General features: G+C 68.7%; 41 protein-coding genes (1 of these 41 running past the window's edge). 15 read left to right on the top strand and 26 right to left on the bottom strand.

Annotated elements, in window-relative coordinates:
• From OMP43_RS19335 to OMP43_RS19320, 4 genes are all read left to right on the top strand, one after another.
• On the top strand, positions 1 to 220 hold the final stretch of the coding sequence (locus tag OMP43_RS19335; RefSeq protein ID WP_280281185.1) for a Fic family protein. The gene continues 692 nt to the left of window position 1, outside the view; the window shows 220 of its 912 coding nt (coding positions 693–912); the start codon falls outside the window, past its left edge; it ends in the stop codon at positions 218 to 220.
• Positions 217 to 651, top strand: coding sequence for a hypothetical protein (locus tag OMP43_RS19330; RefSeq protein WP_280281184.1), 435 nt, complete (start codon positions 217 to 219; stop codon positions 649 to 651). Before OMP43_RS19335 ends, OMP43_RS19330 begins: the two co-directional genes overlap by 4 nt.
• A gap of 229 nt (positions 652 to 880) precedes the next feature.
• Positions 881 to 1,735 carry a hypothetical protein gene (locus OMP43_RS19325; protein WP_280281183.1) on the top strand — a complete coding sequence of 285 codons (855 nt, stop codon included), beginning with the start codon at positions 881 to 883 and terminating at the stop codon, positions 1,733 to 1,735.
• Between the two features lie 13 nt (positions 1,736 to 1,748).
• Positions 1,749 to 2,126, top strand: coding sequence for a hypothetical protein (locus OMP43_RS19320; protein ID WP_280281182.1), 378 nt, complete (start codon positions 1,749 to 1,751; stop codon positions 2,124 to 2,126).
• A gap of 156 nt (positions 2,127 to 2,282) precedes the next feature.
• On the opposite strand, the gene OMP43_RS19315 is transcribed toward OMP43_RS19320, so the two are convergent.
• A complete protein-coding gene (locus OMP43_RS19315) occupies positions 2,283 to 2,696 on the bottom strand; it encodes a hypothetical protein (protein ID WP_280281181.1) in 414 nt (137 codons plus the stop codon).
• Between the two features lie 211 nt (positions 2,697 to 2,907).
• Positions 2,908 to 4,182, bottom strand: a complete 1,275-nt coding sequence (locus tag OMP43_RS19310) for a hypothetical protein (protein ID WP_280281180.1) — start codon at positions 4,180 to 4,182, stop codon at positions 2,908 to 2,910.
• A 108-nt stretch (positions 4,183 to 4,290) separates the two neighbouring features.
• On the opposite strand from OMP43_RS19310, the gene OMP43_RS19305 reads away from it, so the two are divergent.
• Positions 4,291 to 4,869 (top strand): ABATE domain-containing protein, encoded by a 579-nt coding sequence (locus tag OMP43_RS19305; RefSeq protein WP_280281179.1) that lies wholly within the window; start codon positions 4,291 to 4,293, stop codon positions 4,867 to 4,869.
• Between the two features lie 79 nt (positions 4,870 to 4,948).
• On the opposite strand, the gene OMP43_RS19300 is transcribed toward OMP43_RS19305, so the two are convergent.
• The 6 genes from OMP43_RS19300 to OMP43_RS19275 all read right to left on the bottom strand — a co-directional run bounded on the left by OMP43_RS19300 (position 4,949) and on the right by OMP43_RS19275 (position 14,303).
• Complete coding sequence (locus OMP43_RS19300; protein WP_280281178.1) at positions 4,949 to 6,172, bottom strand: Ca2+-dependent phosphoinositide-specific phospholipase C; 1,224 nt, start codon at positions 6,170 to 6,172, stop codon at positions 4,949 to 4,951.
• Positions 6,173 to 6,242: 70 nt separating this feature from the next.
• Entirely contained in the window at positions 6,243 to 8,585 is a 2,343-nt protein-coding gene (locus OMP43_RS19295) for a TonB-dependent receptor (protein ID WP_280281177.1), read from the bottom strand.
• Positions 8,586 to 8,723: 138 nt separating this feature from the next.
• Entirely contained in the window at positions 8,724 to 10,058 is a 1,335-nt protein-coding gene (locus tag OMP43_RS19290) for an MFS transporter (RefSeq protein WP_280281176.1), read from the bottom strand.
• Positions 10,059 to 10,118: 60 nt separating this feature from the next.
• Positions 10,119 to 11,318, bottom strand: a complete 1,200-nt coding sequence (locus OMP43_RS19285) for a TetR family transcriptional regulator (RefSeq protein ID WP_280281175.1) — start codon at positions 11,316 to 11,318, stop codon at positions 10,119 to 10,121.
• A 353-nt stretch (positions 11,319 to 11,671) separates the two neighbouring features.
• Positions 11,672 to 12,841, bottom strand: a complete 1,170-nt coding sequence (locus tag OMP43_RS19280) for a hypothetical protein (protein ID WP_280281174.1) — start codon at positions 12,839 to 12,841, stop codon at positions 11,672 to 11,674.
• Between the two features lie 58 nt (positions 12,842 to 12,899).
• Positions 12,900 to 14,303 (bottom strand): PLP-dependent aminotransferase family protein, encoded by a 1,404-nt coding sequence (locus OMP43_RS19275; RefSeq protein WP_348538614.1) that lies wholly within the window; start codon positions 14,301 to 14,303, stop codon positions 12,900 to 12,902.
• A gap of 119 nt (positions 14,304 to 14,422) precedes the next feature.
• Here OMP43_RS19275 and OMP43_RS19270 point away from each other — a divergent pair, with 119 nt between their 5' ends.
• Positions 14,423 to 15,283: a DMT family transporter gene (locus OMP43_RS19270; RefSeq protein WP_280281173.1), complete on the top strand. Its 861-nt coding sequence runs from the start codon at positions 14,423 to 14,425 to the stop codon at positions 15,281 to 15,283.
• Between the two features lie 73 nt (positions 15,284 to 15,356).
• Here the strand turns inward: OMP43_RS19270 and OMP43_RS19265 are convergent, their stop codons facing one another.
• From OMP43_RS19265 to fucP, 6 genes are read right to left on the bottom strand one after another with little or no spacing between them, the layout of a single operon-like run.
• A complete protein-coding gene (locus OMP43_RS19265) occupies positions 15,357 to 16,196 on the bottom strand; it encodes a fumarylacetoacetate hydrolase family protein (RefSeq protein ID WP_280281172.1) in 840 nt (279 codons plus the stop codon).
• A 25-nt stretch (positions 16,197 to 16,221) separates the two neighbouring features.
• On the bottom strand, positions 16,222 to 16,959 hold the full coding sequence (locus tag OMP43_RS19260; RefSeq protein WP_280281171.1) for an SDR family oxidoreductase: 738 nt from the start codon (positions 16,957 to 16,959) through the stop codon (positions 16,222 to 16,224).
• An 11-nt stretch (positions 16,960 to 16,970) separates the two neighbouring features.
• Entirely contained in the window at positions 16,971 to 17,795 is an 825-nt protein-coding gene (locus OMP43_RS19255; protein ID WP_280281169.1) for an amidohydrolase family protein, read from the bottom strand.
• Positions 17,796 to 18,821 (bottom strand): aldo/keto reductase, encoded by a 1,026-nt coding sequence (locus OMP43_RS19250; protein ID WP_280281168.1) that lies wholly within the window; start codon positions 18,819 to 18,821, stop codon positions 17,796 to 17,798.
• A complete protein-coding gene (locus tag OMP43_RS19245; protein WP_280281167.1) occupies positions 18,818 to 19,156 on the bottom strand; it encodes an L-rhamnose mutarotase in 339 nt (112 codons plus the stop codon). The genes OMP43_RS19250 and OMP43_RS19245 overlap by 4 nt, the downstream gene beginning before the upstream one ends.
• Positions 19,153 to 20,436 (bottom strand): L-fucose:H+ symporter permease, encoded by a 1,284-nt coding sequence (gene fucP, locus OMP43_RS19240; RefSeq protein ID WP_280281166.1) that lies wholly within the window; start codon positions 20,434 to 20,436, stop codon positions 19,153 to 19,155. The genes OMP43_RS19245 and fucP overlap by 4 nt, the downstream gene beginning before the upstream one ends.
• Before the next feature lie 98 nt (positions 20,437 to 20,534).
• Here fucP and lldD point away from each other — a divergent pair, with 98 nt between their 5' ends.
• Positions 20,535 to 21,671, top strand: a complete 1,137-nt coding sequence (gene lldD / locus OMP43_RS19235; protein WP_280281165.1) for an FMN-dependent L-lactate dehydrogenase LldD — start codon at positions 20,535 to 20,537, stop codon at positions 21,669 to 21,671.
• A 15-nt stretch (positions 21,672 to 21,686) separates the two neighbouring features.
• Here lldD and OMP43_RS19230 read toward each other — a convergent pair whose 3' ends face one another.
• The 8 genes from OMP43_RS19230 to OMP43_RS19195 form a co-directional block, all read right to left on the bottom strand.
• Positions 21,687 to 22,982: an L-fuconate dehydratase gene (locus OMP43_RS19230; protein WP_280281164.1), complete on the bottom strand. Its 1,296-nt coding sequence runs from the start codon at positions 22,980 to 22,982 to the stop codon at positions 21,687 to 21,689.
• Between the two features lie 308 nt (positions 22,983 to 23,290).
• Positions 23,291 to 24,172, bottom strand: a complete 882-nt coding sequence (locus OMP43_RS19225; RefSeq protein ID WP_280281163.1) for an IclR family transcriptional regulator — start codon at positions 24,170 to 24,172, stop codon at positions 23,291 to 23,293.
• A gap of 80 nt (positions 24,173 to 24,252) precedes the next feature.
• Entirely contained in the window at positions 24,253 to 25,929 is a 1,677-nt protein-coding gene (gene nagE / locus OMP43_RS19220) for an N-acetylglucosamine-specific PTS transporter subunit IIBC (RefSeq protein ID WP_280281162.1), read from the bottom strand.
• Entirely contained in the window at positions 25,926 to 28,394 is a 2,469-nt protein-coding gene (ptsP, locus tag OMP43_RS19215; protein ID WP_280281161.1) for a phosphoenolpyruvate--protein phosphotransferase, read from the bottom strand. The genes nagE and ptsP overlap by 4 nt, the downstream gene beginning before the upstream one ends.
• Positions 28,394 to 31,351: a beta-galactosidase GalA gene (gene galA, locus OMP43_RS19210; RefSeq protein ID WP_280281160.1), complete on the bottom strand. Its 2,958-nt coding sequence runs from the start codon at positions 31,349 to 31,351 to the stop codon at positions 28,394 to 28,396. The genes ptsP and galA overlap by 1 nt, the downstream gene beginning before the upstream one ends.
• Entirely contained in the window at positions 31,348 to 32,484 is a 1,137-nt protein-coding gene (gene nagA / locus OMP43_RS19205; RefSeq protein WP_280281159.1) for an N-acetylglucosamine-6-phosphate deacetylase, read from the bottom strand. Before nagA ends, galA begins: the two co-directional genes overlap by 4 nt.
• Positions 32,481 to 33,518 carry an SIS domain-containing protein gene (locus tag OMP43_RS19200; protein WP_280281158.1) on the bottom strand — a complete coding sequence of 346 codons (1,038 nt, stop codon included), beginning with the start codon at positions 33,516 to 33,518 and terminating at the stop codon, positions 32,481 to 32,483. The genes nagA and OMP43_RS19200 overlap by 4 nt, the downstream gene beginning before the upstream one ends.
• 3 nt (positions 33,519 to 33,521) lie before the next feature.
• A complete protein-coding gene (locus OMP43_RS19195; RefSeq protein ID WP_280281157.1) occupies positions 33,522 to 34,322 on the bottom strand; it encodes a GntR family transcriptional regulator in 801 nt (266 codons plus the stop codon).
• A 416-nt stretch (positions 34,323 to 34,738) separates the two neighbouring features.
• Between OMP43_RS19195 and OMP43_RS19190 the strand changes: the two genes are divergently transcribed.
• From OMP43_RS19190 to OMP43_RS19155, 8 genes are all read left to right on the top strand, one after another.
• Entirely contained in the window at positions 34,739 to 37,480 is a 2,742-nt protein-coding gene (locus OMP43_RS19190; RefSeq protein WP_280281156.1) for a TonB-dependent receptor, read from the top strand.
• A 180-nt stretch (positions 37,481 to 37,660) separates the two neighbouring features.
• The gene (locus tag OMP43_RS19185) at positions 37,661 to 39,970 is read left to right on the top strand and encodes a family 20 glycosylhydrolase (protein ID WP_348538613.1); all 2,310 of its coding nucleotides are present in this window, start codon (positions 37,661 to 37,663) and stop codon (positions 39,968 to 39,970) included.
• Positions 39,967 to 42,537 (top strand): glycoside hydrolase family 2 protein, encoded by a 2,571-nt coding sequence (locus OMP43_RS19180; RefSeq protein ID WP_280281155.1) that lies wholly within the window; start codon positions 39,967 to 39,969, stop codon positions 42,535 to 42,537. Before OMP43_RS19185 ends, OMP43_RS19180 begins: the two co-directional genes overlap by 4 nt.
• Entirely contained in the window at positions 42,534 to 45,065 is a 2,532-nt protein-coding gene (locus OMP43_RS19175; RefSeq protein ID WP_280281154.1) for a glycoside hydrolase family 3 C-terminal domain-containing protein, read from the top strand. The genes OMP43_RS19180 and OMP43_RS19175 overlap by 4 nt, the downstream gene beginning before the upstream one ends.
• The gene (locus OMP43_RS19170) at positions 45,062 to 46,474 is read left to right on the top strand and encodes a glycoside hydrolase family 125 protein (protein ID WP_280281153.1); all 1,413 of its coding nucleotides are present in this window, start codon (positions 45,062 to 45,064) and stop codon (positions 46,472 to 46,474) included. The genes OMP43_RS19175 and OMP43_RS19170 overlap by 4 nt, the downstream gene beginning before the upstream one ends.
• Entirely contained in the window at positions 46,471 to 48,786 is a 2,316-nt protein-coding gene (locus OMP43_RS19165) for a GH92 family glycosyl hydrolase (RefSeq protein WP_280281152.1), read from the top strand. The genes OMP43_RS19170 and OMP43_RS19165 overlap by 4 nt, the downstream gene beginning before the upstream one ends.
• A gap of 59 nt (positions 48,787 to 48,845) precedes the next feature.
• On the top strand, positions 48,846 to 50,759 hold the full coding sequence (locus OMP43_RS19160) for an alpha-L-fucosidase (protein ID WP_280281151.1): 1,914 nt from the start codon (positions 48,846 to 48,848) through the stop codon (positions 50,757 to 50,759).
• A gap of 31 nt (positions 50,760 to 50,790) precedes the next feature.
• On the top strand, positions 50,791 to 51,585 hold the full coding sequence (locus tag OMP43_RS19155) for a copper homeostasis protein CutC (protein ID WP_280281150.1): 795 nt from the start codon (positions 50,791 to 50,793) through the stop codon (positions 51,583 to 51,585).
• Between the two features lie 7 nt (positions 51,586 to 51,592).
• Here the strand turns inward: OMP43_RS19155 and OMP43_RS19150 are convergent, their stop codons facing one another.
• The 4 genes from OMP43_RS19150 to OMP43_RS19135 all read right to left on the bottom strand — a co-directional run.
• Positions 51,593 to 52,834, bottom strand: a complete 1,242-nt coding sequence (locus tag OMP43_RS19150; protein WP_280281149.1) for a saccharopine dehydrogenase NADP-binding domain-containing protein — start codon at positions 52,832 to 52,834, stop codon at positions 51,593 to 51,595.
• A gap of 81 nt (positions 52,835 to 52,915) precedes the next feature.
• A complete protein-coding gene (locus OMP43_RS19145) occupies positions 52,916 to 56,008 on the bottom strand; it encodes an efflux RND transporter permease subunit (protein ID WP_280281148.1) in 3,093 nt (1,030 codons plus the stop codon).
• A complete protein-coding gene (locus tag OMP43_RS19140; protein ID WP_280281147.1) occupies positions 56,005 to 57,072 on the bottom strand; it encodes an efflux RND transporter periplasmic adaptor subunit in 1,068 nt (355 codons plus the stop codon). The genes OMP43_RS19145 and OMP43_RS19140 overlap by 4 nt, the downstream gene beginning before the upstream one ends.
• 2 nt (positions 57,073 to 57,074) lie before the next feature.
• A partial coding sequence (locus OMP43_RS19135) for a TolC family protein (RefSeq protein WP_280281146.1) occupies positions 57,075 to 57,671 on the bottom strand: 597 nt, incomplete at its 5' end.

Raw genomic sequence — 57,671 nt, 5'->3', positions numbered from 1 at the left:
GATTTTGCGCCATGGCTGCCAATCGCGGCATTTCCTGCCGCTGTCGCGGCTGACGACCCTCAGCGAGGGCGGCTTCCTGATCAAGCTCAGGCGCGCGCTCTATGGCGGCGAATGGGAGCCGCTGGCGGCGTTCTTCGTCGATGCGCTTCGCCTGTCCCACGAAATCCAAGGCGGAAACTCGGGTCGCAACAGTGATTTAGTGACGGGAGATAGGGCATGACTATCCTATTCCATCTGTTCTTGCCTGTGATTGCCTCTCCTATGGCATTGCCGGCACCAACCTGCGCCGAGGAAGTTCGCGCATCGGCGGTCGCCAATCGCCTGGCCGATCTTCCTCCGGAGATCGTGGAGCATCTGCGCGCCTTCAGTCGCAGTGAGTTGGGCGATTCCGACGGTCCGTTGCTGAGCACCGATGCGCCGAGCGCCAAGGAAAGAGGGTATCCCACCATAAGGTTCCATAAGGGATACAAGATCGGGGATCAGTGGTTCGCGCAGTTGGAAGTGGCGATGTTTTCGGGCGTTCGGACGCTCGTTTACAGGCGGGCCGCAGAAGACAACAAGTTCCACCAGGAGTCTTGGAAATATTACGCGGGACCTCCCTGTGAAAGCATCAAGGCTTCCTTGAGTGGGGTCCTTACGCCGGGGTCCTGAGCCAGGGCTAATAGCCTTGAGAATGTACTAGCTTGACGCGACGCCCGTCGCACTAATGTGGGGGCGTCGTTCAATGACCATGACTTCCTGATCAAGCTCAGGCGCGCGCTCTATGGCGGCGAATGGGAGCCGCTGGCGGCGCTCTTCGTCGATGCGCTTCGCCTGTCCCACGAAATCCAAGGCAGAAACTCGGGTCGCAACACGTCTCAAACCGATTGGGAGTTCCAGAATGCGCGTTCTCAGTTCTTATGAGTTGGACCTTGTCGCGGGTGGTTTCGGGTCGACCGACGACGCGCAGATCAACAGGGCCGGAGCCATCTATGAAGGAGGCGGCTTCGGTAGCACTGGCGGCGGTGGTGGTGGTGGTGGCGGCGGCGGCTTCGGTGGCGGCTTCTGGTATTGGGTCGCTCCCGCGAGCTATTTCACGGGCGAGGACGGTGCCTATGCCCCCGGCGGCCAGGGTGGCTGGAGATGGATCCCGTCCGCCTCGAATGGGGGCTCGCCAGGTGGTGGCGCCGGGGTCGTGCCGCCCGTCCCTCAGGACTCGCCCTGCGAGCAAGACGCGAAGGAGGATGAGATTGCGAGGGGCGTGGAGGGTTTGATCAAGCAGCAACCCGATTGGAATGCGCGGGAATATGGTGCGCTGATCGTCCGCTACCAGGATGGCAGCTATGGTGTGACGGCCTTGGCGCGGGGTGAGACGGTTGCGGAGGCCAAGGCCCGTGCAATCGCTGCGGGTCAAACCGGGTTCTCTCCGCAGCTTGCCTATAAATATACATCGGAGGGAGGGGCTGTAATCGTGGCCGCTATCCATAACCACCCCGATGTGGATTATGATAATTCCGAAGACATGAAGAATAGATACCCATCCCATAACAGTGGGTCAGGGGATTACGGCAACTTCGATAAGCTTGTGGGGAGGGATGCGCGGTTTGTTTCGTCAGCAGACCAGTTCACGCACTATATTCTTGGTCCGGACGGCGTTCTAAGGGAATTCAACCTGAAGGATGGGCATCTGAATCCAAGAAACGATCCGAATCCTGGCGTGAGGTCGAATTTGGCGGCGGACAGGCCGTGCAGATAAAGGGAGCCGGCTCATGATCGAAATGCTGCTTATGCTCGCAAATCCAATCGCGCAAACCCAGGACATAGTGATACCCGGCCCAAGAAGTCCAAAATTCGAATTGATACTAAGGGCAAGTTGCTCGCAAAATAATTATAATATTTCCATAGAGAATGACGGTTTTGTCTCGAAGCTATTATACTCTCGGGTGAACGGTAAGGAAGTGGATCTCACATCCCGGCAAGGGAATTTGAAGCGCTTCCTGTCAACGGCCCATAGCGTGGGTCTTGCTGTCTCCGGATGCGAAGAGCGTGGGGAAATCATCATCGCCGTAAGCGGCGTGTCAGATGATCCGTCCAGCGAAGAGCGTGGAAAGGTTGTCCATCGCTTCTTCGGAACGGGGCCGTTGTAATCTTGCATGGGAACCTGCCCGGCGAGCTGGGCGACGTCCGTCACATCAATGTGGCGGGCGTCGTTCAATTGCCGCTGCGGTCGGGCAGGCGAGGGGTGAGGGGCATTTGCCGCCGCACCCCATTGGGGACGGGCTGATCGGCGATCGGGAAATCGCCTATTCCTGCACCGGATTGCCTTGGACGTCGTTGCACGGCCGACTCCAGCTGCTTCCGCCGAAGCCGCTGCCGGTGCCGCTGAGCTTCTTCATGAAAGTCGTTCCGGAAATCTGCAGCTTGAGTGTTCCGGCGCCCCCGATATTCCCGCGAACATCGGCCCAGCTTCCATTGATGAGGTTGCCGCTCCGCGTCCCCTTGAACGCGTGGGTCCAGGATTTTCCGTTATCGGCGCTCATTCCGACCCACCAGATGGTGGTGCCGACGGCGCGGAGGCGATAGGTGCCGCCATCATTCGCCTTCCAGATGCCATTGATGGTCGCGGGTGCGATGCATTGCGCGTGCGCAGGCGACAGAGATGCCGCCATCATGGAAGTGCTCGCCAAGGCTATGGATTTTATGAGTAAACCTTTCATGATATCCTCCGATTATCTCTATATATGTCGGCAACTATAGAGTTGCCTTCGCAATCTACGCCCATGTGCATCATGTAAACAATGAAACATGCGCCAGTTCGGAGTTTGTTCGGAAGTATATTTGTGTAAGTTCTGTATATTCAAATATTGAATACCGATAGGGTCCGGGATCTATCTGAGAAAATCGCGTATTCCATTGAGGTTGCGCTGGTCATATTTGGCCTTTCCTCGCTGCGCATCCTCCCGGGGCGTCGACCCTGGGTAAGGCAAAGGGGAGCAGAAGAAGCGACAGCGCATACGCATATTGGCTCAGGGTGACGCCAATATTGAACGGAAACCAGATGGTTGGAGCGCCAAGCCGGGATAGCTCGCTGACGAACAGGGCGATCGCGATCAGCGCCATCGCCGCCAGGGCGGGCAGCCGGCGTGCGCCACGCAAGGCCATGCGCACCGCGATGACGGCGAACAATATGGCAAAGGCCAGGCGCGCAATGGCGATCAGGTCGGGCAAATGGGCGATCGCCCCGGCCACGCGCGCGGCCCATGCGGCAACGGCGCAACCCAGGACGATCGACCGGCCGCGCCCCCCGGCATGCGCGTTCCAGGCGGCGGTCCAGGCAAGCATGGCGAGTGGTGAGAGGATGACCGCATTCTGACGGTCGAGCGTGGGCGCGTCGAGCAGGTCGGTCCAGGCCGCGATCGCATTGCCCAATCGAAGGCAGGCCGTCGCGACAAGGGCGATCGCCAGCCATCGCGCGAAGCCCGGCCGGGCGATCGACGGCGCAATTGCCAGCGCGATGCCGGCAAGCAGGACCATCATTGCCGGTATCGCGACCTCGACGATGTAGCCGGCGATGGTCCGCATCCACTGCGCCCGGTGCAATGTCTCGCCAAAGGCCGCCGTGGTGAGTGTGGGAACGCTCCTCAGCCCGCCGCTGATGCCGTTGCGGTCGAGGCCGGGCTGCATGAACGTCCGGATCGCCAGCACGCCGGCCCGCTGATCGGCGAGCCGCGGAAGTGCGACCAGAAAGGGGCGGGCGCCGATGACTCTCGGATTGGGGCCGAGCTTGCCGATGCCGCCGATCGGCCGGCCGTTCCAGAACATCTCATAGCCGTCATCGACCATGGTCGGCCCAAGCAGCGCCAGATCGCCCTGCGCCGGCAGGGCGATCCGCCGGCGATACCAGCCATAGCCTTCGAGATCGGGATGGCCGTGCGCGCGCCAGCCGGCAAGCCACCCCGGCAGGCCGACATCATCGTCGCGATTGCTCGGCAGCGATACGAGATCGAGTCGATCCCAGTCGCGATCGTCGGTCCGCGGATCGGCCCAACTCGGATTATCGCCGGGATGGAAGCGCCAGGCTCCGTCCAGGGTGATCGCCGGGCCGGCCGGATCGGGGCGGCCGCCGATTGCGAGCGCCGCGACGACAAGCCCCAGCACGATCGCCACCAGAATGCAGAATGAAAGCGCGAGCCGCCTCGACAAGCCAACCTCCCCAGCTGCGCCACCGTGCCCCTGCGATCGGGACTGGCTTTTCTAACCGTCTATATGGTTATATTGTGAAAATACCGCCAGCAAGCGAAAAGACGGAGAATGGTAGAGCAAACGCGTGTTTCGGCTGGGATCGGCGGCAGCCTGTCGCTGGAGTTCGCCAATACGGCGGGCTGGCATCTGGCGGCCCGGCCGGTCGAGCGGCTCGGAAGCTGGCGCGACATGGTGCACTGGGCGGCGGAGCAGAAGCTGGTCCATGCCGACCAGATGGACGATCTCCTGGCGGCAATGGCCGAGGTCGGGCCGGCGCTCGAGCTTCGGGAGGCCATTTTCCGGATCGGTGTCGCGGTGGCGCGCGGCGATGCGCCCGAGAAAGGCGACCTGAATGCGGTGATGGCGTGGGCCTCGGGCCCTCCGCCGGATGCGATCTGGTCCGGCGGATCCCTGTCATGGCGATTCCAGCATCAGGGCGCCATGCCGCAATTGCTCGGCATCGTCGCGCGCGATGCCGTGGCGCTGCTGGCCAGCGACCGCGTTGCCAGGCTGCGCCTGTGCGCGGGCAGCGATTGCGGGTGGCTCTTCCTCGACGAGAGCCGCGGCAAGCCGCGGCGATGGTGCTCCATGGGCGATTGCGGCAATCGTTCCAAGGCGCGCCGTGCCTATGCCCGGCGCAAGGGCTAGCGCGCCGGGCGGCATGCAGGGCCGGGCGCGCATCGCGGCGGCGCTTCGTCCCCCTTCTTCTTTCCGCGGAAGATAATCGTCAGCGCTTCAGCCGGCAGGCCCTGGGGGCGTTGACCGGATTGCAGCGCGCCTCGCCGCCGCCCGGCAGCCGCACGACATAGTCGGTCCCATAGGCGTTGCCCGGCTTGTAGAAGTCGGTCGAGACGATCTGCGCGCCGCTGGCAAAGGCCTGGTTGGCGCGGCTGAGGTCGTTCGCCTTTGCCTCATATGTCTCGATATCGGCGCGGGCGCGGACGAGATAGCCCTGCTTCACCCGCTCCGGAATCTCCCGGGCGCGGACATTGGCATTGTCGAGCAGGAGGAACGCGGCATAGCTCTGCCCCGGCGTGGCGCGCAGGAACGCCGCGCGCCCTTCCAGATTCTCGCGGCCCGCATGATAGGCGGCCAGCGCCTGGGGATCCATCGCGGTCAGCAGCAGGAAGACGAACTTGCCCCGCGACTTGGCGAGCGTCGGCCAGTTATGGGCCAGCACGCCCGCTTCGAGGGTGGGATGGCGGCCGCGGACGTCGTCGGGGATCACCAGCCTGTCGCGACCGATCTCGCGGAAGATCGACTGGTCCATCTCGTCGAATGCGGCGCGATCAAAGGCGAGCGGCGGTGTCGAGTTCGGAAACACCGGCAGCGCATCGCTCTTCGCCTCGACCAGGATGAAGATCGGGGCGTGGTCCGGATGGGCATCCGACCAGGCGCGCAACTGCTTCAGGCAGCGGGTGAACAGGTTGCAGCTGGAGCGCACGTCGAGATCGGCGACATGGAACACCTTCAGGCCCGGCTTTTCCATGTCGGTGGCGTCATAGGGCAGCATCTGGCTGTCCTTCACGCCCTTGGCGCGCAGCGCAGCGAGGCCGGCGGGGCGGGCATAGCGCCCGCCCTGGGGGTCGTTGTTGATGTCGATCTCGAGGCTGCGCATCCCGGCATCGAGCTGGTCCGTCAGCGTGGTGTAGCGATAGTTCAGCCCCTCGCTCATGCTGGTGAAATTGGGATGATATTCCTGCCAGTCCGCCTTCATCTTCTCCGGCATGGCCTTGGCGAAGGCGGCCAGCTTCGGGCCGAGCGCGGCGTCCACCATCGCCAGCAGCTGCGGGTCCACGCCCTGCGCATAGCTGTTGTGGGTGCCGATCACCTGGATCTCGTTGAGCCGCACTTCGTCGGTACGGGGCGTCTCCTGGGCAATGCCGATCGCGGTGATGCCGCAGGTGGCGATGGCGGCGATCAGGCCGAGGCTGGTTGCGAGCTTCTTCATGTCGAGGGTCCTTGGTGCGTCGGGCTGCGCATCCCCTCCCGGCCGATCGGCCGGGAGGGGCGATGGCGCGTCAGAAGTTGATCTTGGCGAAGGCGCCGAGCGTCCGATAGGCGTTCGGCGAGGTATAATGGAGCAGGCCGAGCGCGCCGTAGATCTGCCACCCGGTCGAATAATAGGTGTTCAGCAGATTGCGCGCATAGACGCCGAACTCGACCGCGCCATCCACCTTGGCCAGGCTGATCCGCCCGTTGAGCAGGCCATAGCCGGGGATCCGCGAATAGGTGGAATTGGGGGTCTTGGTGCCGTCCGGGTTGCTGACCGCCGGCGCGAGGATATCGCCGAGCATCGCGCCCGTCACCGTCTGGGTGTCGCTGCGATAGCCATAGTCGAGATGTGCCTTGAAGCTCAGCCCGGCGCCGATCTCGTCGGCATAGTCCATGGTGACGCTTGCCTGCCATTCCGGCGCGTTGGTGAGGCGCGTGCCGGTATAGTTGGCGGTCGGGCTGGCGACATAGTCGGTGAACATGGCGTCGGTGTAGGTCACCGAGCCGCCCAGGGTGAGCTGGCGCGCGGGCTTGATCGCCAGCGATGCCTCGATGCCGCGCGAGCGCAGGCCCGGCGCGTTGCCGATCGCCGAGGCCAGGATGAATCCGCCGACGCCGGTGCTCACCGGCGTCAGGATCGTCGCCTGGAAATTGGTGAACTTCGACGAGAAGGCATTGATGTTGAAGCGCACGCGGCGATCGAACAGCTCGCTCTTCAGGCCGATTTCCCAGCTCTTCACCGATTCCGGATTGTAGGGATCGTAGCGATTGCCGACGAACGCGACGCCGCCCGGCTTGTAGCCCGTGGCATAGCTTGCGTAGAGCATCACGTCGCGACTGATCGTGAACTGCGGCGCGATGCGATAGGTGAAGCGGCCGCCTTTCTTCGATCCCGAGCGGAATGCCTCGGTCGGCCCGGAACTGGTGGCGACGAAGATGGGCGAATAGCCGGTGATCGGCACCGGATCGATATTGATGTAGCCGATCGTCTGGCGGTTCCAGTCGTAATTGTAGCGGCCGCCCAGGGTTACGCTGAACTGGCGGGTTGGGGTGATCTTGACCTGGCCGAACGCGGCCGCCGTCTCGTTGGCGGCGTCGAAGAGCACGGCGTTGCCGAGCATCGCGCGGGTGATGGGATCGAAGGCGCCGGTCAGCGCATAGAGCGTGGGCGAGGGAACGCCGGCCGGCGAGAGCAGCGGCGCGCCGAGCGTGCCCCATTGCAGCTGGGTCTGCTTCGCGTTCAGCTTGTTGTAGAAGGCGCCGAACAGATATTCGATTGCCCCGCCCGTGGGCGAAGCGAAGTGGATTTCCTCGCTGAACTTGTTCGTCTTCAGCCGGCCCGAGTTGAACGGGATGTAGGCATAGACATTGCGGGGCAGCAGATCGGCCGGCGTGTCATTGTCGAACGTCGTCTCGCGATAGGCGGTGATCGACGTCAGCGTGTGCTCGCCCATCGCGTAATTCACATGGAGCGAACCGCCCTTGTTGGTCGTGGTGTTGTGGCCTAGCGAGCCATCGGCGCTGTCGGCATTCTCCGGCCCCGGGATCACGCCCAGGGCGATCTGCGCAGCGGTGAGCGCGGCGGCGGGCGCATAGGTCGAGCCGGCCGGGCCGCCCACGGGCACGCGGATGGCGGTGTCGATATGATGGGTATATTCGCCGGCGAGGACCAGTTCGAGCGCCGGCGCCGGCTGGAACAGCAGCTTGCCGCGCACGCCCCATTCGCTGACCAGGCCCAGATTGCGGTCGAGCACGACATAGCGGCCCTTGCCGTCCTGGCCCAGCGCGAAGGCGGACAGGCGCAGCGCGGCCTGATCGCTGACCGGCACGTTGAGCGTCAGGTTGGTATTGCGATCGTTGCGCTCGCCATAGGCGGCATAGGCGGTGCCGGAGAATTGACCGATCACCGGCTTGTTGGTGGTGATCGCGATCACGCCCGAGGTGGAATTCTTGCCGAACAGCGTGCCCTGCGGACCCATCAGCACGTCGACGCGCTGGATGTCGGTGAGGCCGATCAGGCCGTTGTCGCGCTGGGCGTCCATCACGACGTCGTCGACGACGACGTTGACCGACTTGGCATTGGAGAAGTCGAACGAGGTGCTGCCGACACCCCGGATCTGGAAGGCGGCGCCCTGGGTCGGGTCATATTGGACGCCGGGTACGACATATTGCAGGTCGGTGAGCGAGGTGAAGCCGCTATCCTCCAGCGTCTGGCCGCTGACCGAGGTGATCGAGATCGGCACCGATTGCGCCTTTTCCCGGCGGCGCTGCGCGGTGACGACGATATCGGCGAGACCCGCATCTCCCGAAGCCTCCGTCGCCGCAGCGGCAACAGTGGGATCGCTCTGCGCATACGCTTGTTCAGTCATGCCGAAGCCGCACGCGATCGTCGCCGTGCTGACCATCAATGCCCGAAATAGGTCGTTCTTCATTCGCAATCCCCCTGGAGATTCCACCGATTCGGCGGGATACGAGGGGCGCTCTAGGGTCTGCGCATGACAGAAGAATTACATTTGTTCAGTTGCTGGTTCAGGGTCCATGGCCAGGGGCGGGCCCGTCTCGGCGGGGGCCTCCGAGGCGGAATCGGCCAGGATCCATAGCGAGGCCATGGTGATGAGCGCGGCGGCGAGGCTCGGCATCAGCAGCACCGCCGCGAACGCCTGTTCAGGCGCCGGCATCGCGCGCGGATCGAATCCCAGGATACGATAGCCGGTGAACAACAGGCCCGAAACGACGGCGCCGCACAGATTAAAGGGCAGATGGAAGCCGGCATAATGCGCGGCTGCGCGCTTGCCCGATGGCGCCTCCACGGAATCGAGCCGCGCGCCCAGCAGCATCCGCAGGGCCATGAAATCGACCGCGGACGCCAGCCCGAAGGGGATCGTCCACAGCATCAGCGCGGCCGGCGCACCGGCCGGCAGCATCGGCAAGGCCAGCGCCAGCGCCAGATTCGCCCAGAGCGTCAGCCGCAGCAGCGCGCGCGCACTCAGCCTGGCGGTGATCCGGATCGCCGCCAGAATGCCGATAGCGGCGCAGATGGCCTGGATGAGGATCCCGATGGGGGCCCAGCCGCGCAGCCCCAGGCCATTGTCGACCACGTAGAAATAGCCCGTCGTGGTGATCGCCGCATGCGCGCCGTTGAGCGCGAACAGCGCCGCCAGCCGGCGGTTGCCGCGATTGGCGAACAACAGCCGCAACGGGCCCAGCAGGCTGGCGAGCCGCCATCTGTCCGGCGCGGCCGCGCGATCCGGCAGCAGCGCGACGAGCGCGGCGTGCAGCACCAGCGCGCCCAGGGCGACGAGGATCATGATGACCAGGAAGGGCGAGGGCCAGGCGGGGATCCGCAGCGCGCCGATCGCGGAGAAGCCGATGCCTCCGGCGATGCCGAACAGGGTTCGCGTGCCGAATATCCGTCCGCGGGCCTTGTCGTCATGCGCGGCCTCGAGCGCCCAGGCGCCATGGATGACGTTGCACAATGCCCAGCCGACGACCAGCAGGGCCAGCGCCACCGCGACCCCGGCGACCGAAGGCGCGACACCTTGCGCGAGCAGCGCGGCGGTGCCGATCAGCACCAGCGCGGTGCCCAGGATCATCCAGGGCCGCCGCCGCCCGAACCGGCGCGATCCGTGATCGCCCATCGATCCCGCGAGCAGCTCGGCCGGGATCGGCGCGAGATTGGCGAGCAGCACCAGCCAGCCGACGACGCTCATCTGGAGCGCGAGCTCGCCGGAGAGATAGGGGGCGAGAAAGACCCGCCGGGCCAGGTCATAGCCGGCAAAGGCCAGCGACGGCAGCGACAGCACGACGAGGCGCGTGCCCGAAAGTGTTTCCCGATCCGCCATCCCGCACACTCCGCCCGGGCGCCTATCAGCGGGTTGTGCCGTTTCGATGACTCCGCGCGTTCAGCGCAGCGATCGGGTTCGCCAGGCTTCGAAGGCGGCGAAGGCGCGCATATAGTGCACGCGATCGGGCACCTTGCGCGCCATGCCGATCATTCCCATGCCGAAGACGGCGATCGACAGCACCTGCGCGGCCGCGCGATCGAAGCCCGCGCCGATGCCGATACCCATGGGCGCCAGATCGCTTGCGCGCCAATTCTCGCCGCGCCGGCGCCGCATGTCGAGCGCATGGGGCAACAGGCTGGGCTCGCGGACGCTGGCAAGCGCGATCATCGAGGTCGCCTTGATCAGGTCCCGGATGCTGGTGTCGTTCGGCGGCCCGCCGCCATGGTCGGCGCGAATATCGCTCCGGCGGCCGTGGAAGCGGGCGATGACGGCGTGGAGCCCGGCCGCCACCAATGCCGGGCGCGCGCCGAAATGATAGACTACCGTGGACGCGGGCACGCCGGCGGCGAGCGCGACCGAGCGATGCGTCACGCTGTCCATGCCCTGCGAGACGATCAGGTCGGCGGCGCTGGCCGCGATCCGCTGGCGTTTCGCATCCGCTTCCTCCTCGGCGGGCGGCGCGGCCGGGTCGAGCAGGCCGATCAGCGATGCGATCCTGTCGCCATCGCCCGCATCGTCCCGGGGGAAGATGCCATTGGCAAATCGCCGGAGGCACAGCGAGCGGAGCAGCGCATATCTCGGGCTGTCGCCGGCACCCAGCGAGAAGCCCGCCTCGTCGAGCGCATAGCCGAGCGCCAGGTCGGCCAGCGCGGCGTCTCCGAACAGGAGCTCGGCCCAGAACCGCCCGGCATCGTCGAGCCAATGCTCGAGCGCCGGCTGGCGATCGGGCCGCAATGCCCGATCATGGACCAATTCGATCAGAAGGATGACCTGGCGCCGTTCCCGGGTCACCCATTCGCGCAGCGCCAGCTCCGCCATTCCCGCACGGGTGCCGGCATCCATGCTGCCCAGTTCGTCCGCGAGCGCGCGCCATCTTCCGAAAAATGCCAGGTCGCTGGCATGCGCCGCCTGCGTCACGCCCTCGAGCAGCTGCTCCTTGCTGCCCATGCGAGTCGAGATCACCGGCACGCTGACGCCAAGGCCGGTCGCCAGCGGCCGCAGCGTCAATTCGGCGAGGCCGCCGGCGGCAATGCGGTCGAGCGCCTCATCGATGATCGCATCGACGGACAGGCCGGGGGGGCGGGGGGATCGATTCACGGGCACGCCGCGCATCTATCGCAGTCACTTCTCCAACGTCGACGATATTCGGATCGCCATCGCCGTCGCCATGATCATCGTCGCCGCCATTGCCGCTATCACGGCCGTCACTGCTCCCATCGTCGTTGCCGTCATCATTGCCATCACCACCGCCGTTGCCGCTACCGGGCGGCTCCATAGGCAGTGGTGCGCGCGTGCCGCCTCCATCGAACGGATGAGACGCGCGGACTTTCCGGGGCCGCAGGAGCGGCCGGAGCCGGGATCCCGTTATCTCGACAGCGCAGGAAGCAGCGGGATCCCGGCGCAAGGCCGGGGTGACGTTGGAAAATCAGATACTTGCTTGGGTTCTCAACCTAGGCGTCGCTCGAAGGATGCGAGGATTCGCGTGCGGCCTCCGCCCGCTGCAGGCCCGGATAGGCCGCCATCAGCCGCACCAGATCGGCCTGCCGGTTGGTGCCGGTCTTGCGGAAGATCGCGGCCAGATGAGTCTTCACCGTCGCCAGCCCGACGCCGGCCGCCGCCGCATGGTCGAGCAGGCTGATCCCCCCGGCGACGGCCGCCGCCAGCCTGGCCTCCGCCGGAGTCAGGTCGAAGAAGCTGCGCAGCGCCGCGATGTCGAGGCGAACGGGCCGATCGCCGTCGGACAGGATCGCCAGCGCCAAGGGGCCGGCGCCGAAAATGCACCGGTCCTGCTCGGCGAGCGGCGCGATGTTCAGCGACAGCGGCGGCCGGTCCCGGCGCGCCAGGGCGAAGGTGGCGCCGGTCCGTCCGCTGCTGCGCCGCGCATCGCCGGTCGCGTCGGCGATCGCGGCGCGAACCCGTGCATTGGCCGCGGGAAGGCTTGCGCCGAAACAGCCGCCGGCGGCGCGCAGCACCGGTTCCTCGCGCAGCATCCGCTCCGCGATCGGATTGGCGAAATGTATCTTGGCCCGGGCATCGACCAGCAGGACGCCGACGCCAAGCCCGTCAAAGGCACTGTGCAGCGCGTGCACATTGCGTTGCAGGGCTTCCATCGTTCGCCCCAGTTCGAAGCTCCGCGCCATATGCGGCAGCAGATCGGACAGAAGCTGCTGCTCCGCTTCCGCAAAGGCTCCGAATTCGGGCCCGCGGATGATCCCGAGGTGATAGGAACATTGCTGCCCCGCATGCAGCAGGCAGGAAATGCCGTGCTTCAGCTTCTGCGGGCGCATCCAATCGGCATAGAATTCGGTGCGTTCCAACTCCTCGACCGGGACGATCTGCTCCGACGAGAGCACCGCACTGGTTCGTGCCGTGGCCTTGCTGCCCGTTACCCAGACGTTCCGGCTCTGGAAATGATCGATATAGCTTTGTCCGAAATCGCCGAAATTGTGGAACAAGGGCTTGTTGTCGTGCGGCGACGCGTGCTGCCAGCGATAGATGGTCGAAAATCCCGAGAGGGTCCGGGTCACCTGGTCCAGGAAATCCATCCATCGCCCGGAATCGAGCGCGCTCGCATAAATCGCGTCGATCAGCGCCAGTTTCTTCGGATTACTATCGGGCACGTCGCCGCTCTACGATGAAATGCGCCGCCCCCCAAGGCCCGGCGGGCGGGGCGCCGGCTCAGCGCTGCCCCGACATGGCCAGGCGCAAGGCCGCATAGACCCGGTCGCTTTCCATCTGCGCGACATTGAAGCGGACGAACGGAGCCGCGGATTGCGAGACGCTGAATACGTTGCCGGGGGCCAGGATCACGCCCTCGTCCATGCAGCGCCGGGCGATATCGGCGGAGTCCAGCCCCTCGGGCAGGCGGCACCACAGATAGAAGCCGCCGCGCGGCATGGTCCAGGGTATGATGCCGAGCTTCGCCAGGCCCTGGGCCGCCCGGTCGCGCGAACGCGCAAGGCGCTGTCGCAATTCGCCGACATGCTTGCGATAGCTTCCGCCCGCCAGGACATCGGCGAGCAGTTCGGTCGCCATCGGGCTGGGCCCGCCGAAGCTCGTCGCCACCTGGAGATCGACCAGCCCCTCGATCCAGTCGGCGCGCGCCGCGATATAGCCGCAGCGCGCGGAGGCGGAGAGCGTCTTAGAGAAGCTGCCGATCCGGATGACGCGATCGAGCCCGTCCAGCATGGCGAGGCGGGGAGAGGGGGCGGGTTCGAACTCGGCGAGGATATCGTCCTCCACGATCACCAGGCCATGGGCGGCCGCGACGCGCAGCAAGCGATGCGCGGTCTGGGGCGACATGCTCGCGCCGGTTGGATTGTGGAGCGCCGAATTGGTGATGTAGAGCCGCGGCCGGTGCGCCTGCAGCGCCGCTTCGAACGCGGCGACATCCGGGCCCGAGCGCGTATAGGGGATGCCGACGATCTCGGCCCGGTGCGCGCGCAGCAGCGCCTGGAAATTGAAATAGCCGGGATCGTCGATCAGCACCGTGTCGCCGGGGTGCAGCAGATACCGGCAGATCAGGTCGATCGCCTGGGTGCCGGATCCGGTCAGAAGCAGCTGATCCGGGCCGGCCGCGATGCCTTCGTCCGCGAAGCGGCCAAGCAGGAACCGGCGCAGCTTCAGCGATCCGCGCGTGCCGCCATAGTCGGACAATATGGGCGCGTCGGCGCGGGCGAGCTCGCGCAGCCCGCGCCGGAGCGCGGCGTTCGGCATCCAGTCGGCGGGAAGCCAGCCGCACCCCGGCATCGCCATCGTCGCGTCGGCGTCGAGCGACTGGCGCGATACCCAGAATGGATCGACCGCGCGGTCGCGCCGCGGCCCGATCTCGCCCACCGACAAGGGCGGCATGTTCGAGCCGGTCACATAGAAGCCCGAACCGCGGCGTGCCCGGATGACTCCCTCGGCCGCCAGCCGGTCATAGGCCTCGACGACGGTGGAAGGCGATACGCCCATGGTCTCGGCGAATGCGCGCACGGATGGCAGCCGGTCGCCGGTGGCGAGCGCGCGGCCGGCGATCCTGCCGCGGATCGCATCCATCAGCTCCTCGGTGCGCGTGCCGATGCGTCGATGCTGCTTCAATCGTTCGGTCCAGGCATGTGTATGGGAGAGTTCGTCAATACAGTTTCCGGATATTGTATTGGATTGTTCCTGTCTTGGCCAGAAGCGGCATCCTATCCCGCTCGCGAAAGCGAGGCGCGATGGAAAGAACTACCGCCGGTTGGGGAAGCGGCCTCCTGGGGGTCGTCATCTTCAGCGGATCCCTGCCGGCGACCCGCATGGCGGTGGCCGAGCTGACGCCGTTGTTCGTGACTTCCGGGCGCGCGGTGATCGCGGCGCTGCTCGGCGCTGCCTTTCTGCTGGGGCTGCGCCAGGACTTGCCCGGGCGCGGCGACCTTCTGCCGCTCGCCATCGTCGCGATCGGCGTGGTCGTCGGCTTCCCGCTCCTGACCGGGTTCGCGCTCCAGCACATTACCGCGGCGCATTCGGTGGTGTTCGTCGGCCTGTTGCCCCTGTCCACCGCGATCTTCGGGGTGCTGCGCGGCGGCGAGCGGCCCCGGCGCGTCTTCTGGATCTTCTCCTCGATCGGTGCCGCCACGGTCGCGGGCTTCGCGCTCTACCAGGGCGGTGGCGGTTCGATGGCAGGCGACCTGCTGATGGTCGCCGCCATCCTGTTGTGCGGGCTCGGCTATGCCGAGGGCGCGGCGCTCTCGCGTCGCCTCGGGGGCTGGCAGGTCATCAGCTGGGCATTGCTCATCGCGCTGCCGGTGATGGCGGTGATCGCGCTTGCGACGGTGCCGGCCAGCTTCGCGGTCATCGGCTGGCGCGCCTGGGCGGGCCTTGCCTATGTCTCGCTATTCTCGATGATGCTGGGCTTCGTGTTCTGGTATCGCGGCCTGGCGCTTGGCGGCATCGCGCGGGTTGGCCAGCTCCAGCTCCTGCAACCGTTCTTCGGCCTGTCGCTCGCGGCGCTGCTGCTCGGCGAGCCGGTTGCGTGGACGATGATCGCGTCGACGGTGATCGTCATCCTCTGCGTGGCGGGGGCCAAGCGCTTCGCCTGACCGCCGCGACGCCCGCGGCCCGGGGTTACGGCCCCGACGGACCGTGACCCCGGGAATCGCCCCCGCGCGCCGGCTAGGCGTCGACGACCAGCTGATGCTGCTCGCCCAGGCCCGCAATCCCCAGCGAGACCCTGTCGCCCGGATTGAGCCAGACATTGGGCTGCTGGCCCAGCCCGACGCCCGGCGGCGTGCCGGTGGTGACGACGTCGCCCGGCTGCAGGCTCATGAAGCGGCTGAGATAGGACAGGATGAAGGCCGGCCGGAAGATCATCGTCGAAGTCGAGCCGTTCTGGTATCGCTTTCCGTTGACTTCCAGCCACATGTGCAGGTCGGCGAGGTCGCCGATCTCGTCCGGCGTCACCAGCCAGGGGCCGATCGGGCCGAAGCTGTCACAGCCCTTTCCCTTGTCCCATTGCGAGGATTGCAGCTGGAAGGCGCGCTCGGAGATGTCGTTGCAGACGAAATAGCCGGCGATCGCCGCCGTCGCCTCCGCCTCGTCGACATAGCGGCATTCGCTTCCGACCACGAACGCCAGCTCGACTTCCCAGTCGAGCTTGGTCGATCCCCTGGGCTTCAGGATCGGGTCGTTCGGCCCGGAGAGCGCGCTGGTCGCCTTCATGAACACGATCGGCTCGTCGGGAATGGCGGCGCCGGTCTCGGCGGCATGATCGGCATAGTTGAGCCCGATGCAGACGAACTTGCCCGGGCGCGCGACACAGGCGCCGAGCCGCGGATTGCCCTCGACCCGGGGCAGGCTCGCCGGATCGAGCGCGCGCAGCCGCGCCAGGCTTTCGGGCGCGATCGTGCCGCCATCGATGTCGGTGACGATGCCGCTCAGGTCGCGGATGGCGCCCGCGGCATCGAGAAGGCCGGGCCTCTCCTGGCCGATCGGGCCGAAACGCAGCAATTTCATACGCAAAGCTCCTTGGAACGCTCGATCAGTTGGTCCAGCCCCCATCGATCACATGAATCTGGCCCGTCGTGAATGCAGCTTCTGGCGAGGCGAGATAGAGTGCCAGGGCGGCGACTTCGGCAGCCAGGCCGAGCCTGGCCATGGGCTGGCGCGCCACGAACGCGGCCAGCGCCGCGTCATAGTCTCCCGTCGCGCGCAACCGCTCGTGCAGGGACGGGGTCTCGATCGTGCCCGGGCAGATCGCGTTGCAGCGTATGCCATGGCCGACAAAGTCCGCCGCGACCGCCTTGGTCAGGCCGATCACTCCGGCCTTGGTGACGCCATAGGCGAAGCGATTGGGGACGCCCTTGATCGAGCTGGCGACCGACGACATGTTGATGATGCTCCCGCCGCCCCGCGCGATCATCGCGGGCAATGCGGCGCGCACGATCCGGTACATGCTCGTCAGGTTGAGGTCATGGGCCAGCGCCCAGTCGTCCGGCGCGCAATCGAGGATCGTTCCGCCCGGCACCGTGCCCGCGCAGTTGAACAGGATGTCGAGCGGGCCGGCACGCGCGAGCGCCTCGGCGATCGAGGTCGCGTCGCGCACGTCGAGCCGCGCCGTCTCGCAGCCGGCGATGCCGGCCAGGCCCGCCAGATTCACGTCCGTCGCCCACACCGTGGCGCCTTCGGCGGCAAAGCGCTCGGCGGTTGCCCGGCCGATGCCCTGCGCCGCCGCGGTCACGAGCGCGGTCTTTCCTGCCAGCCGGCCGGGCTTCGTCATCCTTGTCTCCGTCAGATCCGATAGATGCGTGCCGCATTGGCACCGAGAATGGCCTTGCGCGCGCCGCCGCCGAAGGGCGCGAGCAGCGCGTCCGAGATGGCGAGCCAGTCCGCATAGCTGCCGGCCAGGGTCAGGACCGGCCAATCGCTCCCCCACAATATCCGGCCGGCGCCGAACCGGCTCGCCACATGATCGAAATAGGGGGCGAGGGCGGCGGCATCGGTCCCCGCCGGGGCTTCGGTGAGCAACCCGGAGAGCTTGACCGTGACATTGGGCGCGTCGGCCAGGGCGGAGATCGCGTCCATCCATTCGCCGCCGGGCGCGTCGCCGATCCACGGCTTGCCGAAATGGTCGAGCACGATCGAGAGGTCGGGATGGCGCGCCGCGAGCACCCGGATCGCGGGCAGCTGCGCCGCGCGGACGAGCGCGTCGAAGACGAGGCCATGGCTCGCCATCGCGCGCAGCGCCGGGCGGACCGCGTCGCCCAATATCCATGCCGGATCGTCCAGGTCCTGCAGCATCGGGCGCAAACCGAGCAGCCCCGGCGTTCCCGCCAGCGCGGCGATGCGGGCCGGCGCGTCTTCGGCCGCAAGGTCGGTCCAGCCGACGACCCCGGCGATCCAGGGATGCCGGCCGGCATGGGCGAGCAGGAACTCGGTTTCCGCGAGGCTGGGGGCGGCCTGGACGAGGATCGCGGCGTCGATGCCGTGCGTCGCCAGGAGAGGCGCGAAGTCCTCCGGCTCATAGTCGCGGTGGAGGATGCCGGCCGCCGGCGTCAGCCAGCCATAGTCCCCGCGCGCCGGCCGCCAGAGATGGAAGTGGGAATCGATGCGCATCTAGCGGCCGGCCGGAACGGGCGCGGCTTCGGCGATCAGGCCGGCATCGCGAAGCGCCAGCCAGAATTCCGACGGAATGCGAAGCTGGTGGAGCTTGATCGTCTCCTCGACCTGCGCAGGCGCGCCCAGGCCGAGGATCACGCTGGCGACGGCGGGATGAGCGAGCGGGAATTGCAGTGCCGCGGCCGCGAGCGGGACCTGAAAGTCCCGGCAATGCGCCTCGATCCTGGCGACGCGGGCCACCACGTCCGCCGGCGCCTCGCCATAATCGTAGCGCAATTCTCCGCTCTGCATCGTGCCGGTAGCGAGAATGCCCGAATTATAGGCGCCACCGATCACGACGGCGACCTGCCGTTCGAGGCAGAGCGGCAGGAACCGGTCCAGCGCGCCCTGCTCGAGCAAGGTGTAGCGGCCGGCGAGCAGCATCACGTCGCAATCGGCCTGCTCGAGCGCTTCGAGGCCGGCCTGCCATTCATTTGCCCCCACGCCAAAGCCGGCGATCATTCCCTCGTCGCGCAGGCGGCGCAGCGCCTCGAAGCCCCGGCCCTGGGTCAACTGGTCGAAATAATGCGCGTTGCGCGCGCCATGCGTCCGCGCGCCGATGTCATGGACGAAGAGCAGGTCGACCCTGGCCAGGCCCAGCCGCTGCAGGCTGTCCTCATGCGAGCGCAGAATGCCGTCATATGTATAGTCATAATGGCCGACAAAGGGCAGGGCGGATCGGAAGCCCAGCCGTTCGGCATCGCCCCGAAGCGCGGAATCCGCGCGCAGCAGGCGCCCCACCTTGGTCGACAGCACGATGCCCGGCCGCTCGCGCAGCGCATCGCCGGTCCGCCGCTCGCTCAGGCCATGGCCATAATGCGGCGCCGTATCGACATAGTTCATCCCCGCCGTCAGCGCGAGCTCGATCGTGATCCTTGCCTGGAGATCGGTGATCGGATGATAGAGATTGCCGAGCGGCGCGGCGCCGAAGCCGATCTCGCTGACTTCGATCCTCGCGCGGGGAATGGTCCGGAGCGGAATCACGGCGCGGGATGCTCGTCGAGCGCGAAGATCCGCGTCATCGGCAGCCATTTCGGGCCATCGGGCGCGATCGGCCGCTGATAGGCGCGCATCTCGGCTTCCCATTGCGCCACGATCGGCTGGAGATCGGGATCGAGAGGGGCCAGGCCGGCCGGCGCGATGTCGGCGAGCATGACCAGGCGGTCCGCGGCGCGCCAGATCTCCATGTCGCGATATCCGAGCTGATGGATGGCACGAATGACCTCCGGCCAGACGGCGCCGGGCAGGTGGCGCGCCTCATAGGCGGAGATCAGCTCCGGATCATTTTCCAGGTCGAGCACGAACAGGGCGCGAGTCATGCGGCATGTCCTTCGCGAAGCCGCAGCACGGCAAATGCCAGCACGCCGACAAAGGCGAGCGCCGGGACGAACATCATGTGGTGCACGCCGCCCACGCCCTCGGAGACGATGCCCATGAGAGGCGGCATCAGCGCGCCGCCGATGATCGCCATGACCAGGAAGGCCGCGCCGCTCTCGGTCTCGTCCTCCAGCCCTTCGACGCCGAGCGCGAAGATCGTCGGGAACATGATCGACATGAAGAAGCTGGTGAGCCAGAGCGCGCCCACCGCGGGCATGCCGGTGGCGAGCGCGGCGAAGCCGCAGAGCATGATGTTCGCCCCCGCGTAGATCGCGAGCAGCCGTGCCGGCGCGACTCGCTTCTGCAGGAAGGCGCCGCTGAAGCGGCCGACCATCAGCATCCCGAGGCTTCCGGAGAGCAGGAACGCGGCGGTGCGCTCGCTCAGATGCGGAGCCTGCGCCTTGGTGAAGTCGATGAAGAAGCTCCAGACGCCGACCTGGGCTCCCACATAGAGGAAGAGCGCGATGATAGCCGCGAGCAGGCCGCGATGGCGAAGCACCGCGAACATGGAGCGGCTTTCGCCGCGCGCCGCCTTCGCCCGATCGAGCGCCGGGAAGCGCGTGCAGGCGATCAGCAGGGCGATGAGGCAGACCACCACGCCGATCGCGACATAGGGACCCTGCACGGCTGCCGCCGCGGCCGACCGCCATGCCGCGCGCTCGGCCGGCGCCATCGCGGCGATCTGGGCCTGGGTCCGTTCGTCCGTGGAGAAGATGAACAGCCCGCCGACGATCGGGCCCAGGATCGCGCCGACGCCGTAGAAGGACTGGGCCAGATTCAGCCTCGCCGACGCCGTCTCCCGCGCCCCGAGGATCGTTACATAGGGGTTGGACGCGGTTTCGAGGAAAGCGAGCCCGATCGCGATCACGTACAGGGCGACGAGGAACAGGCCGAACAGCTCGGTGGAAGCCGCCGGATAGAAGAGGAACGCGCCGCCCGCATAGCAGGCCAGGCCGATCAGGATGGTGTTCTTGTACCCCAGGCGGCGGATGAGCAGGCCCGCGGGAAGGGCGGCGCAGAAATAGCCGATATAGAATGCGAACTGGATCAGGCTCGCTTCCGTGCGGCTGAGGTCCAGCGCCTTCTGAAACTGCCGGATGAGCACGTCATTCAGCGCCGCCGCCAGCGCCCAGGAAAAGAACAGCGACGTGACGAGCGCGAACGCCACCGCATAGCGGCGCTCTATTATCGGCGGTGCTGCAAGGAACGCGCGACTGGCCATCTCAGATTTCCTCCCCCGAGGCAGAGCGGGTTGTGCTCTTTTAAATTTGCGTATTTAAAATACAAGTTCATAGAGAAAAACAATATCAGGATAACCCGATGATCGCGACCTCGACCAGTGATTTTCGTCTGGCGGCGCGCCGGCGGCTGCCGCGCTTCCTGTTCGACTATGTCGATGGCGGATCCGGGGCGGAAACGACGCTGCGGCGCAACGAGGCCGATCTGGAAGCCGTGGCGGTGCGGCAGCAGATATTGCGGGATGTGCGGGACGTCGATCTGTCCTGCACTCTGTTCTCGCAGCGGCTCGCGCTCCCGGTGATGCTGGGGCCGGTTGGCCTGGCGGGCATGTATGCCCGTCGCGGCGAGGCGCAGGCCGCGCGCGCGGCCGCGGATCGGAACATACCCTTTTGCCTCTCCACGGTGTCGGTCTGCGCGCTGGACGAAGTGGTTGCGGCATCGTCGAGACCGATCTGGTTCCAGCTCTATGTCATTCGGGACCGCGGCTTTATGCGGGACCTGCTCGCCCGCGCCAAGGCGCAAGGCGTGCGCACCCTGGTGTTCACGGTCGACATGCCCGTCCCGGGGATGCGGCGCCGGGACGCGCATAGCGGCCTTTCCGGGCCATGGGGCGGGATGCGGCGGCTCGCGCAGGCGGTGGGGCGGCCCGGCTGGGCGTGGGACGTCGGCATTCGCGGGCGGCCGCACATCCTCGGCAATGTCGCCCCCGTGCTCGGCAAGGCGAGCGGGCTGGAGGATTTCATGGGCTGGCTTGCCGCCAATTTCGATTCCGCCGTCCAGTGGCGCGACCTGGAATGGATCCGCGAGGCCTGGGAGGGGGATCTGATCGTCAAGGGGATATTGGACCCCGGGGATGCCGGCGACGCGGTGCGGCTCGGAGCCGATGGCATCGTGGTTTCCAACCATGGCGGCCGCCAGCTCGACGGCGCCCTTTCGACGGCGCGGGCGCTGCCGTCGGTGGTGGAGGCGGTCGGGGACCGGCTCACCGTCCTGGCCGATTCCGGCATACGGTCCGGCGCCGACGTCGTGCGCATGCTCGCGCTGGGCGCGCGCGGAGTCCTGCTGGGGCGTGCCTGGGCCTATGCGCTGGCCGCGGCGGGCGAGGCCGGCGTCGCCCGCCTGCTCGACCTGCTCGCGGCGGAGATGCGCGTCACGCTCGCCCTGACGGGGGTGCGCACCATAGCGGAGGTCGACAGGGCGCTGCTGGACCCGCGCTAGTGCCGGGCCACGGGTTCAGGCGGCGCGCCCGCGACCTGGCGCATATTGGTAGCGGGTAAGCGTCTCCGGCTTCATCTCGATCGAGAAGCCCGGCCGTTCGGGCGGCATATAGGCCGCCGACCGGATCACGCAGGGATCGACGAAATGCTCGTGCAGATGGTCGACATATTCGATCACGCGGCCGTCGCGCGTGCCGGCGAAGCAGAGATAGTCGATCATCGCGAGATGCTGGACATATTCGCACAGGCCGACGCCGCCGGCATGCGGCCAGACCGGCAGGTCGTATTTCGCGGCCATCAGCAGCACCGCGAGAACCTCGTTGACGCCGCCGAGGCGGCAGGCGTCGATCTGAACCACGTCGATCGCATAGCTCATGATGAACTGCTTGAAGAGAATGCGGTTCTGGCACATCTCGCCGGTCGCGACCTTCACGGGGGCGATGCCGGCGCGAATATGGACGTGCCCGAGCACATCGTCGGGGCTGGTCGGCTCCTCGATGAACAGGGGCTTCGCAAAGGCGAGGGCATTGACCCAGTCGATCGCCTGCTCGACTTCCCAGACCTGGTTGGCGTCGATCATCAGCACGCCATCGGGGCCCAGCACTTCCCGCGCGATCGCGACACGCCGCACATCGTCCGCCTGGTCGACGCCGACCTTGAGCTTGATGTGGCGGAAGCCGGCATCGACGGCTTCCTGCGCCAGGCGGCGCAGCTTCGCGTCGTCATAGCCCAGCCAGCCGGCCGATGTGGTGTAGCAGGGATATCCCTCGGCCCGGAGCAGTTCGATCCGCGCCTCCTTGTCGGCGGCGCGGGCTTCCAGCAGGGCGAGGGCCTCTTCCGGCGTGATGCAGTCGGTGATGTACCGGAAGTCGATCGCCCGCACGAGCTCGGCCGGCGACATGTCCGCGACCAGCCGCCATACCGGCTTGCCCTCCGCCTTGGCCCAGAGATCCCAGACAGCGTTGACGATCGCCCCGGTGGCGAGATGGATGGCGCCCTTGTCGGGGCCGATCCACCGCAGCTGGCTGTCGCCGGTGATGTGCCGCCAGAACGCCGCGGGCTCGGCGCGGATCGCGTCGAGCGACTGGCCGATCACCAGCGGGCGCAGCGCCTCGATCGCCGCGACGCAAACCTCGTTGCCGCGGCCGATGGTGAAGGTGAGGCCGTGTCCGGTGAGCGCGGGCGTGTCCGTCTCCAGGATCACATAGGCCGCGGAATAGTCGGGATCCGGATTCATCGCATCCGAACCGTCCAGGGAAAGGCTGGTGGGAAATCTGATATCCAGCACGCGCAGGCCGGTGATCACGGTCATTGGTTGGTTTTCTCCGTGACAGGGGAGATCATGTGTCAAGCACGGAGCCTTCCATATTCAACCGCAGTAATTTTGTATATGGAAATATGATTTCTAGATAAAATTACGTCTCTTAAGGCCTTGACACCCCTGCTGGCGGGGCGATCGCGAGCGCTGCTCCATGGGGGCTTTCCGCGTTCATCCAGGATGCCGGGGCGCGTGCCGGCAAGGGCGCGCGCGTGCGCACGCGGCGCGCGGCGGCGCCCGGCCGGTCGCGAAAGCGGAATCCGGAAATGGCTTTTCATGCGCGGCGTCGCGCCGCGCGGGGCCTAGCTGGCCTTGCGGCTTCTGCGCGGGCGCTTGGGCTCGGGCACGGAGAGGCTGGGCACCACGGGCGCCTCTTCCCGATCATACCAGCCCAGGACGGTCGATATGTCGAGCGCGGTAGCCTTCAGCAGCGCCAGCGTCTCGTCGACCGACAAGTGCGGGGCATCGTCGATCGCCGCCAGGAACGGAATGGTGAGCGCCGCGACCACCTGGCCGCTGAACCCGAAGATCGGGCAGGAAAGGTCCGATACGGCGGCCAGCCGCGAGCTGGCGATGGATTCATGCCCCTGCGCGCGCACCGCGGCCAGTCGCTTGGCGAGCTTGCGCGACGGCGCTTCGCCAAGCACGTCCGGCCAGCTCGCCTCGTCCATGAACGCCAGCAGCACATGGCCCGAGCAGCTGGTCTCCAGCGCGATGTCGGTGCCGAGGCGAACCGCGAATCCGGTGGGGCCCGGGCTTTCCTGGCGCGCGACGATCAGCCCGCGTCCGCCATTGACGACCACGAGATGGCAGGACTGCATCGTTGCGGCGGCCAGCGCGCGCATCCGGGACGCCGCGACATAGGTGAGCTCCTGCGCGGGCGTGGCGCGGTGCGCCAGCTCGAGCAGCTTGTAGGTGACGCGATACCGGTCGCTCGCGGCCTCCTTGTGCAGCCATCCCCGGCGATCCAGGGCAACGACCACGCGGAACAGCTCGCTGACCGAGCGCCCGAGCCGCTGGGATATCTCGGTGATGGTCAGCCCGAACGGCTCGTCGCCGAGCAGTTCGATCACGTCGATGCCCTTTTCCAGCGCGGGCGCGCTATAGTTGGGCGAGGCGCTCTCCCCGGCCGATTTGGTTCTCTTGGTGGCGGGTCTGATCTGCGATGCGGGCTTCGGCGGCATCGGCCTAGGCTAGCGCAGCACGGGCGGCTTGTCATGCCCCGCGCAAAGGAGATTCCTCCATTGGGGTGCTTTCGCCGGGTTCAGTCCACCACGAGAAGATGGAAGGTGCGTGCGGCGGGCATGATCACGGCGCGTGCGTTGGCCGCGAGCGCGCCCTGGTCGACGATCTCGGGATCCTGCACGACCACTCGAATCCGGCCGGGCCGATGCGATGTCTCGACGAGATTTGCCGCGCCCCCCAGCGCCGCCGCGATGGCGGCCGGAAGCGGAGTTCCGGCTTCCGTGCCCGGCTGCACCGGTGCCGCCGGGGCGGGGCGTCCGACGAAGTCGCGCATCTCCATGGCCAGCGTGTCCGCGATGCCGCCCACCACGACCTGGAGATTGTTGTCCGCCAGCTTGAGTATCCCGCGGGCGCCCAGGGCGCGCAGCGCCGGCTCGTCGAGCGCCGCCATGTCCTCGACGCGCAGGCGCAGGCGCGTCGTGCAGGCGTCGATGGTACGCAGATTGCCGGCACCTCCCAGCGCCGCGACGATCGCGCCGGCCCGGTCGCCGGCTGGCGCCACCGCCGGAGCGCCGCCCTCCTCAGCAGCCTCGCGGCCCGGCGTCTTCAGGTCGAACTTCAGGATCGCCCAGCGGAAGAGCCCGTAATAGATCGCCGCATAGGCCAGGCCCACGGGAAGGAGGAGCAGGGGATGGGTGGCGCGACCATAGTTCAGCACATAGTCGAACAGGCCCGCGGAGAAGCCATAGCCCAGCTTCACGTCGAGCAGGTGCATCACGACATGGGCCAGGCCGGTGAGCACCGCGTGCGCGACATAGAGCGCCGGCGCCAGGAACATGAAGCTGAACTCGATCGGCTCGGTCACGCCGGTCAGGAACGAAGTGAGCGCCAGGCTGAGCAGCATGCCGCCCACCGCCTTGCGCCGTTCCGGCGCGGCGGTGTGGTACATGGCCAGGCAGGCGGCGGGCAGGCCGAACATCATGACCGGGAAGAAGCCGCTCATGAAGGCGCCGGCGCTGGGATCGCCCGCGAAGAACCGCGTCAGGTCGCCGGTCTTCCCGGCATATTCGCCCACGACGAAATAGGCGATGTTGTTGAGGATATGGTGCAGGCCGGTGACGATCAGCAGCCGGTTGAGCACGCCGAACGCGAACAGGCCCCAGCCGCCCGCCGCGACGACGACGCGGCTCAGCTCGTCAATGCCTCCGCTGATCCAGTCATAGGCCGGGCCGAGCAGCGCCCCGATCGCCAGGCCGACGATGCCGGCGACGATCGGCACCAGGCGCCGGCCGCCGAAGAAGGCGAGATAGTCGGGCAGCCTGGCGGTCGAGAAGCGGTTGTAGCACGCGCCGCCGACCAGCCCGGCGACGATGCCGATCGGAACCTGCAGCTTGGCGATCGTCGCGGCTTTCCATGCCGCGGAGAGCGTGGCGGCGACGGCGTCGCCCGTGCCGGGCGGGATCGCTGCCGGCGGGACCGCGAGGAACACCTGGGCGGCATTGCCGATCACCAGATAGCAGACCACGCCCGCCATGGCCGCCGCGCCATTGCCGTCGCGCGCGAAGCCCGTCGCGACTCCGACGGCGAAGAGCAGGCCGATATGCGCGAAGATCGCGTCGCCCGCCGCGCTCATGAAGGGGAGGTCGAGCAGATCGGCCTGGCCGAGCCGGAGGAGCAGGCCGGCGATCGGCAGCACCGCGATCGGCAGCATGAGCGCGCGGCCGAGCGGCTGGAGGAAGGTGAGGGGGGATTTCATGCGGAGAGCTCCTCGGCGAACCGGCGCGCCAGTGCCCGGACCTCGGCCGCGGAGGCGCAGGCCAATGCCTGGCGGGCATGATCGGTTGCTGCCGTTAGGGTGAGCGTGGTGACAAGGGCCTTGGTGACGGCCAGCTGCGCCGGCGGCACGGAAAGGGTGCGCACGCCCAGGCCGATCAGGATGGGCGCCGCCATGGGATCGGCGGCGAGCCCGCCGCAAACGCTGACCGGCGTCGAGCCCGCCCGTGCGCAGGTCTCCGCGATCAGGCGCAGGACCGCGGGATGCAGGCCATCGAGCATCGCGGCGACGGCGGCATTGCCGCGATCCGCCGCCAGCGCATATTGGGTGAGGTCGTTGCTGCCGATCGACAGGAAATCGGCCTCGGCGGCGATGAGGTCGGCGCCGATCGCCGCGGCGGGCGTCTCCACCATCGCGCCCAGCGCCACTGCCTTGTCGCCGCGCAGCTTGTCGAGCACCGCGCGCACCGCGGCCATCTCGCCGGCGCTGGCGACCATCGGGACCATGATGCGCAGGGGCCCCTGCGCGGACAGGCTGAGGATCGCCGACAGCTGGGCTTCGAGTATCTCGGGGCGGGACAGCGCGACGCGGATGCCGCGAAGCCCCAGCGCCGGATTCTCTTCGGCCGGAAGCGCGAGATAGGGGGCGGGCTTGTCGCCGCCGACGTCCAGCAGCCGCACCGTGACCGGCCGTTCGGGCAGCGCGGCGAAGATGGCGCGATAGGTCGCGCTCTGTTCGTCGACATCGGGAGCGGCGGTGCGCTCGAGGAACAGGAATTCGGTTCGCAGCAGCCCGCAACCGTCCGCGCCGGCCGCCATCGCCGCCTGCGCATCGGCGACGGAGCCGCAGTTCGCCTGCACCGAAACGGGCACGCCATCGGCCGTCGCGACGGCGGCGCCGCCGATCGTCCGCGCGCGCGCCTCGACAGCGGCACGGCGCGCCATCGCGGTTTCCAGCCCGGCGCGGGCGTGCGCATCGGGGTCGACACGCAGGAAGCCCGCGTTGCAATCGATCAACAGGCTCGTGCCCTCGGCCACCGCTTCGAGCGGCGCGCCAACGGCCACGATCATCGGCAGGCCGATACCGGCGGCGAGAATGGCGACATGCGCGGTGGGGCCACCCCGCACGAGCGCGATGCCCGCGATCCGGCCGGTGTCGAGCGCGGCGAACTGGGAAGGCAGCAGGTCGTCGGCGAGCAGGATCGCGCCCTCCGGAGGCTGGGCCATGTCCGCCCGGGTCCCGAGTATCGCATGGGCGATCCGCTCGCCCACATCGAGCAGGTCGGCGCCCCGTTCCGCGATCCGGCCCTCGCCGGAAGCGCGCAGGACGGCCGCCTGGGCCTCCGCCGCCGCGAGGATCGCGAATGCCGCGCCTTCGCCCAGGTCGATCCGCGCCAGCGCCGCGTCGACCAGGCTGGGGTCTTCCAGGATCGCCCGATGCGCGGTGAATATGTCCGCCGCCTGTCCTTCGCCCTGGGACGCGGCCTCGAGCTCGGCCCATACCGCGCCGATCCCCTGCACCAGGTTGCTTCGCTCGGTCAGCACGCCCGCGCCCGGGCGGGCCGGGGCGGGCCGCTCGGCGCGCAGCCAGCAGGCGGGGCCGATCGCCATGCCCGGCGCGGCGCCGACTCCGCCGATGGCGCCTTCGGGGACGATGCTCTCCGGTCGCGCGACGGCGGCGGCGGGCTGGTCGGTATCGTGTTGCAGCACGTCCAGGACGCGCGTCACGGCTTCCTCGGCATCGGGGCCGCGCGCCACGATGGTCACCGCCGCGCCATGCCGCAGCCCCAGCCCGAGCATCGCGATCGAGCTCGCCGCGGAAGCCCGCCGCTCGCCATGCTCCAGAACGACTTCCGCCCGCAATTCGCGAAGCGCGGTGGCGATCCGGGCGGCGGGGCGGGCGTGAAGGCCGTGCGCGAGCGCGACGACGGCATCGCGCCGCCTCGCTTCGCCTGCCGCCGCCACGGAGCCGGCGCTGCCATTGGCCGCGGTGCGCGCGGCGATCCGCAGCACCGTCTCGCCGACCGCCACCATGCCGCCGGTATGTCGCGCCAGGATGTCGACGCCCGGGCCGGTCACGATGATCGGCGTGGCGGCGGCGCTCGCCCGCAAGGCCAGTCGATCGAGGTCGAAGCGGACCAGCGGATCGCCGGCGGCGACCGCGGCGCCGGGCGAGACCAGGACATCGAACCCCTGGCCGGCCATGCCGACGCTGTCGATCCCGATATGCATGAGCAGCTCCACGCCCTCGGCAAGGGTGAGCGCCACGGCGTGGCCGGCGGCATGAATGGACGAGATCGTCCCCGCGCACGGAGCGTGCAGCGTGTCGCCGATCGGCTCGATCGCGAGCCCGTCCCCGACCATGCCCTGGGCGAACACCGGATCGGGAATCTTCTCCAGCGGAATCACCCACCCGGCAAGCGGTGCGCCGAGCTCGACTTCGATCATCATCGTTTCCCTTTGTCCTCGGTGCCTTTGCCCTCGGTGCCTTTGCCCTCGGTGCCTTTGCCCTCGGTGATCGTCACGGGGCCGGCCAGGCCGCCGGTCTGGCCAGGCTCGAACCGAACCAGCAGCGTCACTGTCCGCGGCCCGTCTCCCGCCGGCAAGGCCATGGCGACGGGGCCGGGCGCGGGGGCGGGCTTCGTCGCCGCAAGATTGCCGTCCACCCATATCTCCGCCTGGCCCGCGATGGCGGCGAACCGGAGCGTGCCGCCCGCGCGGCGAACGGCGCGGCGCGGCGTGACGGCCGCGCGATAGACGCGCCAGCCCGCGCCCGCATCCGCCGGGGCACTGTCTCCCGGCGAGACGAACGCCCATGCATTATTGTCGCCGTCACGCGGGGCCAGCCCGGGATCGGGGCGCCCGGGCAATAGCGGCGAGCGCCGCCAGGCCGTGATCGACTGAAGCTGCTCTTCCGCCGCGACTCGCGGGCGGGGCGCGCGGGCCACCTTCTCCACCGTCGCCATCGCTGCGCGGAGCGACGCGGCCTCGGCGCGTACCAGCAGCGGCCCGGTGCCGGCATCCGCCCGCACAAGGATCTGCGCAAGCCCGTGGAAGAGCGCGCGGGAAGGCGCCTTTTCGGAGGCATGGCTGTTGGGATCGCCATTGCCCACTCCGATGATCGTGCCGCCGCGCACCGTGAAATGGGCGAGGCAATCGGCATCGGGCACATGGCGCCCCAACCGGTCGACCGCATCGACGGTGAACGGTTGGACATCTTCGCCGTCCGCCGCCATCTTCCGCCGTGCCGGCGTCAGCCTGAGCGCGACGGGCTCGCCCACGGTCTCGTGCACGGCGCGCGCGACCTCGCGGCCGCCGCGGCGGGCGATCGCCTCGATCCGTCCGGGGGCATAGGGCAATGTCCATTCGTTCCCGTTGATGCGATCGACGCGCGTCGTGCCGATCGTCCGGCCATTGAGGCGCAGCTCCACGCTGTCGGCGTTGCTCGTCACCAGCAGCTTCAGGGGCTGGCCTTCGCGCCCCGGCCAGGTCCAGTGGGGAGCGATCGCCACCACGGGGATGTCGTCGCGCCACTGGGCGCGGCGAATGTCATAGGCGGTCTTGGGAAAGCCGCAGAGATCGAGGATGCCGAAGAAGCTCGACGTCGTCGGCCATGCGAAGGGCGTCGGCTCGCCATGATAGTCGAAGCCGGTCCACACGAAGCCGCCCGCGACGAAGGGGCGGGCGGCGATCTCGGCCCAGCTGCGCCGATGGGTCGCCCCCCAGTCGGCCGCTTCGGTGTCGAGCGAGGACAGGACATGGGCGGCCGGATCGCTGGCAAAGGCGCCGCGCGTCATCATCGCGCTGGTGTCCTCCGAGCTGAGGATCGGCTTGCCCGGGTTCAGCCGATGATAGCGGTCATAGTCGTTGGGATAATAGTTGAACCCCATGACATCGACGACCTGCGACACGTTCTCGGGATCGTAGAAGGCGCCGTTCATGGCGGCGGTGGTCGGCCGATGGGGGTCGAGGCGGCGAACCGCGGCGACCATCCGGCGGACCATCTGCACGCCGGCATGGCTGCCCTGCATCGGCTCCTCGTTGAACACGGACCAGAGCATCACGCTCGGATGATTGCGGTCGCGCCGGACCATCCATTCGAGCTGGGCGAGATAGTCGGGCGCCGGATTGAATTGCCGGTTCTCGGCCATCACCAGGAAGCCCATCCGGTCGGCAAGGTCGAGCAGCTCGGCGGCGCAGGCATTGTGCGAGCAGCGGATGGCGTTGCAGCCCATGTCCTTCAGCCGGGCCAGGCGCCAGGCGAGCAGCGTGTCGGGCACGGCGACGCCAACGCCGGCATGATCCTGATGGAGGCAGACACCCTTGAGCTTGAGGTGCCGGCCGTTGAGCGACACGCCCCGATCGGGATCGAACGCGATCGTGCGAAAGCCGATGGCCAGGCGGCGCTCGTCGGCGGGAGCGCCCGGCCGGGTGACGCGGACCTCGAGAATATGGAGCGCCGGATCCTCGATCGACCAGAGGCCCGGCCGCCCGGCGGCGAGCGTCAGCTTGGTCTCGCTCCGCTCGAGCGGAGCGATCCGCGCGCCGGCGCGTGCATGCGCGATCTCTCGCCCTTCGGGGGTGCGCAGCACTGCTTCGACCGTCGCCTCGGCCGCGTCCGGCGCGACGCTTTCGAGCATGATCGAGACGGGCAATAGCCATTGGCCGTCCGCGCCGGGCACCGGGCTGGCATGGATGCCGTCCGTCGCGATCGATACCGCCGGGCGCCGCGCCAGCCATGCATGGCGATAGATGCCGGCGCCTTCGTACCACCAGCCTTCCATCACGGTCGCGTCGACCCGCACCGCGATGACGTTCAGGGCGTCGCCGAACCGGGCGAAGGGCGTGATGTCGATATAGATGCCGGTATAGCCGGACCAGCTATGGGCGACGACATTGCCGTTGACCCAGATGGTGGCATTGGTGGCGATCGCGCCGAACTGCACTTCCAGCCGCTTGCCGCGATCCGCCTCGTCGAGCCGGAACGCGCGCCGGTACCAGCCGATGCCGCGCTTGCGATAGCCCTGGCTGACATTGGCGGTCTCGACGACGGGCTGGAACGAGGCCCAATCGTGCGGCAGCGTGACCTGTTGCCAGTCGCTGTCGTCGAAATCGGGTGCCGCGGCGCCCGGTGCGGTGCCGGCCTTCACGCTCAGATAGGTGTCGTTGTGCGTCACCGGGGCAGCGGCCGGCACTTCGCCTTCGTGGAAGCGCCAGCCGAGATCGAAGCAGGTCCGCGACGGGTCGCTCTCGGGCAGGGGCGGGGGCAGCGCGTCGCTCGGCGGCGGCATGGGCGGCCCGAAATCGGCGGCGGAGACATGCAGCGCCGCCATCGTCGGGGTGCCGGCCAATGCCGTCGCGATCCCGGCCGAGCCGCCAAGCAGGGCGCGCCGCGTGCAGCTCATGCGGCGCGCCTGCCGCCGATCCAGGTCCCGCGCGGCCTGAAATGGCGATCCAGCTGCACCCAATCCGCGCGGAGACCCGGCGCCAGCGCTCCGCGCTCCCGGTCGAGCCCCAGAAAGGCGGCGGGATTGGTCGATGCGAGCGCCGATGCGGTCTCGCCGGTCAGTCCGAGCATCGTCACGCAGTTCGCGACGGCGCTCGCCATGTCGAGATCGGCGCCGGCAAGCGTGCCGTCGTCATAATAGGCCTTGCCATCGGCGACGCGGATCTGCCGGCCCTGGAGCACGAAGTCCTTCTTGCGCGCGCCGACCGAGGGCATGGCGTCGGTGACGAGCATCATCCGCTCGGTGCCCCGCGCGCGCATGGCGATGCGCAGCATGGCGGGGGAGACGTGCACGCCATCGACGATCAGCCCGCACCAGGGCGCGGGATCCTCGAGCGCCGCGCCCGCGATCCCGGGCTCGCGGTGATGCAGCGGCGGCATGGCGTTGAACAGGTGCGTGACTCCCGTAACGCCCGCCCCGAACGCGGCCCGCGCTTCCGCATAGCTCAGATCGGTATGCCCGGCGCTGACCCGGACCCCGGCGGCGACCAGCGCCGCGATCGCGCCGGCATCCGCGTGTTCGGGCGCGAGCGTCACCATGACGACGCCGCGATGCGGCCTGGTCAGCAGCGCCACCATTTCCGCATCGAGCCGGCGGAAATGCGCGGAATCATGGATGCCCTTGCGCGCGGCGGAAAGGCACGGTCCCTCGACATGGATGCCGACGACGCCCGCCATGCCCGCGGCGATCGCCGCGTCGCTCGCCGCAAGGGCCTGGGCGATGCGATCGGGGCGGTCGCTGATGAGCGTGGGAAGGAAGGCCGTGGTTCCGAAGGCGGCATGAGCGGCACCGATCCTGGCGATGCCCTCCACGCTGGGATCGTCGTTGAACAAGGTTCCGCCGCCGCCATTGACCTGGGTGTCGACAAAGCCGGGCATCAGCCACCCGCCGTCCAGGTCGATCGCGTCGCCGGTCATTGCCCGTTGCCGCGAGAGCGCCGTGATGCGGCCCTGCGCGACCTGGATTTCCGCGCCTTCCCAGGTCCGTCCGTCGACGACGATCTTGCCGTTGCCGAAGCGATAGGCGCTCATTGGGTTCGGGTGACCTTGGCGAGATAGGGGGGCTGGTCGGGATCGAGCCCGCGGGCGCGGGACAGCTGCTCGACCAGGCCGTAGAAGCTGGCCAGCTGGAGGATCGGCTCGAGCGCCGGATGCGCGGCCTCGGCGGGGAGGGGCGAAGCCGCGCCGGCGCGCGCCGTCAGCACGATCGCGCCGCGCGCCCGGAATTCCTCCGCCATCGCGGCAACGCCGTCGCCCGCGGTATCGGAGGTGGCGAAGGCCAGGATCGGAAAGCCGGGGCCGATAATGGTCATCGGCCCGTGACGGACCTCCGCGGAGCTGAACGCCTCCGCCTGGATCGCGCAGGTCTCCTTGAACTTGAGCGCGGCTTCCTGCGCGACGGCGAAGCCATAGCCGCGCCCGAGGACGAACATCTGCCGGGCGGTCGAAAGCGAAGCGACGCCGGCGCTCCAGTCCAGCGCCACCGCGCGGGCCAGCGCCTCCGGGAGCGCCTCGACGCCCGCGGCGAAATCCGCGTCGCCCGACCAGGCGGCCACCAATGCCGCCATGGCCACCATGGCGGCGACGCAGGACTTGGTCGCCGCGACGGAGCGCTCCGGACCGGCCCATAGGGGCAGCAGCGTATCGGCGCGCAGCGCGAGCGGGGATTCCGCGTCGTTGACCAGCGCGGCCACCGGGATGCCGGCATCCCGCCAGGCGTCGACCGTCGCGAGGAGGTCGGGGCTGCGGCCGGATTGCGAGATCGCGATGCACAGGGCATCGTCCGTCGCGACGCGCGCCGCGAATACCGACGCCACCGACGGGGCCAGGGAAGCGACCGGCACGCCGATCATCGTCTCGATCAGATATTTCCCATAGGTCGCCGCATGATCCGAGGATCCGCGGGCGCAGGTTCCGACGAGATGGAGCGGCCGGTCGCGCAACCGCCCCCCCAATGCGCGGAACGCTTCGCGATTCTCCGCGAGTTGCCGGGCGACGGTCGTCGGGATTTCCTGGGTCTCGCGGCGCATGAGGCTCGGCGCGGTCGAAATGCTGGTCGTTGTCACTGGCTAGAGATCCGTGAGTTCGGCGACGAAATCATAGGTGTCGCCGCGATAATAGGACTGGGTGTATTCGACCGGCCGCCCGTCGCGCAGGAAGCCGCACCGCTCGATCAGCAGCCCCGGCGTGCCGGGCTCGACCCGGAGCAGGCGCGCCTGGGAGCCGGTGAACGGCACCGCGCGCAGCCGCTGCAACGCGCGCACGGGGCGATGTCCAGTGAGGGCGAGCGCCGCGTACAGCGATTCCGAAACATCCTCGACGCCGCCCAGACAATAGCTGGGAACCGTCGAGAACTCGACCGCCATCGGCGCATCGTCGGCGATCCGGACGCGGTGAAAGCGCAGCACCGGTGCTCCCGGCGACAAGTTGAGCTGCATCGCCTCGGCGGGGGTGACCGCTCCCGCGGCCCGGAGGATCCAGGCGCTGCTCGCCACCTGGCCGCGGGCAGCCATCTCTTCGGAAAAGGAGCTGATCCGGGAGAAATTCTGCTCGATGCGGCGTGTCACCGTCGTGCCGGCACCCTGTTTGCGCGTGAGCAGCCCGTCTTCCGCCAGCTCGGCGATGGCCTTGCGAATGGTGATGCGCGACACGCCATATTCGGCCGCAAGGTCGCGCTCGGGCGGCAAGGCGGCGCCGGCCTCGAGCCGTCCTTCCGTGATGGCCCGGCGCAGCAGGTGCGCGAATTGCGCGTATAGCGGCTTGCGGTCGCGAGGCAGGAGCTCGCCCAGCCGCGCGTGCCCGCCCGGCCGGGCCAGGGGCGCCGGCGCGGTGTGCGTCCCGGCGTTCCGCAGCGCGATGCCCGCGGTCATGCCGCGATCGCCGCCGGGGCCCGGCTCGGGCCGGAACCGCGCATCGTCTCCGGCCGGTTCGGCAGGAGACCAATTCCGCTGCCCGAGGGATCATGGCGGAAGCGCCGCGACCGCACGGTCGGGAACTGCGCAGACATGCCCGTGTCGTTCATTTTTCCTCTCATCCGGCTCGAATCGCCTGGCGCAACATCAGGGGAAATTAGGCAAATGTCATGCTTCATTTTCATACACAAAACAAATTTCCAAAAATCCATTGCGCGATTGGTTCGTTCGTGGTTACACAATGGTCCCAAGGCGCCCCGGAGCTCGGATTCGACAGAATCGGCCAGGAGAGGCGTCAGAGAGACGTTCTGTATCCGCAGGGAATCTTGGGCCGGCGCCGTCGGCCATGCGATGCAAACGAGGGGGGTTAGTCAATGAATCTACGTCTTGAGTTCCTGATCGGCACTGCGCTCACCTGCGTGGCGATGCCTGCCTTCGCGCAGGATGCCGTGCCGTCGCAGCGTGAAGACGGCGCAAGCGGCGAGATCGTCGTCAACGGTATCCGCAAGAGCCTTCAGGACGCGATCGAGACCAAGCGGCGCGCCGACTCCATCATCGACGTGATCAGCGCCGAGGATGTCGGCAAGCTGGCCGACAGCAACGTCGCGGAATCGCTCGCTCGCCTGCCCGGCGTGACCGTCGACCACCAGTTCGGCGAGGGCGAGCAGCTGTCGATCGCGGGCGTGGAGCCGGCACTGAACCGGCTGACCATCGATGGCCATTCCGTCGCCTCCGCCGATTGGGGCGGCAACCCGTCCGATCGCTCCAGCCGTTCGTTCAACTACTCGCTGCTCTCGCCCACCATCATCAGCCAGGCCGTGGTCTACAAGACGCCCGAGGCGCGCCTCCAGGAGGGCGCGATCGGCGCCAGCGTGGATATCGTCACGCGCAAGCCGCTGGATCTCCAGCCGAACACCGTGGCGGTGACGGGCGGCGGCGAATATAATAGCCGGGCGAAGCGCGGCAGCTTCCGCGGCTCGGCGCTGTACAGCTGGCACAATGACAGCGGCACCATCGGTTTCCTGGGCGCGGTCAACTATGACAAGGAGCAGCTCAGCCGGGCAGGTTCCGCAGTCTATTGGTACCGCACCGGCGACGCGCTCCTCGAGCGCTATGCCCGCGACGGCTCCGGCAACATCATCTATGGCGCGGACGGCCGGGTGCCCGGCGGCCCGACGCTGAACGGCCAGCTGCCGAACGCGGCGATGATCGCTGAGTTCAGCAAGGCGCGCGTGGCGTCGTTCCTTGCCCGCGAATTCTTCCGTCAGGAGCGCGAGCGCATCGGCTTCTCCGGCGCGCTCCAGGTTCGTCCCGCCGACAATCTGACGCTCACCGCGACCGGCCTCGTCATTCGCGGCAACTACGACAACCTGTCGAACTCCGAATATACCTATGGCTATGAAGGGTCGCTCCTGCAGAGCGCGACCTATGCGAACGGGATGGTGACCTCGGCGACCTTCGCCGGCATCACCGGCAATGGCGCCACCGGCCAGCTCGACACCAATTTCCGCCGGACCCGCGTCAAGAACGACTCGCTTGCGCTGATGTTCGACTGGAAGCCGGGCGGGTGGGAGATCTCGGGGAATTTCGGCGCGACCCGTGCTTCGGGCGGCAAGGATCCCGAATATCTGCTCGACTTCCGCACACGGCAGGGCTTCACCTCGGGCACCAACGGCAAGAATACCTATGTCAACTGGCAGTTCCCGGCGAGCGACGCGACGCGCTGGCTGAGCAACTTCACCGCGCTCGGCGGCGAGAACCAGAGCGAGCCCGCGGTGCTCGCGGCCAATGGCGGCAGGCCGTTCTTCGGCCGTCAGATCGGCGGCATCACCTTCGCCGAGAAGACGCGTGACGCGGAGATCTTCGGCCAGGCGGACATCGCGCGCAATGTCAGCCTGGGGCCGATCAACCGCATCCTGTTCGGCGCTCGCTACGTCAGCCACACCAACAGCAGCACCACCCTTGGCGGCGCCGCGTTCACCAACCAGAACTTCACGCTCGCCGATCTGAACCCCTATGTCCTCGACGCCGATCTGTACAACGGCCTGGGCGTGAGCGGGAACGGCACGCCCTATGCCACGCTCGACAGCGACGCGATCCGGCGGACGCTGGAGAAATACGGCACGATCAACGTGAACCGCGGCCTCGCCAAGGACCGGTATTTCCGCGTGAAGGAGAACATCCTCTCCGGCTATGTGCAGGCCAATTTCGAGGCGGGCCGCTTCCGGGGCAATATCGGCGGCCGCTATGTCTTCACGCGCGACCGCTCGCAATTCTACGTGCAGAGCGGCGGCATCTTCGCGCCGACCACCGTCACCACCGACGACAACCGCTTCCTGCCGGCGGCCAATCTGATCTTCCAGGCCGGCGACAACGTCATGCTCCGCGGATCGGCCGCGAAGGTGATCGCGCGCCCGCGCTATTCGGACCTCGCCGGCTCGCTCTCGCTCGACGACACCACGCGCAGCGGCAGCGGCGGCAACCCAAACCTGAAGCCCTATGCGGCGACCAATTTCGGCCTGTCGGCGGAATGGTATTTCGCGCGCGCGAGCTATCTCTCCGCCGAGATCTTCTATCGCGACGTCTCGAACTATATCGGTAACGAGACGCAGGACGGTGTCCAGATGACCAACACCGTGACCGGCCGGACGCTGACCTATTCGATCTCGCGCCCCGTCAACGGCGGCAAGGCGAAGGTCACCGGTTTCTCGCTGACGGCCAACGCCAATCTGTTCTGGGGCTTCGGCATCCAGTCGAACTATACCTTCACCGATGCCGATACGGGCCTGCCGACCGGCCTGCCGTTCCTCTCGCGCGACGTCTTCACGATCGTGCCCTATTTCGAGAAGGGTCCGTTCCAGGCCCGCGTCAGCTACAATCGGCGTTCGAAATATTTCTACCGCTTCGGCCGGCAGCAGTCGCAGGACTATACCGATGGCTATCGCCAGCTCGACGCTTCGGTCTCGGTCAACCTCACGGACAAGCTGCAGGTCAGCGCCTCGGCGTCGAACCTGCTCGACGAAACCTATTATCAGTATAGCTCGGATCCGAAGTTCCCGACGGCGGTGTACAAAAATGGTCGCGTGTATTCGCTGAGTGCGTCGTTGCGCATGTAGGCGCGTTCCGGGCGCGGCGGCGTCTCGTTGCCGTGCCCCGTTACTTGAGTGTTCCCTGATGCCGGTGTCTCTCCTGTTCTGGCATTCAAACCTCGCCGCCCGCGGTACGCTGCGGGCGGCTTTTTGTGCGCTTCGGCGCTCTGCGAATCCCGACGTAGCCGCAGGAAAGGATGTTCCCCGATGAATGAACGCCGCCGTACCGGACTGATCCTGCTCGCGTCGCTGGTGCTCGGCATGCCGGGCGTGGCGGCTGGGGACCCCCTGCCGCTGGTGCCGCTGCCGGCATCGGTCGTTCCCGCCAGGGGGAGCTTCACGCTAGGCCCGGATACGCGGATCGGGACGGAGCCGGGCGATCGGGGAGCGGCGTCCGCCGCGCGCCTGCTCGCCGCGCAGCTGAAGCTGGTGCGCGGGATCGCGCTGGTCCAGGCCGACGGCAAGGCGGCCGTGCGCTTCGTCCGCGACCGGCGGATAAAGGGGAAGGAAGCCTATCGGCTGAGCGTGGATGCGGGCGGGATCACCATTGCCGCATCGGGCGATGCGGGCCTGGTCTGGGGCGCGATGACCCTGGCCCAGCTGGCGAGCCCGGACGGGCGCTTCGGCCAGCCCGCCACCATTTCCGGCGTGGTGATCGAGGATAGTCCGCGCTTCGCCTGGCGCGGGTTGATGGTGGACGTCGCCCGCCATTTCCAGCCGATCGAGGAACTCTACACCATCGTCGACCAGATGGCGGCGGTGAAGCTCAACACGCTGCACCTGCACCTGACCGACGATCAGGGCTGGCGCTTCGAAGTGAAGCGCTATCCCAGGCTCACCCAGGTCGGGGCATGGCGGTTGCCGCCCTCCGCCGGTGGCCCGGTGGGGAACCCGGTCGGCGGTTTCTACAGCCAGGCGCAATTGAAGGCGCTCGTCGCCCATGCCGCGGAGCGCGGCATCACGATCGTGCCGGAAATCGATCTGCCGGGGCATGCCCAGGCGCTGGTGGCCGCCTATCCCGAATTCGGCGTGTTCGGCGATCGGCCGCCGGTGAGCCATGACTGGGGCGTCAATCCCTATCTGCTCAATCCGGGCCCGGAAGGCGTTGCGTTCGTCAAGACGGTGCTCGACGAGCTCATGGCGATCTTCCCCGGGACCTATATCCATCTCGGGGGGGACGAGGCCATCAAGGACCAGTGGCAGCGCAGCCCCGCGGTGCAGGCGCAGATCGCGGCGCTCGGCCTGAAGGACGAGAATGGCTTGCAGAGCTGGCTGATCGACCAGTTCGGGGCCTATCTCGCGAGCAAGGGGCGGCGGCTGATCGGCTGGGACGAGATATTGGAGGGGGGGCTGCCGCCTTCCGCCTCGATCATGTCCTGGCGGGGCGAGAAAGGGGCGGTGGAGGCCGCCAATGCCGGCCATGACGTCGTGCTGTCGCCCGCGCCGATCCTCTATCTGGACAGCCTGCAGAGCGACCGTGGCGACGAGCCGCCCGGCCGGATCACGATCCAGTCGCTCGAGACGGTCTATGCCTATGAGCCGCTGCCCGCCGGGATCGCTCCGGACAAGGCGCGTCATGTGCTGGGCGCCCAGGGCAATGCGTGGAGCGAATATCTGGTGACGCCCTATCAGGTGCAGCACATGCTGTTCCCGCGCGCGGCCGCGATCGCGGAAATGGGCTGGACCCCCAGGCAGCGGCGCGACTTCGCGGATTTCGTGCCGCGCGTCGATGCGCAGATGGCGCGTTGGCGCCGTGGCGGAGTGGAAGTCGCGGACAGCGGCTTCGCGATCGGCTTCAAGCTCGACGGCACGCGCGGAGCGGCGCTGCGCGAGGGCAGGGCCAGGCTCTCGCTGGCGAGCCAGATCGGGTACGGCACGATCCGCTACACGATCGACGGCAGCGAGCCGCAGGCCTCGTCGCCGGCCTATGCCCAGCCGCTCGACATCGCGTTCGGCACGACGATCCGCGCGGCCGGGTTCCGCGCGGACGGCACGCCGACCGCGGCGCCGCGCAGCTTCGAGGTGACGCGTTCCGCGCTGCTCGCCCGGTCCGCGTCCGAGATGGTCGCCTGTCCCAAGGGCGCGCTCGGGCTGCGCGTGCCGCTTGCTTCCGAGGCGACGGCCAACCAGCCGGCATTCAACGTGAACCTGTTCGACACCTGCACGGCCTATCCCGCGGCGCCGCTCGACATCGCGCGCGGCTTCGTCGTCGATGTCGCGCGCCTGCCGCGCCACTACGGCCTGGCCCATGACTTCAAGGCAGTGCGCGCGCATTATAACGTGACGCCTTTCGGAGAGCTCGTGGTGCAGGTCGGATGCACGGACAAGGATGCGAAGCCGGTGGTCGCGGCGACGTTCCCGCTCCCGGATCCGGGCACGGCGCCGCAGCGCTTCACCTTTCGCGGCGCGCTGCCGAAGGGGGCAGGCGATCGCGATATCTGCTTCCAGTTCACCGCGCCGACTTCCGGCCCCTTCTATGCCGTCGAGAAGGCGCAGCTGGTGGAGCAGGGCGAATGAAGTGGCTCGCCGCGCTCCTGCTCCTGTTGCTCCCGGCGGGAGCGTTCGCCGCGCCGAAGGCGGTGACACGGCTCGACACCGGCTGGCAGGTGCGGATAGCGCCGTCGGACAAGGCCGCCGCGGCGGCGCATCCGCGCGCGGCCCGCTGGATCCCCGCCACGGTGCCCGGCAGCGTGCAGCAGGACCTGATCGCCGCCGGGCTGGTGCCCGATCCCTATCGGGGCACCAATGAGGGCGCGATCCAATGGGCCGGCCTGACCGATTGGGAATGGAAGCGGACCCTGGCGGTAACGCCGGCGATGCTCGCGGCCGGCCATCTCGACCTGGTATTCGACGGGCTCGACACCTTTGCCGAGGTGCGGGTCAACGGCATGCTGCTGCTCGCGGCGGACAATGCCCATCGCCGCTGGCGCGCCGACGCCAGGCCGCTCCTGCGCGCCGGCGACAACGAGATCACCGTGCTGGTCGCCTCGCCGATACGGCGGCTCCAGCCGATGGTGCTGGCCGAGGCGCATCCGCTCCCCGGGGAATATGACAGCGCGTTCGGCGACGAGCCGAAGGGGCGCCAGACCTCGCCCTATGTCCGCAAGCCCAAATATCAATATGGCTGGGATTGGGCGCCGCGCATCGTGACCGCGGGCATCTGGCGGGACGTGCGGCTCGAGCAATGGGATGCCGCCCGGATCGATCGCCTCCGGGTGGAGGCGGAAGCGCTTTCCGATGCCGAGGCGCGCCTGCTGGTGCGCCTCGAGGTGGTCGCGGGAACCCCGGGCGCCCGGCGGGTGCGGCTGGTGGTGACGACGCCGGCGGGCGAAGCCCTGGTCGTCGATCGCGCCGTCGTCCTGGCGCCGGGCCGGAATCTGGTCTCCGTCCCGGTTTCGCTCGCCGATCCGAAGCGCTGGCAGCCGGCCGGTTATGGCGATCAGCCGCTCTACCGGGTCGAAGCGGAGCTGGAAGGCGCGGACCGTGCCGCCACCCGCATCGGCCTGCGCACCGTCGAGCTGCTGCGCGACGGCGGCGCCTTCGGCTTTCGCATCAACGGGATTCCGGTCTTCGCCAAGGGCGCCAACCTCATCCCGTTCGACAATTTCCCGGCCCGGGTATCGGCCGGGACGATGCGGTCGATGCTTGCCGATGCGCGGGCGGCCAACATGAACATGATCCGCATCTGGGGCGGCGGCTATTATCTCGACGACGCCTTTTACGACGCCGCGGACGAGCTCGGGATTCTCGTCTGGCAGGACTTCATGTTCGGGGGCGCGGTGACGCCGCCCGACGCCGCTTTCCGGGACAGCGTGGCGAGCGAGGCCGATGAGCAAGTGGCCCGGCTGGCCAATCATGCCTCGATCGTCCTCTGGGCGGGCAACAACGAAGTGCTGTCGGGCTGGGAGAACTGGTCGGACCGCAAGGCCTTCAAACAGGCTGTCGGCCCCGAGGAGCGCGAGCGGATCGGCGTCGGCATGGCTGTGCTGTTCGACCGGGTGCTGCGCGACGCGGTGACGCGCAACGCGCCGGGGATTCCCTATTGGCCGGGCTCGCCCTCGACCGATTACCGGGGGCCCGTCGATACCGATGCGAGCGGGGACCGGCATTTCTGGGACGTCTGGTCCGGTTCCAAACCGGTCGAGCGCTATCTCGATTCCTGTCCGCGCTTCATGTCGGAATATGGCTTCCAGGCCATGCCCGGCCTTGCGACGATCCGCGAATTCGCCGGCGAGGGGCCGCTCGCGCCCGACAGCCCGGTCCTCAAGGCGCACCAGAAATTCCTGGCGGGCGAGGGCAATGCCCGGCTGCAATTCTATATCGACCAGCGCCTGCGCCCCGCGCGCGACTTCGCCGATTTCGTCTATCTCAGCCAGGTGAACCAGGCCCAGGCGATCGAGATGGCGGCGCTGCACCATCGGGCTTGCCGCCCGGTGACGATGGGGTCGCTCTATTGGCAGCTCAACGACAGCTGGCCGGCGATCTCCTGGTCGAGCATCGACCATGCCGGCCGGTGGAAGCTGCTGCATTTCGCCGCGCGGCGCTTCTTCGCGCCCCAGGCGATCGTGGCGGAGCACAAGGATGCGGTGACGCGCGTCACCCTGGTTTCGGACGCGACCGCGCCGATCGCGGCGCGCTGGCGGGTGCGCGCGATGACGATGGACGGGCAGCCGCTCGGGGAGCGGGCCGCCGAGATCAGCCTGCCGCCGCTGGCCGCGACCGAAGTCGCGCGTATCGACGATGCGGCCCTGTTCCGCGATGCGCCGGCCCGGGCCAGCTTCGCGGTGGCCGAGCTGCTGATCGGCGGGCAGGTCGTGCACCGCATCATCGTCGAGCGCGCGCCGCCCGGGGAGATGGCCTATCCCGCGCCGGGCCTGCGCGCGGCCTGGAAGGGGGATAGCGTGACTCTTTCGGCTACCGGGCTGGCCCGCGCGGTGATGCTCGACTTCGGCACGGTCGCGGCCCGGCCGAGCGACAATGGCTTCGACCTGCTTCCGGGCGAGAGCGTGACCGTCACCATCGCGTCCGAGGCCAGCCGTGCGGCGCTGGCACGCGCGCTGACCCTGAGGAGCCTCGCCCGATGATCTGGCTTCTGCTCGCCCAGGCGGTGCCGGCCGCCCCCGATCCGGTCGTCGAGACGGTCGCGGCGATGACGCTGGAGGAGAAGGCGGCGCAACTCCAGTCGACCGCCCCCGCCGCGCCCGATGCCGGGCTGCCCGCCTATGACTGGTGGAACGAAGGGCTGCACGGCCTGGCGCGCAACGGGCCGGCCACGGTGTTCCCCCAGGCGATCGCGCTGGCGGCGACCTGGGACCCCGATCTGCTGCGCCGCGTCGGCGATGTGGTGTCGACCGAGGCACGGGCGCGGTTCAACGCGCGGCCGGCGGGCGCCGATCGCCGCATCTATGAGGGGCTGACGATCTGGTCGCCCAACATCAACATCTTCCGCGATCCGCGCTGGGGCAGGGGGCAGGAGACCTATGGCGAGGACCCCTATCTGACCGGCAGCCTGGCCGTGGGCTTCATCCGCGGCCTGCAGGGCCCCGATCCGCGCGCGCCCAAGGTGATCGCCACGCCCAAGCATCTCGCGGTGCACAGCGGCCCCGAGGCGGGCCGCGACGGCTTCGACGTGGATCCCTCGCCCCGCGACCTCGAGGCGACCTATCTCCCCGCGTTCCGGAGGGCGATCGCCGAGGGCAAGGCGCGATCAGTGATGTGCGCCTATAACGCCGTGCACGGCGTTCCCGTCTGCGCGCTGCCGTCGCTGATGGTGGAGCGGGTCCGGCGCGACTGGGGGTTCCAGGGCTTCTCCGTTTCCGATTGCGATGCCGTCGCCAACATCCATCTCTTCCACCATTATCGCCTGGGCGGCGCGGCGGCGTCCGCGGCCGCGCTCAAAGGGGGGACCGACCTCAATTGCGGTTCCGCCTATGGCGCGCTGCCCGCCGCGGTGCGCCAGGGCCTGCTGCGCGAAGACGAGGTGGATGCCGCGCTGGTCCGGGTCCTTTCGGCGCGGCGCGACCTGGGAATAGCCTTTGGCGCGCGCTCGCCCTGGTCCGCCATCCGCCCCGGGGAAGTCGCGACGCCGGAGCACCGCGCGGTCGCGCTCGAGGCGGCGCGCAAGTCGATCGTGCTGCTGCGCAACGAGCAGGGGCTGCTGCCGCTCGATCCGCGCACCCGGCTGGCGGTCATCGGCGCCAACGCCGACGATCTGGGCGTGCTGCAGGGCAATTATCACGGCACCGCCGTCGATCCCGTCACGCCGCTGGCCGGCCTGAGGAAACGCTTCGCCAGCGTCGCTTACGCGCAGGGCTCGATCCTCGCGGAAGGCGCGCCGGTGGTGATGCCGGACACCGCGCTCCAGGAGCTGCGCGCCGAATATCAGGTGGACGGCAGGACGGTCCTGGCGCGCGCCGAGCCCAGGATCGATCTGGACCTCAACCGCGCCGCGCCGGGGCCGGGCGTCCCGGTCACCGGCTGGCGCGGTCGCTGGACCGGGCGCTTCGTGCCGCCGGGTCCCGGCCGCTACCGCCTGGTCCTCGACCAGGCCCAGTGCTGGAAGGACTGCACGCTGCACGACACGATCACGCTCACCCTGGGCGGGCGCGTGCTCCATGCCGGCACGCTGCCCAAGGGGCGGGTGGAACTGACGATCGACAGCGACGGATCGGCCCAGCCGATCGCGCTCGAGCTCGACCATCGCAGCGAGGACGAGAGCCTGCGCCTCCTCTGGCTGCCGCCCGCCGAGCCGCTGCTCGCCGAAGCGGTGGCGGCGGCGAAGGCGGCGGGCGTCGCGGTGGTGGTCGTCGGCCTGTCGCCCGATCTCGAGGGCGAGGCGCTCCAGGTCCAGGTGCCCGGCTTCGTCGGCGGCGATCGCACCGACATCGCGCTGCCCGCCCCCCAGGCGCGCCTGGTCGAGGCGATCCGGGCGACGGGCAAGCCGATCGTGCTCGTCCTGGCGAGCGGCAGCGCGGTGTCGCTCGATCCGGGCCAGGCCGATGCGATACTCGCGCTATGGTATCCGGGCGAGGCGGGGGGAATTGCGCTGGCCGATACGCTGGCGGGCGCGAGCAACCCCAGCGGGCGCCTGCCGGTGACCTTCTATCGCGCGACCGGCGATCTGCCCGCCTTTATCGATTACGGCATGAAGGAGCGCACCTATCGCTACTTCACCGGGCAGCCGCTCTGGGGCTTCGGCCATGGCCTGAGCTACACGCGGTTCAGCTATTCCGGCGCCGCGGTCCGCGCCGGCGGCACCGGCGAGCCGGTGACCCTGACGGTCCGGATCGCCAATGCCGGGAGCCGTCCGGGCGAGGAAGTGGTGCAGGCCTATGTCGTGCCGCCCGCCGATGACGAGGCGCCGGTGATGACCGATCCCGTCCTGCAACGGCAGCTCGCCGGCTTCGCGCGCGTGCCGCTGGCGCCGGGCAAGGGGCAGACGGTTTCCCTCACGATCGATCCGCGCGGCCTGTCGAGCGTTGCGCGCGACGGCACCCGGCATGTCCTGCCGGGGAAATATCGCTTCTGGATCGGCGGCGGACAGCCCGGCGACGGACCCGGGCAATGGGTCGAGGCGACCTTGCCGGGCAGCGCGCTGGAACTGCCGAAATGATGGACCGGCGCGGCATGCTCGCCGCCGGGCTGGCGTTCGCGGCGGCGCGCCCGGCATGGGCAAGCGCCCCGGCCTTTGCCTCGCAGCGCCCGCCCATCGGCGAGCGGCGCTTCACCAGCCCGGCGGTGGAGCGCGAGATCGCGCGCGTGTCGGCCCGGATCGGCGACCCCAAGCTCGCCTGGATGTTCGCCAATTCCTGGCCCAACACGCTCGACACCACGGTCCTGCGTGCCGGCGAGCAGGACAGCTTCGTCGTGACCGGGGACATTCCCTGCCTGTGGCTGCGCGATTCGTCCGCGCAGATGAAGCCCTATCTCCATCTGGCCCGGGAAGATGCCCGGCTCGCCATGCTCCTGCGCGGCCTGATCGCGCGGCATGCCCGCTCGGTGCTGATCGATCCCTATGCCAATGCGTTCATGGAGGATCCGCTGGCGCGGACGAGCCTTTCCTGGGCCGTCGATGACGATACCGAGATGAAGCCGGGCGTCGCGGAGCGGAAATGGGAAGTGGATTCGCTCTGCTACGTCATCCGGCTGGGCCATCAATATTGGCGGGCGACCGGCGATGCGCGCCCCTTCGATGCGACCTGGGCGGAAGCGATGCGCGTGATCGTGCGGACCTTTCGCGAGCAGCAGCGCAAGACGGGGCCCGGGCCCTATCGCTTCCGCCGCAACGCCCCGCAGCCGACCGAGACCTTGCTGTGGAGCACCGGCAATCCCACCCGGCCGACCGGGCTGATCCATTCCGGCTTCCGCCCATCGGACGATGCCTGTCTCTATCCCTTCCTGATCCCGGCCAATCTGTTCGCCGTCACTGCGCTGCGCGAACTGGCGGCGCTATGTTCCGAAGCGCGCCCCGATCCTGCGCTTGCGGCCGAAGCCATGGCGCTCGCCGGGGAAGTGTCCGCCGCCTTGCGCGCGCATGGCACGATGCGCCTGCCGGGCGGCCGGCGCGTCTGGGCCTATGAAGTCGACGGCTATGGCAATGCGGTTTTCCTGGACGACGCCAACGTCCCGTCGCTTTCCGGCCTGGCCTATCTGGGCTGCGTGAAGCCGAGCGACGCATTGTGGCGCCGGACGGCGGATGCGGCGTGGAGCAATGCCAATCCCTGGTTCTTCCGGGGGCGCGCCGCCGAAGGCATTGGCGGCCCCCATGTCGGAAGCGGCCAGATCTGGCCGATGTCGCTGATCGTCCGGGCGCTGAGCGCCGGCGACGACGCGACGATCCGGCGATGCCTGAAGACGCTCCGCGACACCGATGCCGATACCGGCTTCGTGCACGAGGCCTTCGACAAGGACGATCCCGCGATCTTCACCCGCAAATGGTTCGCCTGGGCCAATGGGCTCTTCGGGGAGTTGATCGTCCATCTGGCGGACGTGCGCCCCCATCTCTTGAAGGAACCGCTATGAACCTGTCGCGTCGTCAGCTGTTTGCCGGCAGTGCCCTGGGCGCAGTCGCCGCCGCCCTGCCGCCCGCGGGGGCGATCGCGCCGGCGGCGCCGAACCTGTTCGTCGGCACCGGCGGGGACGGCCATACCTATCCGGGCGCGACCCTGCCCTTCGGCATGGTCCAGCTCTCGCCGGACACCGATGTCGAGCGCTGGGACACCTGCTCGGGCTATCATCGCAGCGACACCTCGATCATGGGCTTCAGCCACACGCACCTGTCGGGCACCGGCATCGGCGACATGCTCGACGTGCTGGTGGTGCCGACCCGGGGGCCGCTGCACCTGTTGCCGGGGCCGCTCGCCGATCCGGACGCCGGCTATCGCCAGCGCTTCACCGACGAGCGTGCCGAGCCTGGCTATTACCGGGTGACGCTGGAGAGTGGCGTGCAGGCGGAGCTGACCGTCACCGAGCGCACCGGCTGGCATCGCCACAGCTTCCCCAAGGGACCGGGCCATATCCTGATCGACCTGTCGCACATGATCCGCGACAAGTCGGACCAGGGGTGGCTCGTCGACGACGCGCATCTCGCCATCGATGCCGAGGGCACGCTCACCGGCGGCCGCCGCGTGTTCCGCTGGGCCAAGGGGCGGCGGATCTTCTTCGCCATGCAATTCTCCCGGAAACCCGATCGCATCGCATTCTATGGGGACGAGGATGCCGAGCAGCCCGCCGGCGCGACCGGCGTCGCCGGAAAGCGAGTCAAGGCGGCGCTGTTCTACGACGATGCCGGCGCCGCGCCGATCCTGATCCGCTGCGGCATCTCGGCGGTCGACATGGCCGGCGCGCGCGCGAACCTGGCGCCGCACGCGACGCACTGGAATTTCGATCGGGTGCGGAACGCGGCGGCGGCGCGGTGGAATGCGGCGCTGGGCAGGATCGCGGTGGAGGGCGGCACGCCGGACCAGCGCGTGATCATGGCCTCCGCTTTCTATCACGCACAGCTTGCGCCGACGCTGCTTTCCGATGTCGACGGGCGCTATCCGGGGCTCGACGGGAAGATCCAGCGGGTGCCGGCCGATGCCGCCGCCTATAGCAGCTACTCGCTCTGGGACGTCTATCGCGCGCAGCTGCCGCTGCTCACGCTGGTGGCGCCGGAGCGGAGCAAGGCCTTTGTCGACGATCTGATCCGCCAGACGGCGCAGTCGCCCTTCGGCCCGCTGGTCTGGCCGCTCCAGGGCAAGGAGACCGGCACCATGATCGGCTGGCACGGCGTGGTGCCCCTTGCCGAGGCGCAGGCCAAGGGCATTCCCGCCGACTATGCCGCGGCCTGGCCGGCGATCCGCCGCCGGAGCTTCGATTTCTCCGCGCCCGACAAGGACAACAGCCTGGGCCGCGACCTGTACGACGCCAAGGGATATGTGCCGGCGGACAAGGTGTTCGAGAGCGTGAGCCGGACGCAGGAATATGCCTATGACGACTGGGCGTCCTCGCACCTGGCGCGCGCGGCCGGGGCGGGGGAGGACGCCGAGCGGTTGCGCAAGCGCTCCGCGAACTGGCGCAACGTGATCGACGGCAGGATCGGCTTCGCGCGCCCGCGGTTCGACGATGGCAGCTGGTGGGCGCCCTATGATCCGATCCAGCTCGGGCACATGCCCAAGCCCTGGTGGCGCGACTATACCGAGGCGAATGGCTGGCAGGCGACGTTCCTCAACCAGCACGACGTCTATGGGCTGATCGCGCATATGGGGGGCGATGCCGCCTTCGAGGCGAAGCTCGATGCGCTGTTCAGCGCGCCGTCGACCCTGCCGGCCAATGCGCCGCCCGACATTGCGGGGCTGGTCGGGCAATATGCCCATGGCAACGAGCCGGACCAGCACGCGCCCTATCTCTATGCGTTCACGGGCGCGCCCTGGAAGACGCAGGCGATGGTTCGCCGGCTGTGCACCGAGATGTACCAGAACGCGCCGAAGGGCATCATCGGCAACGATGATTGCGGCCAGATGAGCGCCTGGTTCGTGTTCTCGGCGCTGGGCTTCTATCCGGTGGACCCGGTCGAGGCCGTCTATGTCTTCGGCTCGCCGCTCTTCACGCGCGCCAGCGTTGCCCTGCCGCGGGGACGCACGCTGACCGTCGAGGCGCCCGGCAACTCGGCGGAGACGCCCTATGTCCATGCCGTCAGCTGGAACGATCGCCCCTGGTCGAAGAGCTGGATCTCGCACGCCGATCTCGTCCAGGGCGGGACGCTGCGCTTCACGATGAGCGCGCGGCCCAACCCCGCATTCGGCCGCGCGCCGCAGGACCGTCCGCCGTCCGGCGGCCGGCTCCCGGCATGAGCCCGGCCCCCGGCTTCGTCCCGCACATGCCCGCGCCATTCTCGAAAAGGCCCTGACTGATGATCGACCTTACGCGCCGCGGCTTTGCCGGCATGGGATTGGTGATGGCGGCGGTGCCGGCCCGGGCGAGAGGCCGGGTCGCGCCGCCCGCGCCCTGGGGGGCGACGCCGTCGCCGCGCCAGCTCGCCTGGCACGCGCACGAGATGTTCGGCTTCGTGCATTTCTCGATCAACACCTTCACCGACAAGGAATGGGGCTATGGCGACGAGAGCCCGAGCCTGTTCGATCCGTCGGGATTCGATCCGGATCAGATCGTCGCGGCGGCGAAATCGGCGGGGATGCGCGGCCTGATCCTGACGGCGAAGCACCATGACGGCTTCTGCCTGTGGCCGACGATGCTGACCGAGCATTGCATCCGCAACGCGCCGTACAAGGGCGGCAAGGGCGATATCGTCGGCGAGCTTGCCGGCGCGGTCCGGCGGGCGGGGCTGAAGTTCGGTATCTATCTCTCGCCCTGGGACCGGAACCATGCCGAATATGGCCGGCCCGCCTATATCGACTATTTCCGCAAGCAGGTGGTCGAGCTGTGCACCCGCTATGGCGAGCTGTTCGAATTCTGGTTCGACGGAGCGAATGGCGGCGACGGCTATTATGGCGGCGCCCGCGAAACCCGGAAGATCGATGCGCCGGCCTATTACAACTGGCCCTCGATCGTCGCGCTGGTGCACCGGCATCAGCCGATGGCCTGCACCTTCGATCCGCTGGGCGCGGATGTGCGCTGGGTAGGCAATGAGAAGGGCGTCGCCGGCGACCCGTGCTGGCCGACCATGCCCGATCATCCCTATGTGCAGGCGGAGGGGAATTCCGGCGTCCGGGGCGCACCGCTCTGGTGGCCGGCGGAAACCGATGTCTCGATCCGGCCGGGCTGGTTCTATCACGCCGACGAGGACGGCAAGGTCAAGGATCCGGAGCGGCTGATCCGTCTATATGACGAGTCCGTCGGCCGCGGCACCAATCTCAACCTCAATATCCCGCCGGACCGGAGCGGGCGGATTCCCGCCGCCGACCGGGCGTCGCTGCGCGCCTTTGGCGACGCCATGCGCGCCACCTTCGCGCGCGACCTGGCCAGGGGCGCCGTCGCGCATGCCAGCGACGAGCGCGGCGCGGCCTTCAATGCCGGCAAGGTGCTGGATGGCGACCGAAGCAGCTATTGGTCGACGCCGGACGCGGTGAAGACCCCGAGCCTCACGCTCGATCTGGCGCCCGGCTCTATGTTCGACCTCATCCGGCTGCGCGAATATCTGCCGCTCGGCGTCCGCGTGACCAGCTTCGCGGTCGATGCCGAGATCGACGGGCGCTGGCGGACGCTCGCGACCCATAGCTGCATCGGGGCGCAGCGGCTGATCCGGCTTCCCGCGCCGATCCGGCCGCGGCGCCTCCGGCTGCGCATCCTCGACGCGCCGGCCTGCCCGGCGATCAGCGAAGTGGCGCTTTTCCGCCAGGTCGCGCCAGCGCGGCTGGCGGCCGTTGCGCCGAGCGATCCGTCGATCCTGCCGCGCGCGCGCTGGACGATCGTGCGCGCGAGCACCGGCGGCGATCCCTGGCGCCTGCTGGACGATGACGCGACGTCGCTCTGGACAGTCCCCGCGCCGGCGCCGGGCCGTCCGGTCGAAGTCGTCATCGATCTGGGCGAGGTGCTGCCGCTCGCCGGCTTCACGCTGACGCCCGCTCGCGAGCCGGACGCCGATACCGCGCCGCCCCGGGGCTATCGGGTCGAGACGAGCCTTGATGGCCGGGCCTGGGAAGCGGGGGGCGAGGGGGAATTCTCCAACATCGCCTATGCACTCGCGACGCAGCGGATCGCGCTCTCGAGCGCCCGGCCGGCGCGTTTCCTTCGCCTCGTCTTCGATGCGGTGGCGGTGCCGGCCCGCGACCTTGCGATCGCGGACATCGGCGCGTTCGGCAAGCGATGATCGCCATCTCTTTTTCCGGGCGGGGCGGGCGATGAACGCGCTGCTGGAAATCTGCGTGGACGACGCGGCCGGTATCGATGCCGCGGTGGCGGGCGGGGCCGATCGCCTCGAACTGTGCGCGAGCCTCGAGCTGGGCGGCCTGACGCCGTCCGCCGCGCTCGTCGAGCGGGCCGTCGCGACCGGATGTCCGGTGCACATGATGATCCGGCCGGTCAGCGGTGATTTCGTGCTTGACGGCGCGGCGATCACATTGATGCGCGAGGAGATCCGCCTGGGCGCATGGTGCGGCGTCGCCGGCATGGTCCTCGGCGCCACCCGGCCGGAGGGCGGGCTCGATTATGACGCGCTTGCGCGCCTTCGCGAGGCCGCGCGTGATGTCCAGCTCGTGCTGCACCGCGCGATCGATCTCGTCGCGGATCCGGTCGAGGCGGTGCGGCGCGTCGCGGCGCTCGGCTATGACAAGGTTCTGAGCTCGGGCGGGGCGTTACGCGCCGTCGACGGGGCAACGACGCTCGCGGCGATGGTCGAGGCGGCCGGAAACCGGCTGTCGATCGTCGCCGGATCGGGCGTGACCGCGGACAATGTCGCCTGGCTGCTCGATCATACCGGGGTCAGGGAAGTCCATGCATCGGCGAGTTCTCCGGGGCCGGCGCCGCACCCCGACGCGATCGGTTTCGGCTTCGCGCGCGGACCGCGGAACAGGACCGACCCCGGTCGCGTGCGCGCGCTGCGCGAAGCGATCGCGCGGTGGGAACATGCGAGGCGAGCGGGCGTGCCTCGTGAGCCGCGGCGGAGCGCGGCACGGGGGCGTGGCCGGACCGGCTGACGCCCGGCTATGCCCGCGCGGCGGTGATGCGGGATTGGCGGCCGGGAGGCGACAGGGGGGCCGTGGTCACGGCTATCGCCGCCGCATCGGTCGATAGCGACGCGCCCTGGCCATCGACGAGAAACGGCCAAAGTGCGAAGAAAAAGGCTTCGGGGTCGATCAATTGCTCGGGCGTCGCGACTCCGGATCGCTTGATCATCCTCGTGACGATCATGTCGGCCGCGATCACGGCGGGCAGCGCCGTCAGGAAGCCGGTGCCGCCGGGGATCGTGCCGTTCAGCGCCGCGCCGACGACCATTCGCTTTCGCCCCCGCCAGCCTTCCGCCACCGCGCCGAGCGGCGGAAGCCATTTCTTGCCGCGAAGCGCGTCCGAGACGCCGTGATAGACATAGGACATCGCATCGCCCGGCCTGAAGCGGCCGCGCCGCTCGTCCAGCGATGCGGCGAGCCGGGCCGCGGCCTGGTCGATCGTCAGGCCGTTGGTGCGCACGTCGCGCGCGGCTCTGTCCAGGGCGGCATGCACATAGCCCGAGAAGTTCATCACGTTGAGGCATTCCTGCAGCGACGGATATTTGCGCGGCAGCGTGACCGCTTCCGGGTGACCGACAAGGCGCGTGGAGACACGGCCTATTCCCGGATAGTCGACCTCGACTCGATCGAGCGGCCGGGCGCTGACGATCCCGCCATCGCGCCAAACCGGGATCGGCATGCTGATCTGTTCGACCCAGTGGCGGAGCGCCGCGGTCACGCCATTGCCCAGGCTTTCCTTCTCCTCGCCATGGCTGCCCCAGAAGGTGAGCAGACGGTCGGTCCGCTCGAGCTGTGAGGTCGCGTGCACGGCCAGCAGGTTCGAGATGCCGGGACTGGCGCCGCAGCCGATGATGGCGGTGACGCCGGCCGCGCCGGCCGCCGCGTCGAGCGCCAGCATGTCGAGCGTGGGCAGGGGGTCATCGGTCACATCGACGAAATGGCAGCCGGCGGCGATGACCCGCCGCAGCAGCGGCACCGCGAAGCGGCTCGCCGGGCCGATCGTCGATACCACGATGTCGTGCCGGCGCAGTATCGCCTCCAGCGCCGCCGCGTCCTCGATGTCCACCTTCATGCCCTGCGCGCCGCACAGGGAGGCCGCCCGCGCGGCCGCCTCCTGCGACAGGTCCGCGATGGTGACGTCGGAGAAGCCGTGGAAGAGTCTGACGGCCTTTGCAAAGGCCTGGCCGACTTCGCCGGCACCAAGAACAAGCAGTCGCAATTTTCGTCCCCTATTGTCAGGGCATGAGAGAGTTCGCGCGCGCCGCGAGCGGTGGGCCGGGCGAGCGTGCCGATGCCGGGGTCATGGTCGGACGGGCGCGGTTGCCGACAGGGTCTCGCCCGCGCGCAATGCCGCCACTTCGCCTGGGTCGGGCTGCCGGACGAGCTGGCCGAACCGGGGAGCGAGCCAGCGTTCCAGCGCGTCGATCGCCTCGTAGACGACGGGCACCAGCACCAGCGAGAGGGCGGTGGAGGAGATCAGTCCGCCGATCACGGCGACCGCCATGGGCTGGCGGAATTCCGATCCCTCGCCGATGCCCAGGGCCGTCGGCACCATTCCCGCCGCCATGGCAACGGTCGTCATCACGATCGGCCGGGCGCGTTCGTGACAGGCTTCGACCAGCGCGGCGCGGCGCGGCACGCCGTCCCGTTCGCGCTCGATCGCATATTCCACCAGCAGGATCGAGTTCTTCGCGGCCAGGCCGAGGAGCATCAGGAACCCGATCATCGCCGGCAGCGACAGCGCGAACCCGCCCAGCAACAGCCCCGCGAACGCGCCGCCGACCGCGAGCGGCAGGGCGGTGAGGATCGTGACGGGCTTGAAGAAGGAACGGAACAGCAGGACCAGCACCGCGAAGATCATGCCGATCCCGGCGATCATGGCGCCGATGAAGCCGCCGAACAGCTCGGACATCGCCTCGCTGTCGCCGTAGAGCTCCTGCCGCACGCCGGCCGGCAGCGCCTTCATGCCCGGCAGCGCCGCCACCGCGTCGGTCGCCTGGCCGAGCGTCAGGCCCGAGAGATCCGCCTGGATCGTCGCCCGGCGCTCGCGGTCGATGCGTTCGATGCGGCCCGGGCCGGTCTCGAAGCCGATATCGGCGACTGCGTCCAGCCGGGTGGTGCCGCCGCCCTCGACCGGCACTCGCAGCCCGGCGATCGTCGCGGGGTCCAGGCGCGCGGCGGCCGGCAGCAGGGCGCGGGCCGGGAGGTTGCGCCCGTCGATCGGCAATTTGGCGAGATTGGTGTCGATATCGCCGATCGTCGCGATTCGGGCGGTGTCGGCGATGGCCTCGGCGGTAACGCCCAGGCGAGCGGCCTCGGCAAGGCGTGGCCGGATCACCAGCTCGGCGGAAGCGGGCGGTTCGGCGGGGCGCACGTTGCGCAGTCCCACGATTCCCTGCATCTCGCGCTGGACGCGCCGGGCGGCGGCCTCCAGCGCGGCCGGATCGCTGCCGACCAGGATGACCTCGAGATCGGCGGCACCGCCGCCCTGGCCCGCCGGGGTGATGCGAACGTCGCGAACATCGCGCAGCGCGGGCGCCATCCGCCGCTTGAACGCGGCCGCCGTGCCGGCGCGATCCTCCCGGAAGACGACGGTCAGCGCGCCATTGTTCATCATTTCCCCGCCGAAGCGGACAAAGACCGATGCGACGTCCGGATCGCCCTTCAGGATCCGCGTCGCCTCGCCGCTGGCCCGGTCGAGATCCGCGCGGGTCGAACCCGGCGCGGCGACCATGTTGAACACCATGTTCTTCGGATTGCTCTCCGGGATGAAGGCGGTCGGCAGCAGCGAAGCCAGGCCGAGCGATCCGACGAAGAACAGGAAGGCGAGCAGGATGGACAGGCCGGGACGATCGAGCGCCCAATCGAGGATGCGGCGATACCAGCCGGCCATCGGCGGGCGGGCGTGCGGCGTCCGCGCCGGCACCAGCAGATAGGCGCACATCAGCGGCGTCAGCAGGCGGGCGACCAGCAGCGAGAAGAGCACCGCCACCGCGACCGTGATGCCGAACTCGCGGAAATATTGCCCGACGACACCGCCCATCAGCGAGACCGGCAGGAAGACGACGACGATCGCGAAGGTCGTGGCGATGACGGCAAGGCCGATCTGGTCCGCTCCGATCATCGAGGCGCGATAGGGGCTCTCGCCGCCTTCGATCCGCTTCTCGATATTCTCGATCTCGACGATGGCGTCGTCGACGAGGATGCCGATCACCAGCGTCAGCGCCAGCAGCGAGACCATGTTGAGCGTGAACCCGAGCGCCAGCATGACGGCGAAGGTGGGCAGGAGCGAAATCGGCATGGCGACCGCCGCGATCAGCGTCGATCGCCAGGTGCGCAGGAACAGCCAGACGACCAGCGCCGCCAGCGCCATGCCCTCGACCAGCACCTCGATCGTCGCGGAGAATTCGGCGCGCGTCTCGTCCGCGCTGGACGCGATCCGGGTGAAGCGCACGCCGCGGCCCTCGCGCGCCAGCTTCGCGATCGCGGCATTCGCCGCGTCCTCGACGCTGATGTCGCTCGCTGGCTTGGTCTTCATGACTTCGAAGCCGATCACGGGCCGCCCGTCGAGCCGCGCGAAGGATCGCGGTTCGGCGGCACCGTCACCGATTTCCGCCACGGCGGACAGCGGCACGCTGCGCCCCTCGCCGAGCGGCAGCTCGACGGCGCGGAGCGCTTCGGCGCTGCGCGGCGATGCGAGGACGCGCACCGTCTCCTCGCGCTCGCCGAGCTCCACTCTTCCGCCGGCATTGTCTCCCAGCGCGGCCCGCAGCGCCTGGCTGACCTGCGCGGCGGTCAGGCCATGGGCGGCCAGGCGCTCGGGCAGCAGCGAGACGATGATCTCGCGGTTGACGCCGCCCAGCCGGCGGATCGACGAGACGCCCGGCACCGCCTGGAGCGTCCGGCCGACGCGATCGTCGACATACCAGGACAGGTCGACGTCGGACATCGGCGCGGCGACCGCGAAGGTCAGCACCGGAACGGCATCGATATCGACTCGCTCCACCACCGGCGGATCGATGCCGCGCGGCAGATCGGCCCGGATCCGGTCGATCGCGGTGCGGACTTCGTCGATCGCCTTTTGCTGGTTCTCGCCGATCCTGAACTCGACAAGGGTGGTCGAATGGCCGTTGGTGACGGTGGAGAAGACGTGCTTCACGCCCGGAATGCCCGCGACTGCATTCTCGGCGACACGGGCGACCTGGGTCTCCAGCTCCGCCGGAGCCGCGCCGCTCTGCGTCACGTTGACGGCGACGATCGGGAAGGAAGTGTCGGGCAGCTGCTTCACCGGCAGCGCGAGATACGCCCAGATGCCGGCCAGGGTGAGCAGCGCGAACAGGACGCAGACCGGAATCGGATTGCGGATCGCCCAGGCGGAGACGGCGAGGTTCATGGCCGGGCTTCCACCGGCTTGACGATCTGGCCGGGCACGACCAGGGCGCTCCCGCCGAGCAGGACCGCGGTGCCCGGAGGCGGCCCGTCCAGCAGCTCCACCATCCCGCTGCCCCGTGCGCCCGTGCGCACCGGTACGCGTGCGACGCGGCCGGCCTTGTCCACCGTCATCACCGATGGCCCGCCCTCATAGGAAAGCGCGCGCTGCGGGACGGACCGGACGGCCCGCGCCTCGCCCGCGATCGAGGCGGTCGCGAAACCGCCGAGGCGCAGTCCCGGATGGAAAGGCAGCAGGATGCGGACCCGGCCGAGGCGAGTGGCGGGATCGACCCGCTCGCCCAGCCGCCGGACGGTGCCCGTCAGCCGCCTGCCGGATGCCAGGGTCACGGCCGCCGCCGTGCCGGGCGCGAGCCTGGACAGGAGATGCTCGGGTGCTTCGGCATCGAGCTCGAACAGGCCGTCGCGGGCGATGCGGAAGGGCGGCTCCGTACCATTTCCCGCAACGTCGCCGGGGCGCAGGGAGCGCTGGACGATGATCCCCGATACCGGGCTGCGCAGCGTCAGCCGGCCGCGGCGCACGACGATCTCGCGCAACGCCGCCTGGGCCGATTGCAATTGCGCCTGCGCGGCGCGTGCCTCGAAGCCGCGCTGCACGATCGTCTCGTCGGCGATCACGCCGCGCCCGGTGAGATCGGCAACGCGGAGATGCTCGGATCGCGCCCGCTCCGCGGCGACCTGCGCGCTGGTGCGTTGCGCCCTGAGGCGCGCTTCCTCGCTGGCCAGCAGCGCGCCGTCGAGCAGCGCCACCGGCTGGCCGCGACGCACCTGGTCGCCCTCTTCGGCCAGCACGCGCAGCACGCGATAGCCCGACAGCTCGGGCAGGATCGCGGCTTCCTCGCGCGCGACGATGGTGCCCGAGATATCGACGGCCGCGCTGACCGGCCGAAGCGCCACGCGCGTGATACCGACGCTCGGCGGCGCTTCCGCCTCGTCGGCGCGGGGTGGCTCCTTCGCGCAGGCGGAAAGCGTCAGCACGATGGCGGCGACGAATATGGGCCGTTTCATCATCATTCCCCGGAAGGTGTCGCGGCACCCGGCGAGGCCTGCCAGCCGCCGCCCAGTGCACGGAATACGGTGACGGCGCGGCGGAGGGTCTCCGCGCGCGCCGTTGCGGTGGCGAGGCGTGCGGCGCTGCGGGCGCGCTGCGTCTCGAGCAGCGTGGGAAGATCGTTCAGTCCGTGCGCGAAGCGCAGCCGGTCGGCCGCATATGCCTCGTCGGCGCGAATTTCCGCGCGCGCCAGGAGAGTGAGGCGGGCACGATCTCCCGCCAGCCGGATCAGGGACTGGTCGGCTTCGGAAAAGGCGGCCTGGACCGCCTGTTCATAGGCGATGACGGCCTGTTCGGCGCGTGCGCCCTCGGCGCGCATCTGGGCGAGCAGGCGGGCCCGGTCGAGGATCGGCATGGTGAGCCCGGCGCCCAGCGTCCAGAAGGCGCTGACGGCATTCAGGCCGCCGCCGCGCGTGGCGGTGAGCCCCGCCCCCGGGTTGAGCGTCAGGCGGGGAAAGAGTTCCAGGCGCTGGAGTTCGGCCCGTGCGCTCGCGGCGCGAAGGCGCTGCTCGGCTTCCCGCACATCGGGGCGGCGTTCCAGCAACAGGCTGGGGAG

It is taken from the genome of Sphingomonas sp. CBMAI 2297, assembly GCF_029870595.1.
Classification (GTDB): Bacteria; Pseudomonadota; Alphaproteobacteria; order Sphingomonadales; family Sphingomonadaceae; genus Sphingomonas.
Note: the sequence above shows the minus strand (reverse complement) of the source record. Positions and strands in the feature narration are given on the sequence as shown.

Coding starts and splice junctions, on each gene's coding strand:
- fucP (WP_280281166.1), bottom strand. CDS start 20,436: ATGGCCAGTCGCGCGTTCCTTGCAGCACCGCCGATAATAGAGCGCCGC.
- OMP43_RS19155 (WP_280281150.1), top strand. CDS start 50,791: ATGAACGCGCTGCTGGAAATCTGCGTGGACGACGCGGCCGGTATCGAT.
- lldD (WP_280281165.1), top strand. CDS start 20,535: ATGATCGCGACCTCGACCAGTGATTTTCGTCTGGCGGCGCGCCGGCGG.
- OMP43_RS19185 (WP_348538613.1), top strand. CDS start 37,661: ATGAATGAACGCCGCCGTACCGGACTGATCCTGCTCGCGTCGCTGGTG.
- ptsP (WP_280281161.1), bottom strand. CDS start 28,394: ATGATCGAAGTCGAGCTCGGCGCACCGCTTGCCGGGTGGGTGATTCCG.
- nagE (WP_280281162.1), bottom strand. CDS start 25,929: ATGAAATCCCCCCTCACCTTCCTCCAGCCGCTCGGCCGCGCGCTCATG.
- OMP43_RS19190 (WP_280281156.1), top strand. CDS start 34,739: ATGAATCTACGTCTTGAGTTCCTGATCGGCACTGCGCTCACCTGCGTG.
- nagA (WP_280281159.1), bottom strand. CDS start 32,484: ATGAGCGCCTATCGCTTCGGCAACGGCAAGATCGTCGTCGACGGACGG.
- OMP43_RS19295 (WP_280281177.1), bottom strand. CDS start 8,585: ATGACTGAACAAGCGTATGCGCAGAGCGATCCCACTGTTGCCGCTGCG.
- OMP43_RS19290 (WP_280281176.1), bottom strand. CDS start 10,058: ATGGCGGATCGGGAAACACTTTCGGGCACGCGCCTCGTCGTGCTGTCG.
- OMP43_RS19305 (WP_280281179.1), top strand. CDS start 4,291: ATGGTAGAGCAAACGCGTGTTTCGGCTGGGATCGGCGGCAGCCTGTCG.
- OMP43_RS19300 (WP_280281178.1), bottom strand. CDS start 6,172: ATGAAGAAGCTCGCAACCAGCCTCGGCCTGATCGCCGCCATCGCCACC.
- OMP43_RS19195 (WP_280281157.1), bottom strand. CDS start 34,322: ATGACCGCGGGCATCGCGCTGCGGAACGCCGGGACGCACACCGCGCCG.
- OMP43_RS19330 (WP_280281184.1), top strand. CDS start 217: ATGACTATCCTATTCCATCTGTTCTTGCCTGTGATTGCCTCTCCTATG.
- OMP43_RS19225 (WP_280281163.1), bottom strand. CDS start 24,172: ATGCCGCCGAAGCCCGCATCGCAGATCAGACCCGCCACCAAGAGAACC.
- OMP43_RS19175 (WP_280281154.1), top strand. CDS start 42,534: ATGATCTGGCTTCTGCTCGCCCAGGCGGTGCCGGCCGCCCCCGATCCG.
- OMP43_RS19230 (WP_280281164.1), bottom strand. CDS start 22,982: ATGACCGTGATCACCGGCCTGCGCGTGCTGGATATCAGATTTCCCACC.
- OMP43_RS19320 (WP_280281182.1), top strand. CDS start 1,749: ATGATCGAAATGCTGCTTATGCTCGCAAATCCAATCGCGCAAACCCAG.
- OMP43_RS19245 (WP_280281167.1), bottom strand. CDS start 19,156: ATGACTCGCGCCCTGTTCGTGCTCGACCTGGAAAATGATCCGGAGCTG.
- OMP43_RS19265 (WP_280281172.1), bottom strand. CDS start 16,196: ATGAAATTGCTGCGTTTCGGCCCGATCGGCCAGGAGAGGCCCGGCCTT.
- OMP43_RS19270 (WP_280281173.1), top strand. CDS start 14,423: ATGGAAAGAACTACCGCCGGTTGGGGAAGCGGCCTCCTGGGGGTCGTC.
- galA (WP_280281160.1), bottom strand. CDS start 31,351: ATGAGCTGCACGCGGCGCGCCCTGCTTGGCGGCTCGGCCGGGATCGCG.
- OMP43_RS19255 (WP_280281169.1), bottom strand. CDS start 17,795: ATGCGCATCGATTCCCACTTCCATCTCTGGCGGCCGGCGCGCGGGGAC.
- OMP43_RS19165 (WP_280281152.1), top strand. CDS start 46,471: ATGAACCTGTCGCGTCGTCAGCTGTTTGCCGGCAGTGCCCTGGGCGCA.
- OMP43_RS19180 (WP_280281155.1), top strand. CDS start 39,967: ATGAAGTGGCTCGCCGCGCTCCTGCTCCTGTTGCTCCCGGCGGGAGCG.
- OMP43_RS19325 (WP_280281183.1), top strand. CDS start 881: ATGCGCGTTCTCAGTTCTTATGAGTTGGACCTTGTCGCGGGTGGTTTC.
- OMP43_RS19170 (WP_280281153.1), top strand. CDS start 45,062: ATGATGGACCGGCGCGGCATGCTCGCCGCCGGGCTGGCGTTCGCGGCG.
- OMP43_RS19315 (WP_280281181.1), bottom strand. CDS start 2,696: ATGAAAGGTTTACTCATAAAATCCATAGCCTTGGCGAGCACTTCCATG.
- OMP43_RS19140 (WP_280281147.1), bottom strand. CDS start 57,072: ATGAAACGGCCCATATTCGTCGCCGCCATCGTGCTGACGCTTTCCGCC.
- OMP43_RS19160 (WP_280281151.1), top strand. CDS start 48,846: ATGATCGACCTTACGCGCCGCGGCTTTGCCGGCATGGGATTGGTGATG.
- OMP43_RS19260 (WP_280281171.1), bottom strand. CDS start 16,959: ATGACGAAGCCCGGCCGGCTGGCAGGAAAGACCGCGCTCGTGACCGCG.
- OMP43_RS19145 (WP_280281148.1), bottom strand. CDS start 56,008: ATGAACCTCGCCGTCTCCGCCTGGGCGATCCGCAATCCGATTCCGGTC.